A 56,655-nucleotide genomic window follows, 5' to 3' on the forward strand; every position below is an offset into this window, starting at 1 on the left:
TGTTTCGCGTTCGGTTTGCTGGGTATGTGGGGCGCATTATAAGGGGATCTGAACAGCGGTCAAGGCTTAATTTCAAATAAATTCAAATAGTTGAAACAAAGCGGGGCGGCCTGTCGGCCGCCCCGCTATTCACCTGCAGTATTACAAGCTCGGAAACGCGAACTGCGAAGCCTCGTGGCTCTTGCGTTGTGGCCAACGCTGGGTGATGGCCTTACGACGGGTGTAGAAGCGCACGCCATCCGGCCCATAGGCATGCAAGTCACCGAACAGCGAGCGCTTCCAGCCGCCGAAACTGTGATAGCTCACCGGCACCGGCAGCGGCACGTTGACCCCGACCATCCCCACCTCGATCTCGTCGCAGAACAAGCGCGCCGCCTCACCGTCCCGGGTGAAGATGCAGGTGCCATTACCGTACTCATGCTCATTGATCAGTTGCATGGCCTCTTCCAGGCTGCTCACCCGCACCACGCACAGCACCGGCCCGAAGATCTCTTCCTTATAGATACGCATCTCGGGCGTGACGTGATCGAACAACGTACCGCCAACGAAGTAACCATCCTCGTTGCCAGACACCCGCAAGCCGCGACCGTCCACCACCAGCTTGGCGCCAGCCGCCAAGCCATCGTCGATGTAGCCCACGACCTTGTCGCGAGCCGCTGCGGTGACCAACGGCCCCATGTCCAGGCCACAGGAGGTACCGGCACCGATCTTCAGCGCCTTGATCTGCGGTTCGAGCTTGGCGATCAGTGCATCGGCGACCTGGTCACCCACGCACACGGCCACCGAAATCGCCATGCAGCGCTCGCCGCACGAACCATAGGCCGCGCCCATCAAGGCACTGACGGCGTTGTCCAGTTCGGCATCGGGCATCAGCACCGCGTGGTTCTTCGCCCCGCCCAGGGCTTGCACACGCTTGCCGCGCTTGGTTCCTTCTGCATAGATGTACTCGGCGATCGGCGTCGAGCCCACGAAGCTCAGGGCCTTTACCTCTGGCGCCTCGATCAGCGCGTCCACCGCTTCCTTGTCACCGTGCACCACATTGAGGATGCCTTTGGGCAGCCCGGCTTCCTGCAGCAATTGCGCGATGTACAGCGTCGAGCTGGGATCACGCTCCGACGGCTTGAGGATGAAGGCGTTGCCGCAGACGATGGCCAGCGGATACATCCACAGCGGCACCATGGCCGGGAAGTTGAACGGTGTGATACCCGCCACGATGCCCAACGGCTGGAAGTCAGACCATGCGTCGATGTTCGGGCCGACGTTACGGCTGTACTCGCCCTTGAGCAGCTCCGGCGCTGCACAGGCGAACTCGACGTTCTCGATACCGCGCTTGAGTTCGCCGGCCGCATCTTCCAGGGTCTTGCCGTGCTCTTCACTGATCATCTGCGAGATGCGGGCTTCGTTCTGCTCCAGCAACTGCTTGAAACGGAACATGACCTGGGCACGCTTGGCCGGCGGCGTGTTGCGCCAGGCCGGAAACGCGGCCTTGGCCGCGTCGATGGCATCCTGGATGGTCGCGCGACTGGCCAATTCGACCTTGCGCGTGGCCTGCCCTGTGGAGGGATTGAAGACGTCGGCGGTACGGCCGCCTTTGGAAACCAGCTCACCGTTGATCAGGTGCTGAACGATGCTCATGCGAGACTCCAGATAAAGAAGGGAAAGACAGGCGCCCGAAGCGCCTGTCCTCAATGTCGGAAAGATCAGTCGATCTGATTCAGCGTTTCGCCTACCGCATCGAACAGACGGTCCAGTTCGTGCGGCTGAGTATTGAAGGTCGGCCCGAACTGTAAGGTGTCGCCGCCGAAGCGCACATAGAACCCAGCCTTCCACAGCTTCATGGCAGTCTCGTAGGGACGCACGATCGCATCGCCGTCGCGGGCAGCGATCTGAATCGCGCCAGCCAGGCCATAGTTGCGGATGTCCACCACGTTCTTGCTGCCTTTGAGCCCATGCAGCAACTGCTCGAAGTGCGGGGCGAGCTCGGCCGAAGCCTGCACCAGGTTTTCCTTCTGCAGCAGGTCCAGCGCCGCGATACCGGCCGCGCAAGCTACCGGGTGAGCGGAGTAGGTATAGCCGTGGGGGAATTCCACCGCATATTCCGGGGTCGGCTGATTCATGAAGGTCTGGTAGATCTCGCTGCTGGCGACCACGGCGCCCATTGGAATCGCGCCGTTGGTGACCTGTTTGGCAATGCACATCAGGTCCGGGGTCACGCCAAACGCTTCAGCGCCCGTCATCGCCCCCATACGACCAAAGCCGGTGATCACTTCGTCGAAGATCAGCAGGATGTTGTGCTGGGTGCAGATTTCACGCAGACGTTTCAGATAACCCTTCGGCGGCGGCAGCACACCGGCAGAGCCGGCCAGCGGCTCGACGATCACTGCAGCGATGTTCGAGGCATCGTGCAGCTCGATCAGTTTGAGCATCTCGTCGGCTAGGGCAATACCCCCCTCTTCCGGCAGTCCTCGGGAGAAGGCATTGACCGGCAACACGGTGTGAGGCAAATGATCGACATCCAGCAACTGGCCGAACATCTTGCGGTTGCCGTTGACCCCGCCCAGGCTGGTACCGGCGATGTTGACGCCGTGATAACCGCGGGCACGGCCGATGATCTTGGTCTTGCTGGCCTGGCCCTTCAGGCGCCAGTAGGCACGCACCATCTTCAGCGCCGTATCGGCACACTCGGAGCCGGAGTTGGTATAGAAGGTGTGGTTCAGATCGCCTGGCGTCAGCTCGGCGATCTTTTCCGCCAACTGGAACGACAGCGGATGACCGAACTGGAAGGCCGGTGAGTAGTCGAGCACGCTCATCTGGCGCGACACGGCGTCAGCGATTTCCTTGCGCGTGTGCCCTGCGCCACAGGTCCACAGGCCCGACAGTGCGTCGAAGATGCGCCGTCCCTTGTCGTCGACCAGATGATTGCCGTCAGCCGCGACGATCAGGCGCGGATCGCGATGGAAATTACGGTTGGCGGTGTACGGCATCCAGTGGGCGTCCAGCTTGAGCTGGCTGGCCAGACCGGTGGGCGCGGCTTCAGGCATGTTCATCGGCGGTTCCTCGGCAAACGAATAGGCAACGATGGGTGTTGTTGCCGCTACGTTGGCATGAGGATAAAGTCGGAAAAAGCCAACATTTCTAACCTTCAGTCAGACCCGGACTAAACAGATGAGCCGACGCCCCGATCCCCTCGCCCAAGTCAGCGACTTCGACATTCGCCTGCTGAAGATTTACCGCAGCGTGGTCGAGTGCGGCGGCTTCTCGGCCGCCGAAAACGTATTGGGCATCGGTCGCTCGGCAATCAGCCAGCAAATGAACGACCTCGAGCAGCGCCTGGGCCTGCGCCTGTGCCAGCGCGGACGTGCCGGGTTTTCGCTGACCGAGGAAGGCCGCGAGGTGTATCACTCGGCGCTGCAACTGCTCAGCGCACTGGAAACATTCCGCACCGAAGTCAACGGCCTGCACCAGCACCTGCGCGGCGAGCTCAACATCGGTCTTACCGACAACCTGGTCACCCTCCCGCACATGCGCATCACCCATGCCCTGGCCGAACTCAAGGATCGTGGCCCTGACGTGCGCATCCAGATCCGCATGATCGCGCCGAGCCAGGTGGAGCAAGGCGTATTGGACGGCAGCCTGCACGTCGGCGTGGTACCGCAGACCAGCCCGTTGTCCGGCCTGGAATATCAGCCGCTCTACAGCGAGCGCTCGCTGCTCTACTGCGCAGTGGGCCACCCCCTGTTCTATGCCGACGATCAGCAGATCGACGATCCACGGCTCAATGCCCAGGAGGCCATCGCGCCGACGTTCCGTCTGCCGGCCGACATCCAGGCGCACTACCAGGCGCTGAACTGCACCGCCAGCGCCTCGGATCGCGAAGGCATGGCCTTTCTCATCCTGACCGGACGCTACATTGGCTACCTGCCCGATCACTACGCCACATTCTGGGTGCAGCAGGGGCGCTTGCGTGCGCTCAAGCCCACTGAGCGCTTCTACGACCTGAGCTTGAGTTGGGTCACCCGCAAGGGACGTCGACCCAATCTGGTATTGGAGAGTTTTCTCGAAAGCCTGGCGACAACGCGCTAACGCTTGTCACTTCTGCACAGGCAGGTAATCTGTCCGACAGCCGTTGCCCACAGAACCTGTACGGAATCGTCCATGACACTTGAAGTCCCTGCGCACCGCCTCTCCGCCTCGGGCAAACCCGCCGGCCGCATTCGCCAGAAGAACGAACAGGCTATCATCCAGGCGGCCGAAGACGAGTTCGCCCGCCATGGTTTCAAGGGCACCAGCATGAACACCATCGCGCTGAAGGCCAACCTGCCCAAAGCCAACCTGCACTACTACTTCACCAACAAGCTCGGCCTGTACATCGCGGTGCTGAGCAATATCATCGAATTATGGGACAGCACCTTCAACGCCTTGAGCGTCGAGGACGATCCGGCCCAGGCGCTGGACCAGTACATCCGCACCAAGATGGAGTATTCGCGGCGCAATCCTCAGGCCTCGCGGATCTTCGCCATGGAAGTGATCAGCGGCGGACAATGCCTGACCGATTACTTCAGTGCCGACTACCGCGAATGGTTCCGCGGCCGCGCTGCCGTGTTCCAGGCCTGGATCGAGGCCGGCAAGATGGATCCGGTCGATCCGGTACACCTGATTTTCCTGCTCTGGAGCAGCACCCAGCACTATGCCGACTTCGCCACCCAGATCTGCCAGGTCACCGGGCGCAGCCGCCTGACCAAGCAGGACATGGAAGACGCCAGTAACAATCTTATCCACATCATTCTCAAAGGCTGCGGCATCACCACCGCGGCCGCCTGATCGCCAACTTATGCCTTCAACTCTGCTCGACGTGTGCGAATTACGCGAAGACATCCGCAAAAGCCGCTTCGTCACCCTCGCCGGCCCGATCACCAGCGTGGCCGACGCCATAACCTTCATCGAGCGCCACAGTGATCCGACCGCAACGCATAACTGCTGGGCCTGGAAACTCGGCCCGCAGTACCGCAGCAGCGACGATGGCGAACCGGGCGGCACCGCTGGCCGGCCCATCCTCGCCGCCATTGAGGCCCAGGACTGCGATCAGGTCGTGGTGCTGGTGATCCGCTGGTACGGCGGCATTCAGCTCGGCACCGGTGGCCTGGCGCGTGCCTACGGCGGCGGCGCCAACAAGTGCCTGCAGCAGGCGCCGAAACGCGAACTGGTGCAGCGCAGCGAATTCAACTGCAGTTGCACGTTCAGCGAACTGGCCCTGCTCAAACTGCGCCTGGGTGAAGTCGAGGGTCTGGTGCTGGACGAACAGTTCACCGCCAATGGCGTCGATCTGCGCGTGGCGTTGGGCGAGGCGCACCTCAGCACCCTGGCTCAACAGTTGGCAGACCTGAGCCGGGGCCGAATCCGCCTGGAGCGCTGCTGAAAGCTGCCCACACATACTGTTGGCCTGCCTGTGGATAAGCTTGGGGTACTTCACTGCAGACTTAGTCCTGCAATGGCTGTAGCTAACTGTACATATTTTGATCACGATTTGATGACAGCCGCAAACCACTGAAACTTCTGTGTTTAACCACATGCCGACCCATTGACCGAGCCGTTCAACGCCACCCTGCTTTCACACAATAACTGTGGAGCAGCCTGTGGATAAGCGGTGCGCGAATAGCCTGCACCCCTTTGAGCACAAGGCATGCGCAACTTCGATCATTTTTTGATCACTTGCCATTGCTGCCCTGCGAGTGCTGGCCTGGGGTATCCTGCGCCCTTCGTTCAAACGATCTTGGAGCTCCTATGTCCACCAGCAAACATGCCCTCATCATCGGTGCGTCTCGCGGGCTGGGTCTTGGCCTGGTACAACGTCTGCGCGAAGACGGCTGGAATGTCACCGCCACCGTGCGTGACGCGCACAAACCCGGCGCTCTGGCCGACGTTGCGGGGGTGCGCATCGAGTCCCTGGAAATGAATGACACCACCCTGCTCGACGGCCTCACGCAGCGGCTGCAGGGCAAAACGTTCGACCTGGTGTTCATCAACGCCGGCGTCATGGGCCCTCTGCCTCAGGATCTGGAAACCGTTCAAAACGAAGACATTGGCGCCTTGTTCATGACCAATGCCGTCGCACCGATCCGCGTGGCCCGTCGCCTGGTCGGGCACATTCGGCAAGACACCGGCGTGCTGGCCTTCATGAGCTCAGGTCTGGGCAGCGTGACCAGCCCGGACGGCAATGAAATCTGCCTGTACAAGGCGAGCAAGGCCGCCTTGAACTCGATGATCAACAGCTTCGTGGTGGAGCTGCAGCGCTCCGACTTGAGCGTGGTGGCCATGCATCCGGGTTGGGTGAAGACCGACATGGGCGGCGAGAACGCCGAAATAGACGTGTTCACCAGTACGCGCGGCATGCTCGACCAGATCAACGCACAGAGCGGCCACGGCGGCCTGCACTTCATCAACTACAAAGGCGACAGCCTGACCTGGTGAATTGAACGGCGGCGGGCGAGGCAGTAGACTCGATGCCTCGCCTTGCGGCGGACCTGGATCAGCAGACAGGACAACACTGAGCTGGCTAACCCTGAACCCATTTTCAGAGGAGCCGGCGCCATGCCTGCTACCCGTACCTGGTTGAAATCTCCCCTCGCCATCTTTACTGCCAACCACGCCGATGCCCGTGGCGGTCTGGTCATCGAAGGCGGTCGCATCAGCCAACTGCTGGCCTTGGGCGAACAGCCCGAACAACCCTGCGAGCAGGTCTTCGATGCCCGTCAACACGTGGTGCTGCCAGGCCTGATCAATACCCACCATCACTTCTACCAGACCCTCACTCGCGCCTGGGCGCCGGTGGTCAACCAGCCGTTGTTTCCCTGGTTGCAAACCCTCTATCCGGTCTGGGCCCGCCTGACCCCAGCCAGCCTGGCTTTGGCCAGCGAAGTCGCCTTGGCCGAACTGCTGCTCTCAGGCTGCACCACCGCTGCCGATCACCACTACCTGTTCCCCGACGGACTGGAGCACGCCATCGACATTCAGGTCGAGGTGGTACGCAAACTGGGCATGCGCGCCATGCTTACCCGCGGCTCGATGAGCCTGGGTCAGGCTGACGGCGGCCTGCCACCGCAGCAGACCGTACAGCAAGGCGAAACCATCCTGGCCGACAGCCAGCGACTTATCCACCGCTACCACGAGCGAGGTGACGGGGCGCGCATCCAGGTCGCCCTGGCGCCGTGTTCACCGTTTTCCGTCACCCCGCAGATCATGCGCGCCAGCGCGGCCCTGGCCGAAGAACTGGACGTGCGCCTGCATACCCACCTGGCCGAAACCCTCGACGAGGAACACTTCTGCCTGCAACGCTTCGGGCTGCGCACAGTGGACTATCTGGACAGCGTCGGTTGGCTTGGCCCACGCACCTGGCTGGCCCACGGCATCCATTTCAACCCGGAGGAAATCGCCCGACTCGCAGACGCCGGTACCGGCGTATGCCATTGCCCGAGCTCGAACATGCGCTTGGCCTCGGGCATTTGCCCGACGGCGGACTTGGAGGCCGCTGGCGCGATCGTGGGCCTGGGCGTGGACGGCTCGGCCTCCAACGATGCCTCCAACATGCTCCTCGAAGCGCGCCAGGCCCTGTATCTGCAGCGCCTGCGCTACGGCGCCGAACAGATCACCCCGCAGCGGGCGCTGAACTGGGCCACCCGGGGCTCGGCACAATTGCTGGGCAGGGATGACATCGGTGAACTGGCCGTCGGCAAGCAGGCCGACCTGGCGCTGTTCAAACTCGACGAACTGCGTTTCTCCGGCAGCCATGACCCGCTCTCGGCCTTGCTGCTGTGCGCGGCAGACCGAGCGGACCGGGTGATGGTGGCCGGGCAATGGCGGGTGATCGATGGCCAGATCGAAGGACTGGATGTGCAGAAGCTGATCGCCGACCACCGCCAGGCCGCCGCCGCCTTGATCAACGGCTGAGCCTGGCCGGGGGTTGCCAGTCAGCCCCCGGCCTGTCGCCGCGCGTCCAGGCCTGTAGAATGTCGGCCAACCGTGACTGATTCGAGAGTTTTCCCATGTACAACTGGCTCAACGCCTTGCCCAAGGCCGAACTGCACATGCACCTGGAGGGTTCGCTGGAGCCCGAGTTGCTGTTCGCATTGGCTGCCCGCAACAAGATCGCGCTGCCGTGGACGGATGTGGAGGCACTACGCAGTGCCTACGCCTTCAACAACCTGCAAGAGTTCCTCGACCTCTATTACCAAGGTGCGGACGTACTGCGTACCGAGCAGGATTTCTATGACCTGACCTGGGCCTACCTGCAACGCTGCAAGGCGCAGAATGTGATCCATACCGAGCCGTTCTTCGACCCTCAGACCCATACCGACCGGGGCATTCCCTTCGAGGTGGTGCTCGGTGGCATCGGCCAGGCCCTCAAGGACGGCCGCGAGCAGTTGGGCGTCAGTAGCGGCCTGATCCTCAGCTTCCTGCGCCACCTGAGCGAAGACGAGGCGCACAAGACACTCGACCAGGCACTGCCCTTCCGTGACGCATTCATCGCCGTCGGCCTGGACAGCTCGGAAAAAGGCCATCCTCCCAGCAAATTCCAGCGCGTATTCGACCGCGCCCGCAGCGAAGGCTTCGTGGCCGTGGCCCACGCCGGTGAAGAAGGCCCGCCCGAGTACATCTGGGAAGCCCTCGACCTGCTCAAGATCAAGCGCATCGACCATGGCGTGCGCGCCATCGAGGACGAGCGCCTGATGCAGCGCATCATCGACGAGCAGATCCCACTGACCGTCTGCCCGCTGTCCAATACCAAGCTGTGCGTGTTCGAGCACATGGGCCAGCACAACATCCTCGACATGCTCGAGCGCGGCGTGAAGGTCACCGTCAACTCGGACGACCCTGCCTACTTCGGGGGTTACGTCACCGAAAACTTCATGGCGCTGCACGAGCATCTAGGCATGACTCAGGACCAGGCACAGCGCCTGGCGCAGAACAGTCTGGACGCTCGTCTAGTCTGATTCGAACCTGGCCGCCTTGCACTTCAACCCACCTGCAAGGCGGGAACGTTGGCGATGCGATTGATTTCCTGCACACCGAGTGTCGAGAGCTTCAGGGTTCGGGTGCCCTCCTGTTCACGTATCCACCCCGACTGCAGGAACAGACTGAGCAGCGCCTGGCCGAGCGCACCGCCCAAATGGGCGCTGCTGTCGCTCCATTCGCTGCAATGGCAGATTTCGCATCTGCCGCGTTGGCGCGGTGCCAGCGCATCGATGTAGACGCCGATCTGCGCCAGTTGCACACGTCCCTCAGCGCTGACGCTGGCCTGCAATTGACTGCCTTCCAACCACCCCGCACACGCCATGCGCCGGTACAGGTCAGCCGCCAGCTCGCCGCCCAGGTGATCACCGCACCGACGCGCCCGGCGCAGTGACACCGGCACCTGCAGCGGCTTGATCGAGGCCAGGTTCTCCGCGCGACTGCCCAGCTGCACGCTGGCCAAAGCCTCGACCGCCGCCACCACCTCAGGCGTCGCCAGGCGGAAATAGCGCTTGCGCCCGCGCGCTTCCAGCCGCAACAGACCGGCAGACGACAATAGAGACAGGTGGGCACAAGCCGAGGAAGGTGTCACGCCTATCATCGAAGCCAACTCGTCGGCATGCCGGGCCGAGCCATCGATGAGGGCCCAGAGCATCGCACTGCGTTTGGGCTCGGCCATCAGGCCGGCGATCTGGCTGATACTGCTGACTGCTTTCATGCTCCATCCACTCCCTGCAAAGTCATGTTTCTTGTCCGATGGCCATCCATGGCACCCAGCATCGCCCGCAGTGGCGGCACATGGGACCGGTGAGTTCAGACGCAACGTTCGGCACTGCAGTCTGAGAGGGAAATCGCTCTGTCTGCATTGCCTGCGCGGGCAAGTATAAGCCGCCAGAACCCCTGCACTAGAGGGAGCTGGTGGCTATAGGGAAGCCCGGCGAACGAGGGTGGCAGTACCCTCTGCAAGGTAGGAAAAATAGAAAGAAGGTCGGGATTCGGGGCATTCGCTCTGCGTCAAAGGACACGGGCCTTCGCGGTCGTGCATCGGTTCGTAGACCAGAAACAATGCCGACAGTCACCTTCCATAAGTAGTGCATGCAAATGCGAAGGTTCATCGAGCTGCCAGACCATGACCATCGGTCAGCAGTCGCGTGCCACGTCTGGCGATCCACCTCAGTCGGACTAAACTCATGTCCCGCCGTCACATCCACACGAGGACGCCGCCATGAAGATTGTCGTCTGTGCTTCGAACCACCATCGGACCTGCCCCTGGCAGGTTCAGCTCGATCAACAGGTGGGATTTCGCAGCGAGGTGGAGGCGCGCGCCTTCGTCGCCTCGCTGCAGGCGCGTCTGAATGCACCCCACAGTCTCATGCAGGCGCCTTCGCCTGGCGGCGTCGAGTCAGCAGCGCGACGCTGACCACCAGCAGGCCGCACAGACTGATCACCAGCGACATCGGCACGGCGCTGCCGTCATGCAGCACACCCACCAGCGCCGCAGCCATTGCCGCGACACTGAATTGCAGGCAGCCCAGCAAAGCCGAGGCGCTGCCTGCCCGGGCACCCTGCCCATTCATGGCGCAGGCCGAGGCATTGGGAATGATGCAGCCCAGGCTCGCGATACACACGAACAGCGGCAGCAACAGTGGCCAGAGTGCCGCCGGATGCAGCGCCGACACCATCAGCAAAGCCAGCCCTGCCAACAGGTACACCCAGACCGCACGCACCAGCAGCCATCCCGGCGGGCGTCTGGACAGCAGGCGCGCATTGAACTGGGCGACCAGGATGAAGCCCGCCGCGTTGGTGCCGAACAGCCAGCCATAGTGCTCGGCGGGCACGCCATAAAGCTTGATGAACACGAACGGAGAACCGGCGATGTAGGCGAACATGCCGGCGATCGCGACCCCACCGGTCAGCGCATGACCGATGAACAGCGGATCGCGCGCCAGCCGCAGGTATTGGCGCAGCGCACCGGACAGCGGCTGACGGGGCACATGCGCCGGCAGGCTTTCCGGCAGTCCCAACACCACCGCCAGCAGCGCCGCTGCGCTGAACAGGCTCAACGACAGGAAGATCGACTGCCAGCCGGCGACGTTGACCAGCGCACCGCCCAGCATGGGCGCCAGGATCGGCGCGAGGCCCATGACCAGCATGAGTTGCGAGAACACCTTGGCCGAGGCCACGGCATCGCATTTGTCACTGACGATGGCCCGCGACAGCACCATGCCCGCACAGCCACCAAGCGCCTGAACGAACCGCGCCATCACCAAGGTCTGAAGGTTGGGCGCGTAAGCGCAGGCCAGTGAAGCCAGCGTGAACAGCCCCACGCCGAACAACAGCGGCTTGCGCCGTCCGAAGCGATCCGCCGCGGGGCCATAGGCCAACTGACCGATCGACAGCCCGAGGAAGTAGACGGCCAAGGTCGTCTGGATCTGCCGCTCGTCGGTCGCGAAGGCATGTGCCATGGCCGGAAAAGCGGGCAGGTAGAAGTCGATTGCCAAAGGCCCGAACGCACTCAAGGCGCCCAGGATCATCACCATTCGCAGGTTCATCAAAAATCCATAGCAGGCTAAGCAAAGCCGCTAGTCTACAGCCACCCATTCGCCATGCCAGTAAAACCTGACGATTCGCCGAGCGCCCGGCTCCTCCTGATAAAAATGCCAGGTTACACCCCGTCCAGCGGGTCATAGCATCCTGATCGAAGGCGATGACTGGCACTGCACCGTTCGATGTCATCGCGCCCCCAGACCGATCCCGCGATCAGGAGCACGGCATGAACTCATCAAATGGCAGGCCAGATATCGAAGCTGTGGCCGAACTCTACTTCACCGACCTCTACGACAGCCCGGCGAACCCACGATTAGGGATCAACTACGAGTTGCTCAAACGGCCCGTGCGGCTGCACGCGTCGATGGCCAACGTGCCCAAGATCGGTGATGAAGTGATCCTGTACTGGAACGATGTGCCGGTACAGACCATCATCATTGACGGCAGCATGGTCGGTAACCCGCGCCTTCAGTTCTCGGTACCGGTCAGCCGCGTCCAACCTCCGTCGGGACGGGTCTTCTACACCTATGAGGACAAAGTCTCCGGCGAGCCGCCCGAGCGCAGCCCTGTGCGCACGATCGCAGTGAACACTCAGGTACCCGGCGGCGCTGGCCCGGATATGCAACCGCCCTACAACAGTCGCCTCACACCGTGCACCGTAACGCCGAATCCCGTCACCAACCTGGGTGCCACCGTTCGAGTGCAGGTGCCGCGCTGGTTGAACAAGAAAGTCGGTGACGAACTGATCGTCTACTGGGGCGGCGTGCCGGTGAATCACCCCAAGGTAACCAACCCCTCGATTCCCGAGTCGGTGGTGATTCCCGCAGCGGTCGTGATGATGGTGGGCACCCAAGGCACCGTGCCGGTGACTTACGACATTCGCGACTCCGTTGATAACTATTCCCGCCAGGCACGCCCTACCCAGGTCCGGGTGCAATTGGCAGCACCCGCTGTCAGGGCCAACGGCTCACGGGTCACGCTGATCGACCTCAGAGGCCTGAATCGACTGGATGTACTGGTGCCGGACTACGGTATGCAGGAGGGCGACTCCGTCACCCTGCTCTGGCAGGGCGCAGCCAATCGGCAGAAGACCGAGCGAGTGGTCGGCATCGGCCCGATGACTATCCCGGTGGATCTGGGTTGGGCGCGGGAAAACAAGGACCGCCAGGTGAGCGTGAGTTTCGTGGTGACCCGCGGCGGCCAGACCATGACCTCATCCGTCGCGACGGTGCAGGTCAACGAATCCACCGAGCAACTGTTCCTGCCGGCGCCCACTGTGAGGGACCTGCAAAATGGCATGCTCGACTATCACTGGCTGCTCGACAACCGTGGCGGCGAAGCAACCGTCGTAGTGCCGGCCTACACCGGGATGCGCTTGGGGCATACGGTCAGGGTGAGCTGGTCGAACAACGTGGTCTGGAACACGGCGGTGCAGACGGTTCGCGCCATCGGCCCGATGGAATTCAAGATCCGCTCCATCGAAGTCATCGACACCGTCGGCCATTTCGCCAACGTGAACTACACCGTGGTCACCGAGCCCAATGGCCGGATAAACGCCTCGCAGTTCTATCGCGTTCAGGTCAAGGACTACGACGCGCCCTTCCAGTCCATGCCGCCACCGTTCATGCTCAACAGCAATACGTTGCGCGCTCCCTTTCCTGGCAAGCGTACGCTTCGCACGGTATTTCGCTGGTACCACCCTGAATCGGGCTGGCAGCAGGATTCGCCGATCTACTACGGCAGAGAAGGCAATCCGTACCTGGACTGGACGGTTCCCGCCGCCTGGATCGCCGCCAACCGAGGACGTACGGTGTATGTCAGCTATTCGATGAGCGTGGACGACGGTCGGATCCATGTGAGCCGCTACCTGCGCTACAACGTCCCGGCCTGAGTCCGCCGGGCACGGCTGCAGCAAGGCCACTGGCCACTGCGCCCGTGCCCTGCGCCGTCAGGCTAGCTGCGCCTGATACCCCTCCTCCACGATCGCCGCGACGATCCGCTCGGCCGGCGATTCGCTCTGCACCTTCACCTGACGCCCCGGCAGATCCACCTCCACCTGGGCTGCTGCGTCCACCGCCTGAATCGCCTGGGTCACCGCCTTGACGCAGTGGCCGCAGGTCATGCCTTGAACATTGAACACGTGCATGGTGCTACCTCCTGATGATTTCGCCGCAGTCTCGACCTTGCCATGGTGGCAAGGTCAAGCGCCTCGATGACGGGCCGGGGTAGCAATCCTTGCCAACCTCGGCCAAGCTGCGCTTTTGCAGATCGTCAGCCAGCAGGAGACTCTTCATGTTCAGGGCAACAGCGGGCGTTGTCGGGCTTTTGGGCACGTTGGCCATGGTGCCGCCGGCCAGCGCCGAGGACAACGCGCAGTACAGCGTACTGATCATTTCCCGGGAGCGTCTGGAAGTGGCCACCAGCTGCGAAATCGGCGTTTACCTCAACGACCAACTGTCCGGTCGCGTCTTCCAGGAACAATCGACCTCATTCAATTTGCCGCCAGGGCCGGTGGACGTGCGCCTGCGCCTGCTGCCCGGCCAGGCGCCCGGCTGCGGCGCAGGCGTGGAAGATCAGCGCAGCACTCGACTGGTGCTGCAAGCCGGTCAGATCAACAAGTACCGCATCGCCTTGGGCCAGAATGGACTGCAGCTCAAGCGAGCCGACCTGGGGTATTGACCTTCCCCGCATGGCAAGGTTGATGCTGCAGGCCTGATCAAGGAGAGAAGCCATGGCCGCAACCACCACCTTCGACCTGCCGATTGCCGGCATGACCTGTGCGAGCTGCGTCGGCCGCGTCGAACGCGCGCTGCAGAAGGTCGACGGCGCTGCCCAGGTCAGCGTCAACCTGGCCACCGAACAGGCCCGCATCCAGGCCCCGGCCAGCAGCCTACCGGCGTTGATCGATGCCGTGCGTCAAGCCGGCTACCGTGTACCGACCCACACCCTGGAACTGCAGATCGGCGGCATGACCTGCGCCAGTTGCGCGGGCCGCGTCGAACGGGCACTGGCCAAACTGCCGGGCGTCGAACAGGTCAGCGTCAACCTGGCCAGCGAACGCGCTCACCTGGAAGTGCTGGCGGGCATGGCCGAGGCGGCATTGATCGCCGCCGTCGAACAGGCCGGCTACAGCGCCCGCCTGCCGCGCGATGCCCACGACGACCGACACCAGGCTCAGCGTCGCCTGCGCCGCGAGCGCCTGGCGGTACTCGCCGCCGTGCTGCTGGCCCTGCCGCTGGTGCTGCCGATGCTGGTGCAACCGTTCGGCCTGCACTGGATGCTGCCGGCCTGGGCGCAGTTCGCGCTGGCCACGCCAGTGCAGTTCATCCTCGGCGCACGCTTCTACAAGGCCGCCTGGAAAGCCGTGCGCGCAGGCGCCGGCAACATGGACCTGCTGGTCGCGTTGGGCACCAGCGCCGGCTATGGCCTGAGCCTCTATCAATGGGCGCAGGCGCCGGCTGGAATGGAGCCCCATCTGTATTTCGAGGCCTCGGCAGTGGTGATCGCTCTGGTGCTGCTGGGCAAGTACCTGGAAAGCCGCGCCAAGCGTCAGACCGCCAGCGCTATCCGCGCCCTGGAAGCCCTGCGGCCGGAGCGCGCCGTGCGAGTGATCGACGGCAGTGAAGAGGAGGTATCGATCAGTCAGTTGCGCCTGGGCGACCAGGTGCTGGTCAAGCCAGGCGAGCGGTTCCCGGTCGACGGCGAGGTGCTCGAAGGCAGCAGTCATGCCGACGAGGCGCTGATCAGCGGTGAAAGCCTGCCAGTGGCCAAAGCGCCTGGCGACAGCGTCACCGGTGGAGCGATCAACGGCGAAGGCCGCTTGCTGGTGCGCACCCAGGCGCTGGGCACCGAGACGGTACTGGCACGCATCATCCGCCTGGTCGAGGACGCCCAAGCGGCCAAGGCGCCGATCCAGAAGCTGGTGGATCGGGTCAGCCAGGTGTTCGTCCCGGCGGTACTGGTACTGGCGCTGATCACCCTGGTCGGCTGGTGGCTGGCCGGTGCGCCGCTGCAAAGCGCGCTGATCAACGCCGTCGCCGTGCTGGTGATCGCCTGCCCGTGCGCCCTGGGCCTGGCGACACCGGCGGCGATCATGGCCGGCACCGGCGTAGCCGCCCGCCACGGCATCCTGATCAAGGACGCTGAAGCCCTGGAGCGCGCCCATGCGGTGAACCGCGTGGTGTTCGACAAGACCGGCACGCTCACCTCCGGCAGCCCGCGCATCGTTCATTCGCAGGCGGCAGCAGGCGCCGACCATGACCTGCTGCGCCTGGCCGGTGCCCTGCAACGCGGCAGCGAGCACCCGCTGGCCAAGGCCGTCCTGGAAGCCGGGCGCGAGCAAGGCCTGGACATTCCCCAGGTCAGTGACAGCCAGTCGCTGACCGGACGCGGTATCCAGGGCACGGTCGAAGGCCGGGTGCTGGCGCTGGGCAACCGCCGCCTGCTCGACGAGAACGAATTGCAGCCGGGCCCCTTGCTGACCCCGGCAAACACCTGGGAAGCCGAGGGCCGCACGTTGTCGTGGCTGATCGAGTGCTCGCCGCAGCGCCAGGTGCTGGGCCTGTTCGCCTTCGGCGACAGCCTCAAGCCCGGTGCCGACCAGGCGATCGCCGCCTTGCATGCCCAAGGCATCAGCAGCCACCTGTTGACGGGCGACAACCGCGGCAGCGCCCGGGTGGTTGCCCAAGCCTTGGGCATCGACGATGTACACGCCGAAGTGCTGCCGGCCGACAAGGCGGCCACCGTCAACGCATTGAAGCAGCAAGGCGTGGTGGCCATGGTCGGTGACGGCATCAACGACGCGCCCGCCCTGGCCGCTGCCGACATCGGCATCGCCATGGGCGGTGGCACCGATGTGGCCATGCAGGCCGCCGGTATCACGCTGATGCGCGGTGACCCGCGCCTGGTGCCGGCGGCGCTGGAAATCAGCCACAAGACCTACGCCAAGATTCGTCAGAACCTGTTCTGGGCCTTCATCTATAACCTGGTTGGCATCCCCCTCGCCGCCTTCGGTTACCTCAACCCGGTGCTGGCCGGCGCCGCCATGGCCTTGTCCAGCGTCAGCGTGGTCAGCAACGCCCTCTGGCTCAAGACCTGGAAGCCGCGCGACATCGCCGTCAAGGAGACCCCATGAACATCGGCCAGGCCGCCCGGCGTACCGGGCTCAGCGCCAAGATGATCCGCTACTACGAGTCCATTGGCCTGCTCAAGCCCGCGCTGCGCAGCGACAGCGGCTATCGCCTCTACCAGCAGGAGGACCTGCACAGCTTGAACTTCATCAAGCGCTCGCGCGACCTGGGCTTCTCCCTGGACGAGGTCGCGCGTCTGCTGGCGCTGTGGCAGGACCGCCAGCGCGCCAGCGCCGATGTGAAGGCGCTGGCGACCCAGCACATCGAGGACCTGAACCGTCGGATCGAGGAAATGGTGAGCCTGCGCGACACCCTCAGCGAGTTGGTCGCCCATTGCCATGGCGATGATCGACCCGACTGTCCGATCCTCCAGGGCCTGGCGGATGAAGGCAGTTGCTGCCAATGAGCGCCCTCAAGCACGGCAATTGGGTATGCCCTAATAGCCAGGTATGACTGAAGCGGCCTCGTCTGCCGCTTTCATCCCCTAAAACTGGGAGTTTTCCTACAGACTCCTTCAGAAACACCAGCGCCCTGCCGATGCCCTTGATACCAGTTCCATGCGTCTACAAGAAAAAATCCGGGAGCGCGAATGAACATCAAGCAGAAACTCACCTGGGCTTTCGCCGTCATTGCCGGCTTGCCCATCGTCATCGTCGCCGCCGTGGTGGTACTCAACCTGCGCGAAGACGCGCGGGACGATTTCCTCGACAGCAGCAGCCGGGAAATCCGCCAGGTCGCCAATGCGATGAACATGTTCTTCCAGGGCATCGACGAGAACGTCGACTACCTGGCCTCCCTGCCCCAGGTCGGCGCCGCAGGCAGCAACCTGAACAAGTTCATGAGCGCCAACCCGCCCACCGAACTGGGTGAGCAGGACAAACTGGTACTGGCCGCCTTCACCCGTCTGGCTGAAACCCACCCGGCCTACGCCTATGTGTCCTATGGCGTCAGCGACGGCGGTTATGTCGGCTGGCCCGCCGGGCAGAAGTACACCAACTACGACCCACGCCAGCGCCCCTGGTATCAACTGGCGATGGCCAACCCCGGCAAGACCGTGCGCACCGGCGCCTATTACTGGGCTGCCGACGACCTGGCGCTGATCGGCACCGTACGCGCCGTCAACAACCAACTCGGCGCGCCTGGCGGCGTGGTCAACATCGACGTGTCGCTCAAGGGCCTCAGCGAAATCGTCAAGAAGATCAAGCTGGGCGAAAGCGGCTACCTGATGCTGGTGGAAAAGAACGGCAACGTGCTGGTCGACCCACGCGACCCCAACCATAACTTCAAGCAGTTGGAGAGCTTCGGCGGCGGCTACGCCGAGTTGGCCAAGGCCGGCAAGGGTCTGGTGCAGGTGCGTATCGACGACCAACCGTACATGGCCAACGTCTACGTCGACGAGCAGTTGGGCTGGACCTTCATCGGCCTGATCCAGCAGGACGAGGTCATGCAGGCCGCCACCCGCCTGACCTGGCAGATCGGCGTCATCGCCCTGGTGCTCGCCGCGCTGTTCGCGGTGGCCGGCGCCACCTTCGCCAAGCTCATCGTGCGGCCGATCACCGGTGTCAGCAGTGGCCTGGAAGGCATCGCCCAGGGCGAAGGTGACCTGACCCGCAACCTCGACGTGCGCGGCAACGACGAAACCGCGCAGTTGGCCAGTTGGTTCAACCAGTTCCTCGGCGCGATCCGCAGCCTGATCCAACACATCGGCGGCGCCGCCGGGAAGATTCTCGCCACCTCGGCCAGTTCCACCCGGGTGTCCGGCGACATGGCCGAGGCGGCCGGTCGCCAGCGCGAAGCGGTGGACATGGTCTCCACGGCCTTCCACGAAATGGTCGCCACCGCCAACGAAGTGGCGCGTTCGTGCAGCCAGGCCGCGCAATCGGCCGACAGCGGCCAGCAGCAGGCGCGCCAGGGTCAGCAGCAGATCGACGCGGCGGTGCAGAGCGTCGATCGCCTGAGCCATGAGATCGAGCAGTCGGCCCAATCGATGCAACAACTGGAGCGTGACAGCAATTCGATCCAGTCGATTCTGGGCACCATCCGCTCGATCGCCGAGCAGACCAACCTGCTGGCGCTCAACGCCGCCATCGAAGCGGCCCGTGCCGGCGAACAGGGCCGCGGCTTCGCCGTGGTCGCCGACGAAGTGCGCGCCCTGGCCAAGCGCACCGCCGACTCCACCGCCGAGATCGACGGCTTGCTGGGCAACCTGGCCAGCCGTACGGCCCAGGTGGCTGCGCAGATGCATGCCAGCCTGGACGTGTCGCAGCAGTCGGTCAGCCGCATCGGCGAGGCACGTGACAGCTTCGGTCAGATCCGTGAGTCGGTGGACGTCATCCGCGACATGAATACGCAGATCGCCACCGCCGCTGAAGAGCAGCACCAGGTGGCCGAAGACATCAACCGCCACATCAGCCAGATCCATGGCGATGCGCAGTTGGTAGCCGAACTGGCGCAGGCGGCGCGGCAAGACTCGCAAAGCCTGGAAGGCCTGTCCAGCGAACTGGATGCGTTGGTGCGCCGGTTCAAGACCTGAAGATCAGAGGCGCAGTTCGCCTGGCGTGGCACCGAACAGCTGCTTGAAGGCGGCAATGTAGGCCGAGGTGGAGTCGTAGCCGCAGCCCAGCGCCGCCTCGGTGACGCTGTGCCCGGCTTCGAGCAGCGCCAGCGACGACAGCAGACGCATGCGCTGGCGCCAGTTGCGAAAACTCAAGCCGGTCTCGCGCTGGAACAGGCGCATGAGTGTCTTGTCCGAGCACTCCAGTTGCAGCGCCCACTGCTGCAGGGTCTGCGCTCGATCGGGCGCGGCGATCAGCGCATTGCACAGCGCCAACAGGCCGGGATGGCGCGGCAGCGGCAACGAGAAGCCGACGTGCGGCAGCGTCTGCAACTGGTCGAGCAGCACCGCCACCAGGCGGGCCTCGGCCGTGTCGCCTTCCGGGTAGGCCGCCGGCAGTTGGCAGAATTGCTTGATCAGCTCGCGCGCCAGGGGCGTCACCTCCACCACCTGGCAGGCATCGGCGCCCCAGGTGCAGGCATCGCGACGCACATAAAGGCTGCGCATTTCCGCCTGCATCGAGGTCACCACCTCGTGCTCCAGACCCGCCGGAATCCACACCCCCCACTGCGGCGGAGCAAAGTAGCTGCCATCGCTGGTGTAGACGCCCAGCACGCCACTGATGGCGTAGGAGAACTGCGCCCAGTCATGCTGATGGCGCGGGGTCCAGGAGCCTGCGCCGAGGCTTTCGGCGCGGGCGTACAGCGGCCGCGGCAAGCGCTGCAGCGTGGGGATGGCACGGGGGGCAGTGAGGGGACCTGGGGTCGGCATGGCGCGGCTTGTTGTCGTGGTTTGGCCAAAGGTTACCACCTCAGCGCTCGACGATCGCCGTCACCCCCTGCCCGCTCGCAGCGCAGATCGAGATCAGTCCGCGACCCTTGCCGGCCTTGGCCAGCAACTTGGCCATGTTCGCCAGAATCCGCCCACCGGTGGCGGCGAACGGATGACCGGCAGCCAGCGAGCTGCCCTTGACGTTGAGCCGGCTGCGGTCGATGGCGCCCAGCGCCGCGTCGAGCCCCAGCACCTCGCGACAGTAGCGCTCGTCCTCCCAGGCCTTGAGAGTGCACAGCACCTGGGCGGCGAAGGCTTCATGGATTTCGTAGTAGTCGAAGTCCTGCAAGCTCAGGCCATTACGCGCCAACAGGCGTGGCACCGCATGCACCGGCGCCATCAGCAGACCTTCGCGACCTTTGACGAAGTCCACGGCGGCCGCCTCGCCGTCCACCAGATAGGCCAGCACCGACAATCCCTGCTGCTCGGCCCAGGCCTCGCTGCCCAGCAGCACCAGCGAGGCGCCATCGGTGAGCGGGGTGGAGTTGCCAGCGGTCAGGGTGCCCTTGGGACCTTTGTCGAACACCGGCTTGAGCTTGGCCAACTGCTCGGCGGTGAGATCTGGCCGCAGGTTGTTGTCGCGGGTCAGACCCAGGTAGGGCGTGAGCAGGTCATCGTGCCAACCCTGGTCATAGGCCTCGGCCAGGTGCTGGTGACTGAGCAGCGCCAGTGCGTCCTGCTCGGCGCGCTCGATCTGCCAGGTCTGCGCCATGCGCTCGCAGTGCTCGCCCATCGACAGCCCGGTGCGCGGCTCGCCATTGCGCGGGAACTCGGGCTTGAGAAAGCTCGGCCGCAGTTTGAGAAACGGCTTCAGACGTTCGCTCAGTTGCCGACCGCGGTTGGCTTCCAGCAGCACCCGGCGCAGCCCCTCGTTGATCGCGATCGGTGCATCGGAAGTGGTGTCCACGCCGCCGGCGATGGCGCTGTCGATCTGCCCGAGGGCGATCTTGTTCGCCACCAGCAGCGCAGCCTCCAGCCCCGTGCCACAGGCCTGCTGGATGTCGTAGGCGGGGGTCTGCGGCGACAGCCGCGAGCCGAGCACGCATTCGCGGGTCAGGCTCAGGTCGCGCGAGTGCTTGAGCACCGCGCCGGCCACCACTTCGCCCAGGCGCAGCCCGTGCAGCCGATAGCGCTCCACCAGACCTTCCAGCGTCGCCGTGAGCATCGCCTGGTTGCTGGCGGTGGCGTAGGCGCCGTTGGAGCGGGCGAACGGAATACGGTTGCCGCCCAGGATCGCAACGCGACGAGGTGACTGCATGCTGATTTCTCCTGAAACAATTTGAGCCAATTTATCGAGTCACGCGTTGACCCGCGCCATTGGGCAAAGCCTCAGCCTAGGCGCTTTTTCGAGGATTCGAACGACCTGCGCGCAATTAAGGTCCACACTTGCATGCTTGCCTTCAGGGAGACCCGCATCATGAGCGATCGCTATATCGGCTTCGCCAACTCCACGCTCGGCCGCCGCCTGGTCGATGCCCTTGGCCTACCCCGCCCGGCTGCACTGGAACGCTGGCAGGCCGGACGCCTGCGGCCCATCGAGGGCGCCCTGGTACTCGGCGGAGGCCCCTTGGCGCGGCGCGTCGAGGCCCTGGCCCCGGCACTCACCGACGAGTGCTACCACTTCGAAGGTGTTGATCTGCAATCGCCCGCCTGGGTCGCTGGCCTGGGGCCGAAGATCAAGGCGGTGGTGTTCGATGCCAGTCATCTGTCCGACAGCGATACGCTCGGGCAGTTGCGCGCGTTCTTTCAACCGCTGCTGCGCAGCCTCGCCCCGTGCGCCAAGGTGGTGATTCTCGGGCGCGCCCCGGAGCAGCTCGACGACCCGCTGGCCCGTGTGGCCCAGCGCGCCCTGGAAGGGTTCAGTCGCTCGCTGGCCAAGGAGCTGCGCAATGGCGGCACGGCACAGTTGCTGTACGTGGGCGCTGCGGCCGACAATCAGCTCGAAGGCGCGCTGCGCTTCTTCCTGTCGCCCAAGAGCGCCTTCGTTTCCGGCCAGGTCCTGCGCCTGGAGGCCTGCGCCCGCCAGGTGCAGGACTGGACCCGACCGCTGGCGGGCAAGCGCGCGCTGGTCACGGGCGCTGCACGCGGCATCGGTGCTGCCATTGCCGAGACCCTGGCCCGCGACGGTGCGCAGGTGATCCTGCTGGACGTGCCGCCGGCACAGAAAGACCTCGACGCCCTGGCCGCGCGCATCGGCGCGCAGTCGCTGGCCCTGGACATCTGTGCCAGCGACGCCGCGTCGCAGTTGCAGCAGGCCCTGCCCGACGGCCTGGACATCCTGGTGCACAACGCCGGCATCACCCGCGACAAGACCCTGGCCAACATGACCCCCGACTACTGGGATGCGGTCATGGCCGTCAACCTCAAGGCCCCGCAGCAATTGACCCAGGCATTGCTCGACGGCGGCCAGTTGCACGACGATGCGCGCATCGTGCTGCTGGCCTCGGTCAGCGGCATCGCCGGCAATCGCGGCCAGGCCAACTATGCGGCGAGCAAGGCCGGCCTGATCGGCCTGGCCCAGGCCTGGGCCGCGCCCCTGGGCGAGCGCGGCATCAGCATCAACGCGGTGGCGCCCGGCTTCATCGAGACCCACATGACCGCCGCCATGCCCATGGGCTTGCGCGAGGCTGGCCGCAGGCTGAGCTCGCTCGGCCAGGGTGGCCGCCCGCAGGACGTTGCCGAGGCTGTCGCCTGGCTGGCGCAGCCGGGCACCGGCGCGGTCAGCGGCCAGTACCTGCGGGTCTGCGGCCAAGCCTTGATAGGAGCGTGAACATGAAGCGATCCTGGCTCGACCTGCACAGCCCCGAGGCTCGCAGCCGCCTCTATCTGAGGGCACTGGGCAAGCGCAAGATCACCGGCACGCGCCTGCCCGAACGCGGCCTGCGCTGTTTTCTGCGCATCGACCCGCCCAACCTTCAGGCCTATCGGCGGCTGTGCCATTTCAGCGATGACCGCCGGCTACCGGCCACGTACCCGCATGTCATGGCCTTCACCCTGCAATTGCAACTGCTCACCGCCGCAGACTTTCCGTTTCCGCTGCTGGGGCTGGTGCACCTGCACAACGACATCGAAGTGCTGCGTCCCTTGGGCGGTCTCGAAGGCCTGCGTTTCGCGGTATACGCCGACAACCTGCAGGCCCATGCCAAGGGCGGCACCTTCGACCTGGTCACCGAGGCCCACGATGGCCTGGGCGTGCTCTGGCGCGAGACCAGCCGCATGCTGGTCAGGGGCCTGAAGCTCGACGGCGTGGCGCACGCGCCGGCGGGCGAGCCATCGCTGGCGGGCCTGACGGACGTCACGCGCTGGTACGCCGACCGCGACATCGGCCGGCGCTATGCCAAGGTCTGCGGCGACTACAACCCCATTCACCTGAGCGCTGCCAGCGCCCGGCTGTTCGGTTTCCCCAAGGCGATCGCCCACGGCATGTGGAGCAAGGCCATGGCCCTGGCCGCCCTGCGCGGGCATCTGCCGGTGGCCGGCTACGGTTTCGCCGTGGACTTCCACAAGCCGGTGCGCTTGCCTTCGGAAGTGTCCCTGAGCGCCAGCCAGGCGGCGCCAGACGGACGGCTGGCGCTGACCGGCCACGGCGAACTGCTGCACATGACCGGGGCCTGGCGAGCGCTGTAGCGCGCTCGCAATTCACTTGCTTTGCTTCCTGGCGCGTCCGAAGCTATGCGCCAGAAGGAGAGTCCCCGATGAATCTGCAAGAACTGACCAAGCGCCTGCACCGGATCCGCGACGACAACGACTGGCGCGGCTTCCACAGCCCGAAGAACCTGGCAATGGCTGCCAGCGTGGAGATGGCCGAGCTGGTGGAAATCTTCCAGTGGCTGAGCGAAGCGCAATCGCGCCAACTGTCCCCCGAGCAGCTCGCCCATGCCGGCCAGGAGGTCGGCGACGTGGTGCTGTACCTGCTGTTGCTGTGCAGCGAACTGGGGCTGGACATGGACGCGGTGGTGCGGGCCAAGCTCGCCGACAGCGAACGGCGCTTCGCCCCATGAACGACCGTCATTTCGATGAGCTGGCCAGCCGTTTCGCCGAGAAGATCTATGGCGGCGCCAAGGGCGCCATTCGCCTGGCGGTGTTGCAGGCCGACCTGGCCGAGCGCTTGCCCGAGCGCCCGCTGCGCATCCTCGATGTCGGCGCAGGCCTCGGGCACATGGCATTGTGGCTGGCCCAACGCGGGCACTCGTTGACCCTCGCCGAGCCCGCTGCGCCGATGCTCGACGGCGCCCGTGAACGCTTCGCCGAGGCGGGCCAGCGTGCCACGTTCATCCAGGCGCCCTGGCAGGACCTGCTCGGCCAACTCACCGAGCCATTCGACGTGGTGCTGTGCCATGCGGTGCTCGAATGGCTGGCCGAGCCCCACAGTATCCTGCCAGTGCTGCACCAGTTGACCGCGCCCGGCGGCTGGTTGTCGCTGGCCTTCTACAACCGCGATGCGCTGGTCTACCGCAACCTGCTCAAGGGGCACTTCCGCAAGCTGCGCAGCGACCGCCTGGCCGGCGAAAAGCAGAGCCTGACGCCGCAGATGCCCGTCGATCCCCGTGAGTTGCGGGCGCAACTCGAACCGTTGTGGCAGGTCGAAAGCGAAAGTGGCATCCGGGTGTTCCACGACTACATGCCCAAGGAGTTCCAGGACAAGGCCGAGCTGCTCGACCTGTTGGAAATGGAACTGGCCCACCGTCGTCATCCGAGCTTCGCCGGCCTTGGCCGTTACCTGCACTGGACCTGTCGCCCACGCTGACCCCGCCTGTCGGGAGGAACACATGCCGTACCGTCCGTTGTGTCTGGCCCTGCTGACCCTGGCCCTTGTCGGTTGCCAGGGCAGTAATCCGTATGTCGCCAGCTCGCTGCCCATGCCGCCGGCACCACCCCAGGCAGCCAACACCTTCGACGCCAGCGCCTACCCGGCGGCGCCGCGCGACTACGGCCGCTACCAGAGTTGGAGCTGGCGCAACGGCCAGTTGCCCAGCGGCATGGCCAACGCCGATCCTGCGCAACTGGCCGACGCCATCAGCGGCGTGCTCGACCAGCACGGCCTGCGTCCGGCTCGCGGCGGCCCCGGCGACCTGCTGGTCAGTGCCAACGTGCGTCTGGAAAAGCGCCTGCGCCAGGTCCGCGACTATGATTACGACCCCTACCCTTACGGCCCCTACGGCGGCGTCGGCTATGGCGGCTACCGCAACGGCTATGGCGCCTACGGCAGCGTACCGATCGTGCGCACTTACCAAGTGGACGTGATGGTAGTGCGCATCGACCTGTTCGATGCCCGCAACGGCCAGGCGGTGTGGAGCGCCAGCGCCGAAAGCGGCAGCGACCAGGGCTCGCCCCGCGAACGTGAAGACGCCCTGCGCGAGGCCGTGCGCAAGGCCCTCAGCGGCTATCCTCCCCGTTAACCGATTGCAGGAGTCTCATCATGCTGCGCCGTCTCGTCGTGCTGTCATTCGCGCTGCTGGTCGCGGCCTGCGCGAGCAACAACGTCACCCAGGATTTCGATGCCAGTCGCGACTTCGCGGCCTACCGCAGTTGGGCCTGGCAGGAGCCGGCGCTGCAATACCGCCCGGATGACCCCAGGATCAAGAGCGACCTGACCGAACAGCGCATTCGCCAGGCCGTGGCCGACCAGCTCGACCAGCGTGGCCTGCGGCCCGTGCAGGGCAACGCGCGGGCGGACGTGAAGGTGCGCGCGTACCTGATCGTCGAAGACCGCCAGCAGCAAGTCACCACCAACTATGGCGGCGGCTGGGGCGGCTATTGGGGAGGCTACTGGGGCGGACCGATGTACAACGAAACCCGCAGCGTCGACTACAAGGTGGCGACCATCCAGGTCGACCTGCTCGACGGGCGCGACGGCAAGCTGGTGTGGCGCGGCAGTGCCGAACAGGTGATGAACAGCTACCCGCCGAGCCCGCAGGAACGCAACGCGGCGATCCAGAAAACCGTGGCGCAAGTCATGGGCAACTACCCACCGCGCTGACCCGGCGTCGCGTTTCCAGGCCCGAGGGCGCACGCGCGCCCCAAGGCCAACCGGCTCGCCGCTCGCCTGCTCATACGGCAAGACGCCATCACCCTGACTACACTCACTGGACCGCACACGCCAAGCAAGGCGCGCCGCCTGCAAAGGAGTGCCCGTGCTGTCCACTTCCGCTGCGCGCCAACGCGGCGCGATCGGCCTGATGGCCGTCATCACCCTGGGTCTGGCCCTGCTGATGCTGTTGCTGGTCGTCGACAGCGGCCGTCTCTACCTGGAGCAACGCAAGTTGCAGAGCATCGCCGATATGGCGGCGCTCGAAGCCGCCGGGCAGTTCGCCGTGTGCACCGGCAGCGGTCCCTCGGCCAGCGCCATCGCGCGCACGGCCGCCACCCGCAACGGCCATGCGCCCGATGGCCCGTTGCAGGCCACCTGCGGCTACGTCCTGAGCGCTGACGACCACCTGCGCCGCTTCACCCGTGACGACAACCGCCACGACGCCATTCGCGTGGAGGTGTCGCGCACCGTCGCCAGCAGCGTCGCAGGAGGCGTGCACGCGCTGCTGCAGGGCAATCGCCTGCCGCCGACCACCACCCTGCGCGCCCAGGCCGTGGCGGCGGCGCCCTCCCCGCCCCAGGCCATGCTCAGCCTGCGCACCACCCTGGCCACGGTCGATTCCCGGCAGTCGGCACTGCTCAACGGCCTGCTGGGCGCCCTGGGTGGCGGCACACAACTGGAGCTTGCCGGCTGGCGGGGGCTGGCCAACACCGACATCAAGCTGCTCGGCTACCTCGACCAACTGGCGCTGGACCTGGGCGTGAAGGTCGGCGACTACCAGCAGTTGCTCAATGCCAACGCCAGCGCCACGCAACTGTTGCAGGCCGCCGTCAAGGTGCTGCAACGCGGTGGCGCCGCGCTGGAGGTGGTCAGCAACCTGGGCAAGGTCGCCCTGGCCAGCGGCGACAGCACCTTGCTGCGCCTGGGCGATATCCTCGACATCCAGAACGGCACCACCCAGGCCGGGCTGGACGCCAACGTGCAACTGCTGCAACTGGTGCAAGGGGTGATCCAACTGGCGGCGCGCGAGCGGGCGGTGAACGTCGACCTGCCACTCGACGTGCTGGGCCTGGTCAACGGCCGGGTCCGCCTGAACGTGATCGAGCCGCAGCAGATCTCGGCGGTCGGCGATCCTCGCCGCGACACCTTGCAGGTGCACACAGCCCAGGTCAGGGCGATGGTCTCGCTCGACCTGCCCGTGCTCGACGGCGTGTTCGGCCTGGTCAACGCCGTGCTCGACCTGGCCGCGCCGCTGACCAACGTGGTCAACAATCTGCTCAGCCTCAACCTGGTCAGCACCGTGCAATCGGTGCTGTGCCTGATTGGCATTCCCTGCACCGTCAGCGACATCAAACTGGTGCCCGGCACGCTGCACCTGGACATCGGCCTGGAGGTCGCCGAGGCCAGCACCCGCTTCGCGCCCAGTGCCGTGAATGCCTTCAGCTGCTCGCCCAAGCGCCTGTCCACGCGCAGCCAGACCTCGGCCGTGAAAATCGCGGTCGGCCAATTCGCCTCAGCCGATGCGTTCTTCAGCCAAGGCACCACAGCGATCAAGGCACTGGCGCTGATCGACATCGGCAGCAAGCGCTGTACACGCCTGCTGCTGCTGCCCTTGGGTGAGTGCGAGCCGCGGGTGCCCTTCGTCGGGGGCGGTATCGGCCTGCGGGTCGACAGCACCGTGCTCGGCAGCGGCGCGCAGGCGCGCACGCTGGTGTTCCAGGGGCCGGACAGCCTGCCGCCGAACATCGGTCAGCCGCCGGCCTACCTGATGCTGCAAAACGCCAACGACCGCGTGGTGAGCAGCCTGGCCGACACCCTGCAGGGCATCCAACTGCAGGCCTACAAGCCCTCCGGCAACAGCGGCCTGGGCGAGCTGCTGGCCGGGGCGGCCAGCGTGCTCGGCGGCGTCAAGGCCATTGTCGAACCCTTGATCAGAGGCCTGCTCGGCCCGTTGCTCGACCCACTGGTCAATGCGCTGCTCAAAGTGCTCGGCGTCGATCTGGTGGGCGCCGAGGTGGGTGCCAACCTCAGTTGCTCCAGCGGCCGCGCTCAACTGGTGCTGTAGAGCGGCAACACCACGCGAAAGCACGCCCCGTGCTCGGCATTGGCGACCTCCAGCGTGCCGCCCATGGCTTCGATGATGCCGTGGCTCACCGACAGCCCCAGGCCGGTGCCGACCCCCGCCGGCTTGGTGGTGAAGAATGGCTCGAAGATCCGCCCCAACAGACGCGGGTCGATGCCGCCGGCGTTGTCCTCGACCAGCAGGCACACACACCCGTCCACCCGCTGCTGCGCAAGCCGAATGCACGGTGCCGGCGTTCGACGTTCGAGCAACGCATCGCGGGCATTGACCATCAGGTTGATCAACACCTGTTCCAACTGATCCGGGTGCCCCAGCACCTGCAACGCCGACGCAGGCGACTCGGCCTGCACCTTCACGCCCTTGCCGCGCAACCCTTCGCCCAGCAGCGCCAAAGCCCCGTCCACCGCCCGCCAGGCGACGAACGCCTGGCGCTCCAGCTCGGAGCGCCGGCCATACACGCGCATGTGCTCCACCAGCCGCACCGTTCGCTCGACCTGGGTCTCGATACGCTGCAGTTTTTCGCTCAGGTAGGGCACATCCGCCGTGCCGCTGTGCAGGCGCTTGAGGCTGTTGGTCACGGCCATGCGCATCACGTTCAACGGTTGGTTGATCTCGTGCACCAGCCCGGTGGCCAGCTCGCCCAGCGTGGCCATCTTGGCGCCTTGCAACAACTGCCGCTGACTGCGCCGTACCTCGGTGTTGTCGCGTCCGACCGCCTGCACCTCGAGCAAGCGACCCTGCGCATCGAACAGTCCTCGATCGGCCCACACCCACCAGGCCTGCTCGCGCCCAGGCAGTTGCAGGCAGATTTCAGTGCTGCTCAGCGGCTGCTCCGGGGTCAGGCTGGCCAAGCGCTGTACGAACGCCTCGCGATCGCCGTCGGACAACCACCGGCCCAGGTTCATCCCGGCGAGCTGGTCCGGCGCGCACTCCAGGTAGTCGGCCAACGGCCGGTTGCCGAACAGCACCTGCAGATCGGGCCGGTAGCGGCAGATCATCGCCGGCGAGTCATCGACCAGCACCCGGTAGCGTTCCTCGCTCTGGCGCACGCGCTCGGCGGCCTCGGTGGCGTCGCTGACGTCCAGCCACAAGCCCACCACTTCCAGTGGCTGCCCGAGGTCGTCGCGCAGCAGGCGCGCCTCGTCCAGGATCCAGTGATAGCCGCCAAGCTGGTCGCGCAGGCGATAGCGGCAGCGCACCTGCCCTTCGCGCAGCAGCGTACGGGTGCGCTCCAGCCACTGCTCACGGTCGTGCGGATGCACCGCCAGCCCCGGCTGGCGTACCTGCTCGCCGTCGCTGCGCCAGCCAAGCAGCGGCTCCAGGCTGGCGCTGAAGAACGCGCTGTGCAGCGCACCTTCGTCGTAGCGTTGCACGTAGATCACGGCGGGCGAACTGGCGATGAGGTTTTCCAGGCGCGCGCGAGCAGCACCGGCTTGCTGCTCCTGGGCCTTCAGCGCGCTGATGTCGAGCACCACGCCGCGCACTTGGCCGCCATGCAGCGCGCCGACCCAGTGCAGCCAGCGGGTATCGCCCTGGGCGTCGGCCTGGGACAAGCGCAGGTCCAGGCTCAGCGCCTGCCCCTCGCGCACCTGCTGCAACGCCAGCCGCGCCGCTTCGCGGTCCGCCGGATGCAGTTGCTCCAGCCAGTGCTCGATGCTGACGGCGCATGGCAGGCCAAGACGTTCGGCCAGGGCCGCCTCCAGCTCTAGCAGTCCATCCGGCGACCAGTGCCAGCCACCGGCCCCGAGTTGACGCTGCAAGTCGTGCAAATGATCGGTGCTGCGCTGCATGTGCTGCTGGCGCCAGCGCGCCAGGAACGGGTCGAGCAGTGCCTGCACCAGCGCCTCGCTGGCCGCCTGGGCGAATGGCGCCTCGGCCGCCACGCACAGCAGGCAGGCCTGGACCTGTCCGCCTTCTCGGTAAGGCAGCACCCGCAGCGGCAGGCCACCACACAGCACCTGAAGTTCAGCCAGCGCGCGGTCATCGAGATCGCCCTGTTGCGCCAAGACATGCAGCCAAGGCCGCACCTGCGCTTGCGCTGCCCAGGGCCAGTGGTGATCGCTCACGGCGTGGCTATGCCAATCGCCCTGCTCATGGCACCACACCTGCACCGCGCGGGCCTGCCAGTGCTCGGCCAGGCGCTGCAACTGCTGGGCAATCACCGGCAGCAGACGCTCGCCCGTGCATTCGCGAACAGCACGGCCGATCTCGACGGCCAGCCGCTGGACGTCATCGCGCACGGCCTGATGCTGCTGCGCACCCAGCAGATCACCGATATCGAACAGCTGCAGCAACCAGCCTGCGCCCTGGCGTTGCAGCCAACCACGGGTGCGCAACGGCGACCCCTGCACGGTCGGAAAATCCAGATCCAATGGCTGGCCTTGCCAGTCCTGAGGCGCACCTTCGAGCACCACTGCGCTGTGCGGCAACAGCGCGTCCTGCACCCGAACCGCGCGTTGCGCCACAGGCGACAACTGTGCGCGCAACGGGCCGCCCAGGTGCTGCACGTCACCCTGCTCGTCCAGCCAGAATTGCAGGCCGACCGCCGGCACGCTCGCGCCCGCCAGCGGCTGGCCGCCGCCCAGCCAACGTTCGAAAGCGCCGCTCACAGTTGCACGCTCGCTTCGGCGTGCAGACGCTGGGGCAAGCGCGGCACCTCGCCGATCATCGGCAGCACCAGCAAGGGCAGCACGCGGGTCAGTTTGCGCTTCGGGTAGTCGATGACCACGGTCAGCACCTTGTCGGCACTCAAGGTCACCCGCACATCGCTGGCCGGCTGGAAATCCAGCGCTGCGGGCATCCAGCTCAACTGCCGGGCCACCACCTGGCGCGCCAGGGTCTGCACGTCGGCCGCATGGCTGCTGCTGGCCGGGTCCAAGGCCACGCAGCGACGCACCGCCTCACTGCTGGCGTGATGAAACGACTGCAGCATCAGCATCGGCAGCGCATAGCTGACCAAGCCGTAGAACACTGCGAAGAACAGCAGGAAGACTGCGACAAATTCGATGGCTGCCGCGCCTTTTTGCCGTCGTGCCGGGCTTGTCTGCATGATCGCGTCTACCCTGACTATGATTCCTGAATGACAGCATAGAACCCGTTCAACGAAGATGGATGGCCATTTGCCAAATGCACAGCATTGTTCTTCTGATGTGGCTTGCCTTGTGCACCGAACAAGATGTTCGCCAACGACAGATTTCCAACAGCCTGACCCTGGGTGTGGCCGCGTGTGCACTGGTGTGGCTGTTCGTCACCGGGCAGAGCTGGATCGGCGCAGAGGCCAGCGATGCCGGCTGGGCGTTGGCCATCGTGATGCTGCTGACCTTGCCGGGCTACTGGCTCGGCCGCTTCGGTGCCGCCGACGTCAAGTTGCTCGGTGCCCTGGCCCTGGCCACCAGTCAGCAGTACGTGCTCGGCACCTTCATCGGCGCTGGGGTGAGCGTCCTGGTGTGGTTGATCTGCCGTCGGCGGTTGTGGACGCTGGCCAACCCCAAGGTGAAAAAGCGCCTGCAGCGCCTGGCCGAACAGGTGGGTGACAAGCAACCCTTCGCGCCCTACGTGCTGGCGGGCTTTCTCCTGACATCTGTATGGATCCAATAAATGACCATGCGGTCCAAACTCCTGCGGCGCGAAAATTGGCGTGTCTGCAAGGCATCACGCGTGTTGTCGGCCGGTATGGCCACGGAGCGGTATCCGTACCAACAGGGAGTTGAACGTGAACAAAGGCGCAAGTGAAGTGAAAGTGTTGGTGGTCGACGATCAACCGATGATCGTCGAGGAGTTGTGCGAGTACTTCGAGAGCGCAGGCTATGGGTGCGTACCGGCGAACTCCACCGCCCAAGCCCTTGAGCGCTACGCGGCCGACGAAGCCATTGGCCTGGTGGTGTGCGACCTGCACATGCCCGATCAGGACGGTGTGGAACTGGTCCGCGCACTCAAACTCATCGCAGGCGAGCAGCGGACATTCGAAGCGATCATGCTGACCGGCCACGCCGACAAGCAGGATGTGATCCGCGCCTTGCGCGAGGGCTTCTCCGATTACTACCAGAAACCCATGGACATGGCCGAATTGCTCGAGGGCCTGCGACGCGGGGAGCAGGCCTTGCTGGAGCGGCGCAGCAACGTCCAGCAGTTGGGCAACCTCAACCAGCGCCTGCAAGAACTCGCCGAGTCCATCGACACGCTGTACCAGGATCTGGAAAAGGCCCGTGGCCAGGGCGCCCACCGGCGTGCCGACGATGTCGAGGACGCGCCGGGCGAGTTGCCGCCGCTCTTCGAGAAGCTGTCACCGCGCCAGTTGGAGGTGGCCCTGTTGGTCAGCCAGGGCAAGACCAATTACCAGATCGCCTGCGAGCTGGGGATCACCGAAAACACCGTGAAACTCTACGTGTCGCAGGTGCTGCGTCTGACCCGGCTGCACAACCGCACGCAACTGGCACTGGCCCTGGCGCCCAGTGCTTCACCGTTGCACCAGCGCTTCACGGCCCATTAGCCGGCGTCATCAGTTGTCCGCCGTCTTCGCACTGGGCCGGCGCAGGTACTGAGGAATGGGGTGCTTGTAGCTGTCCAACCAACGCTGTAGGGCGCGCTCGCGCTCCTGCGCAGTCTGCGCCTGGCCGCGCGGTGAAGCCTGCGTACCACTGGCCTGGACGCGCAGCCAGGCTTCGGCGGCGGTCTCGGTGGCAGGTGCTGGCGGCCGTTCCTGCGCCAGCACCACGCCCAGACCGACACTGCCGATGAGCAGCACAAGGTATCTGATCATCACGCCTCCTCGACCGCTCAGTTGACCACGTCAGCCGCGGTCTTGGCCGCGGCAAGCGAACCGCGCCCGCTCGACTTGACCTGCCGTGCCCTGGCCTGGGCCTCGGCAAACTGCTCCGGTCCCAGGCGCAGACGACTCACCAGATCGCTGGCTTGCTGCCAGTCGTCCTGCACCAGCGCCAGCGTCACCAGGTTGATCGCCGGCAGGCGCTGGTCGTCTTGCAGTTCGAGGGCGGTGAGCAGTTCGAAGCGCGCCGGCTCGAAGCGTCCCAGGTTCATCAGCACCACGCCCAGGTCGTTGCGTACCCGCTCATCGGTCGGCGCCAGGCGCACGGCGCGTTGCAAATGCTGCAAGGCCAGCAGGTCATCGCCACGGGCCGCCGCCAACTGCCCCAGGCCGTGCTCGCCCTGGGCGGCCAGACAGCCGCCGAGCAGACTGCGGTACAACGGCTCGGCCTCGCTGCGCCCGAGCAGCCGCGAGACCTGCGCCTTGCGCAGGCGAACCGGATCGAGGCGCTCGGGCAACTGCTCCAGGTGCGCCAGGCCGGCGTGGGGCCGTCCTTCGTTGAGCATCTCGTCGGCCAGGTTCAGCGCCAGTTGCTGGTCGGCGTCGGGTTTGGCGCATGCGCCTGCGCCGAACAACGTGCCCAGTCCTGGCGACGGTTGCGCCGCGCAACCGCCCAGCAGCACCAGGCAACTCCACATCAGCATCGCTTTCATCGCCTCTCCCTAGCTTCGTCTGAAAAGCCTAGCTTCCCAAAGCCCGCGCCAACGCGGAAAAACCCGGCCCGGCCAGTACGATCAGCAAGGCCGGGAACAGGAACAGCATCATCACCGCCGACATTTTTGCCGACATCTTCGACACCCGTTCCTGCAAGCCCGTCAGGTGCCTGTCGTCGAGCAAGGTCTTGAGCGCCTGCAACGACTTCATCGCGCCACTGCCCTGCACCAGCAGTTGCTGGAGAATCACACAGGTATCGCTGAACTCGTCCACCGCCAGCAGTCGCGCGCTTTTGTCCAGTTCCGCGCCCAGCGCCATGCCGGAATCCACCCGTTGCAACAACTGCCGCAGTTCCTCGCTGAGTTCCGGAAGCAGGCCGCGTCCCTCTACGCTGAGCACACGCAGCGCCTGCTCCACGGCCAAGCCGGTCTCGAAGAGGATGCGCAGCAGCGCAATCATCTGGCTGACCTCCTCGGCGATGCGGCGCTGCCGCCGTGCAGCGGCCCACGCCAGCACCCGCTTGGGCAGCAGATAGCCCAGCACCAATGCACACAGCGGCAGCACCGGCCAGTGCGGGGTCTGCTCACCGAGCAGCGCGTGCTGCAGTAGCAAGGCCAGCCCCAGTGCCAGCAACGGCAGGCCCAACTGCGCGGCTGCGAACAGTGCACGCTGGCGACTGCGGCGCCAGCCGATGCGGTCGAGCAACCCTTGGCTTTCGCCATCCAGGCGTTGCAGGCGCTGACCAAGGCCGCTGCTGCCCAGGGCGTGAAGCAGATCGCCCAGGCGCTGCTCGCGCCCCAGTCGCCCCTGCAGGCGGCGGCCGACCCGATGGCGCGCCTGCAATTGACGGCTGGCCTGCAGGCCCAGCAGCGCGGCGGCGATCAGCAGGCACAACGCGCAGATCAGCCAGGCCATGTCACAGGCTCCTCATCATGCGCCACAGCACCACACAACCCAGCGTCTGCAAGGCGAACGCCAGCAGCAACATCATTTGCCCGCTGGTGTCGTGCCAGAGCTGCATCAAGTAAGCCGGGTTGACCACCAGGAAATAGCCGACCATGAACAGCGGCAGGGCACCGAGCACCCATGCCGTGACGCGGGTTTCGCCGGTCATCGCCTTGAGCTGGCGGATACCCTGCTCACGCTCGCGGATCATGCGGATCAGGTTCTCCATCAGCTCGCTGGCGTTGCCGCCATGGCGCTGGTTGATGCGCAGGCCCAGGGCGAACAGCCGCAACTCGTCCTGGTCGTACAGCTCGGCCAGCTCGCTCAGCGCATCGTCCAGCGGCACACCCAGTTGCACGCTGCGCCGGACTTTGCTCAGGGTCGAGTGCAGCGGTTCACGGGTGCCCTCGATGCCGCCGAGCACTGCATCGCTGAGGGTTCGCCCGGCCTTCAGGCTGCGGACGCTGGCATCGAGCAGGCCGGGCAGTTGCTCGATGAGCTGACGCATGCGCCGACGCGCGCGCCAGCCCAGATACAGATAACCGGCCAGGGGCAGCCCCAGCAACAGCAGCAGCGCGACCTGCCAGCCGATCATCAGCGCGGCCAGCAGGACCAATCCCAGCCACAGCAGCAGGATTCGCCGTACGGGCCATTCGGCAGCGCCGAGCCCGGCGCGCTGCAGCATCGGCTCGAGCCAGTCGCGCCGCGTTGCGCCGCTCTGCGCTTGCCAGGCGCGCCCCAGGCGACGCAGGGCGCGTTCCTCGCCACGTTTGTAGCGCACCTGGCGCAGCAACAGCACGGCGGCGCCGAGCAACGCCGGGGCCAGGGTCAGCAGCAGCGGGCCGATCACAGCACGCCGTCCTGGCGCAACTTGCTGCCCGCCGGATTGAGGGCCTCGCGCAGGAAGCTGTCGGTGCCACGTCGGTCGAGGCGAAACAAGGTGTTGGTCACGTACACGTCTTCACGTACCCCGACCACTTCCAGCACCTCGCTGACGCAGCGTCGTCCATCGGGCAGGCGGGTCAGTTGGATGACCACGTCCAGGGCCGCGCAGATCATCTGACGCAAGGTCTTTTCGGCGATCTGCCGACCACTCAGGCCCACCAGCGTCTCCAGGCGCAACAACGCATCCTGGGCATTGTTGGCGTGCACCGTGCTCATCGAACCGTCATGCCCGGTGTTCATCGCCGTGAGCACATCGAGCACCTCGGCGCCGCGAATCTCGCCGAGGATGATGCGGTCCGGGCGCATGCGCAGGGCGTTTCGGATCAGTTCGCTGGGCTTGATCTCGCCATGGCCTTCGGCATTCGGCGGACGGGTTTCCAGACGCACCACGTGGCCATGATTCAACTGCAGCTCGGCCACGTCTTCGATGGTCACCAGGCGCTCGCGCGGCGCGATCATCTGGCTGAGGATGTTCAGCAAGGTGGTCTTGCCGGTGCCGGTGCCGCCACTGACCAGAATGTTGCAGCGCCGCGCCACGGCGCGCTCGAAGAAATCGAAGATGGCCTGGTCGATGGCGCGGGTGGCCAGCAGGTCGGCGCTCTTGAGCATGTCCTGGCGGAATTTGCGGATCGACAGGCACGGGCCGTCCAAGGCCACGGGCGGGATGATCGCGTTGACCCGGCTGCCATCGGGCAGGCGCGCATCGACCATCGGCGAGGACTCGTCCAGTCGCCGGCCTAGCGGCGCCAGGATGCGCTGCATGACCCGCTCGACATGGTGCGCGTCGATGAAGCGCAGGTCGGTTTCCTGCAACAGTCCCGCCCGCTCGACGAACACCCGGTGCGGCCCGTTGACCAGAATCTCGGTGACGCTGGGGTCGCGCAGCAGCACCTCCAGGGGACCGAAGCCGGTCAGTTCGTCCACCAGTTCCTCGGCCAGACGCTCCATCTCGTAGCGCGACAGCGCCAGGCGCAGACGGCCGACGTAGTCGGCCACCTGTTCGAGCACGAAGGGGGTCAGCGCGGGGCGTGCGCCTTCGAGCAGATTGCGGCCGCTGTCCTCGATGGCGTCGATGACGAAGCGGTGCAGCGCGCGCTTGAGCGCGTGTGGATCGGCGCCCGCCTGGCGTTGACCGCCAAAGGGCTGGTCGCCGTTCATCGGCTGCCCCACAGCCGGCGCAGCCAGAGCAGGCTCGGCGGCGCGAGGGTTTCCGAGCGCCGCGCCAGGCGCTCGCCGAGGCCGCGCAGCGCTTGGGTCAAGCTTTCCCGTGGGGCCAGCTCGAACAGGCTCAGGCCCTGATTCTTCACGTTCAGGCGCACCTCGGGGCTGTCGGGCATGACCTTGAGCAGCGGCAGGGCGTAGCGTCGGGCCAGTGCATCGGCGTCGGGCGCGACGTTGCGCAGGTAGCGATCGACCAGCAGGCTGGCGTGCTCCAGCTTGATGCCGCGCTCGCGCCAGGCGTCGAGCACGTCCAGGTTGCGGCGGCAGTCGAGGATGTTCTGGTCGGTGTAGACGATCAGCTTGTCGCAGTGACTGACCAAGGTGCGCAGCGCCTCGCTGTCGGCCTGCCCGGTGAGGTTGACGACGATGTGCTGGAAGTGCTGGCGCAACGCACTGAGCAGCATGTACAGCTCGGCGGCGCTGGTCTGCGCCAGGGGCTCGTCGTGCTCGGCGTGACCGAGCAGGCGCAGGCCGCCTTTGTCGCGGGTGAAGGCACTGTCGATCAGGGTGCTGTCGAGCCGGCGCAGGTGGCGCAACGCATCGCCGAAATGGAACGAGGCCTCCAGGCCGAGCAAGGCCAGGCTGTCACCGCGTGGCAGGCCGAGGTCGAGCAGCAGGGTCTGCTGGCCGCTGTCCTGCACCACCCGCGCCAGATGACTGGTCAGCAGCGCACCGTCGGCGCCGCGCTGGGCGCCGTAGAGCACGGTCAGGCCGCCCAGGGCCGGGCTGTTGGTGACCGTCGGCAGGCGTTTGCCGAGCCGACGCACCAACCCGGCGACTTCGCTGGCCCGCGAGCCATAGGCGACGAAGTCGCGTGCCCCGGCGCGCATCGCGTGCAGCACCAACTGATTGTCCATGCCATCGCCCAGGACCACGATCGCCAGCATCGGCTTGGCTTCCAGCACGCCTTCGATCAAGGCGCACTGGGCGACCAACTGCTCGCGGTCCAGGCCGATGAACACCAGGTTGCTGAACGTGACATCGACCAGCGCCAGCAACTCGTCGAGGCTCCCGGCGCTGGCGCCGATCACCTGGCCCTGGGGCGCCAGGGCGTCCTGCAGCCAGTGCAGGTCGTCTTCGTTGCGGGTGATGGCCAGGTAGGTGGGATTGAGGCTGTCGTTCATCGGGATAACCCCCCTTGTCCTTGAAAGTCGCCTTTTTCCTGGAAAAACAAATGGCCCCAACTGGGGTCGTAGCGGCGCAGCGCTTCACCGGGCAACGCCGGCAGGCGTGCATTGGCGGCCAACGGCTGGACCAGGTGCGGCGTGACGATCATCAGCAGTTCGGTGTCGTCGCGTTGCACGCTGGACTGGCGGAACAGCGCGCCGAGAATCGGCAGGTTGCCCAGGCCCGGCAACTTGTCCACCGAGGAGCGCGTGCTGTTGCTCACCAGGCCGCTGATGATGAAGCTCTCGCCATCGGCCAGTGAGATGCTGGTGTCGGTGCGCCGCACGCTGAGCGCTGGCACTTGGGTGCCGGCGATGACCACCGGGCGGGAGTAGTCCAGGTCACTGACCTCGGGGGCGACCTTGAGCAGAATGCGCTCGCGGCTGACCACGGTCGGCGTCAGCGACAGGCGCACGCCGAACTCCTTGTATTCGATCGATATGTTGTCGCTGCCGGCACTGGGCACCGGCACCGGAATCTCGCCGCCGGCCAGAAAGCTGGCGGTCATGCCGCTGAGCACGGTCAGGCTGGGGCGCGCCAGGGTATAGGCGAAGCCGCTGTTTTCCAGGGCGTTGATCGCCGCGAGGATCTTGCTGCTGCCCCAGACGATGTTGAACACGCCATCGTCGAGCGGGATCGCCGGGCGGGCGATTGGCACCGCGCCAGGCGTCACCGCCGTGCCGGCAGGCGCGGTGCCGGGCGAGCCGAACAGGCTCTTGCTGGACCCATTCAGGAACAGCCGCGCGCCAGCTTCCTGGTACTTGTTGCGGCGCACCTCGACGAAGCGAATGTCGGCCTGCACCTGGCTCGGCAACTGGGCATCCTGGGATGGCAGCACACTGGCCGGGTCCATATCGCTGCTGGCGCGTCCTTTGACGAACAGCATCGCCCGGTGCGGCGCGGCCGCGCACGCGGTCCAGAGCATCAGGGTGGTGTTGCCCGCGCCGACGCCGGTCAGCAGCACCGCACGCTCGCCGCTGGCCTGCACATCGGCCACCGTCGGCTCGCCAACCGCGACCCGGCCGATGACCAGCGGCAGGCGCAGTTCCTGCTGCTGGCCCTGTTCGATCTCGATCACCGTCGGTAGCCGGTTGACCGCCTCGCAGCCCGACAGCGCGGCCTGGGCCGGTGGTGACAACGCCGCCAGCAACAGCAGCACAGTGCCGACCTGTTTGAGACTGCGTTCGGAACATCGCATCGCTGCATCCTGCCTGGTCATGGCGTCTGGTTGGCGTGGGCGGTCTTCGCCCCGCGAATGATCTGCATGCCCTGGGCCACGGCGCGCGCCGTCGTGGCCGGCGCGGGGGTACGGGACAACTGGTCGAAACGCAGGAGCTCGGCGGACGGTGCGGCGGGCGCTGGCGCGACATCGGCCCAGTAGTGCGCCAGGCGCTGTTCGTCGGCGCTGCGCACGGCCAGACGCAACGTGCCGACCTGGGCGGCAAGCATCATTCGGCTGGCCTGGGCCTCGGGCACGGCCAGGGTCACGGTGCGCGTGCTGGCCGCACGTGGCGCTTGCTGTTCCCGTCGGGCCTGTTGCTGCTCGGCGCTCTGCGCGGGCTGACCGTCGTTGGCCAGGCCCACCTGCTCGTTGACGCTGAGCACGCGCAGTGCCGACAACACCACCTGCGCCGACGCTTGCGGGTTGCGGTTTTCCTCACGCAGGTACAGCAACACGTCCACGTAGTCGCCCGGGTCCAGTTGCCCAGCCGCGCCCACCACCTCGTCCACGCCGAGGGTCACGGCACGTTCGTGGCTGCGGATCATCCGCGCCAAGGGTCCACCGCGCTGAAAGCTCGATTCGGCCAACCAACTGCCAGCGGCCAAGGGCCGGTCGCTGCTGCGCCCGAGCACCTGGTCGAAACGTTCGAAGGCACCGGCCGGTACCACCTGGAGGTGCTCGAGCAGCACGTCGTCTTCGCTCAGGGGCGTATTGGCAGGCAGTGCTCTGCGCAGCACCACGATCGGCGATCCGGTGGGTTCGGCGGCCGGGGCGGACAGCGCCGAGACGATTTCAGCGGCTGGCGCTGGAGGTGTGATTTCGACCGGATCGGGCAGCTCAGCGGGACGACTGAGCATCAGGCCCCAGTATCCGGCCAGCAAGGCGGCGAGCAAAAACGCCAGAGCAAGGAACAGGGTCGTGCGACTGCTCATATCCGCCTCCGTGCGAGTTGACCCGTGCTAGCAAAAAGGAACTATTTCGCTATTGCACGGTAGCGCAGCGCTCATCAATCGCCATGAGCGGCGGTCGTATTTTTTTTCGACTCTCATTCATCTGCTTGCAAAACAGGCAGTTAACTCACCCGAATGGGATTCAAACTTTAGTGCTAATACCTTCTTACATTTGCAGGCTGCGTCAGCTTGGCAATCCTGTGATGGCAAATGGACGTTATTCCGCCACGTCCTGACAGCAGCGCCGTGGGCGCAGGGAGCGATGCCATGCAATTGCAGCAGATCCTTCTACACTTGAAAAACTTCATCCGCCGCGAGGACGGTGCGTCGGGTATCGAATATGCGCTGATCGCCGCGATGGTCGCAGTGGTGCTGGTGCCGTTCGTACCGACCATCTCGACCAAGATCACAGCCCTGTTCACCTCCATCTCAGGAGCCCTGGGAGCGTGATCGACGCCTTGCGACCTTCTCTACGGCAACCAGGAGTCCATCATGCCGAACGCTTCCTCACGCCAGCAGATTCTCTTGGTGGACGACGAGGAAGACGCCTTGCTGGAGCTGGCTGAGCTGCTGGAAAACGAGGGTTTCACCTGTCACACCGCAACCTCGGTGAAAGTCGCGTTGCAGCAGCTCACCCGCTACCCCGACGTGGGCCTGGTCATCACTGACCTGCGCATGCCCGAAGAGAGCGGCATCGCCTTGATCCAGCGTCTGCGCGATCACACCGCGCGCCAGCACCTGCCGGTGATCGTCATGTCCGGGCATGCCGACCTCAACGACGTCAGCGACCTGCTGCGCCTGCAAGTGCTCGACCTGTTCCGCAAGCCGATCTACTACGCCCGCTTGCTGGAAACGCTGGACAACCTGTTCCCCAAGGTCTCGGTACAGGCGCTCAGGCGCTGAGCGGCGCCAGGCACGGCCTCACTCGCCCACCTGAAACTCCACCCGCGCGGTCTCGCCGCTCTCGTCCAGCGCACTGAGCTCCATGCGCCCGCGCTGCTCCAGGTGCAGGGCCAGGCTGTCCTGACCCTCGGTCTCGCCCAGCGGCGCGCCATTGAGGAACCACCAGCGCCGCCCAGCTCCACCCAAGGCCGACACTTGCACCTGCAAGGGCTCGTGGCTGGTCAACGGTCGGCGCAAGTGATCGCCGCCGCGTACGCCAACGATCGACAACGGCGGCGCGCTGGGCGGTACTTGCGGCGGGCAGTTGGGGTCGATCGCCGGCAGTCGCGCGCTGCGCCGCTCCACACGCGGCAACCAAGGCTCCAGCGGCGCCGGCCACAGGGCGATGTCCTGCGCCTGCGCGCCTGTACAACGGGCATCGACGCGCAGGCCGCGCTCATTGACCCAGACCGTTTCGCGCAGGCCCAGGCCCAACGGCTGGTCGGCCGCCTGCAAGGTCGGCGGCGTGGTGCCGTCGAGGGTCCAGGCGAAGCGCTGGCGGCGGCACTGCGGATCCTGGCGCTTCATCGGCTGCCCCAGCGGCCAGCAGATCGCGGCCACCCCGACACTGGCGGGCACGTTCTCCACCGGCATCGCGATACCGCGCTGGCGGTCGCGGTTGCTCAGCAGGTCGTGCACCTGCAGCATCAACGGCGCCGCCGACGCCAGGCCGAACTGGCCCGGCACCGGCGTGCCATCGGGACGGCCGATCCACACACCGATCAGGTAGCGCGGGCCGACGCCAATCGACCAGGCGTCGCGAAAGCCATAGCTGGTGCCAGTCTTCCAGGCCAGTTGCGGACGCTGCACCAGTTCGGCATGCGGATCGCGGTCCGGGCGCGCCTGACCACTGAGGATGCGCCGCACGATCCACGCCGCGCCTGGCGACAGCAGCGGCCGTTCCAACAGCGGGTCCTGCGGTTGCAGGCGGATCCGTGCACTGCGGCCCTGACGGGCCAGCGCGGCGTAGCCACCGACCAAGTCCTCCAGGCGACTGCCCGCACCGCCGAGAATCAGCGACAGGTTCGGCTCGGCCAAGGGCGGCAGCACCAACGGCACGCCGCCGATGCGCAGCTTCGCGGCGAAGCGCTTGGGCCCATAGGCCTCGAGCAACTGCACGGCCGGCAGGTTGAGCGACAGCGCCAGCGCCGAGCTGGCCGACACCGGCCCGCTGAAGCCCATGGAAAAGTTGCCGGGTCGATAGTCGCCGTAGCGTCGCGGCACGTCTTGCAACAGCGATTCGGAATGGATCAGGCCGTCGTCCATGGCCAGGCCATAGAGGAAGGGCTTGAGGGTGGAGCCGGGTGAGCGCAAGGCGTGGACCATGTCGACGTGACCGAAGCGCCGCTCGTCGCTCAGGTCGATGGAGCCGAGGTAGGCGCGCACCGCCATGGTCTGCGCCTCGACCACCAGTATCGCCGCCGAGGTGCGCTCGGGCAGACGCGCGCGCCAGCCCAGCAGCAGGTCTTCGAGGCGGCGTTGCAGGGTGGCGTCGAGGGTGGTGCGGATCAGCGGCGGGCTGTCTGGCGTGTTCAGCCGCCGCGCCAGCAACGGCGCCAGGGCCGGTTCCTGACGCGGCGCCAGCAGCAGCGGTTCCTCACGCGCCTCGGCGATGCGCTGCGCAGGCCACACCTGATAGTCGGCCAGGCGTTGCAGCACTTTGTCGCGGGCCTGCTGGGCACGCGCGGGATGGCGGTCCGGGCGCAGGCGGCTGGGCGCTTGCGGCAGCACTGCCAAGAGCGCGGCCTCGGCGGGCGTCAGGTGCTTGGGCGATTTGCCCAGGTAGGCCCAACTGGCGGCAGCGACGCCTTGCAAGGTGCCACCGAACGGCGCCCGGTCCAGATAGATCTGCAGGATCTCGCGCTTGGACAGGTGCCACTCCAACTGCGCCGTGCGCCAGAGCTGGCGCAGCTTGCCGGGCAACGTGCGGTCGTGCGGATCGAGCAGGCGAGCCACCTGCATCGACAGGGTGCTCCCCCCGGACACCACACGCCCGCCGCGCAGGTTCAGCCAGGCGGCGCGGGCCAGGGCCAGCGGGTTGACCCCCGGATGGTCGTAGAACCAGCGGTCCTCGTAGGTCAGCAGCGCCTCCAGGTACAGCGGCGAGACCTCCTCGGGGCTGACCGGGTAACGCCACACACCATCGCTGTCGGCGAAGCGCCACAGCGGCGTGCCCTCCTCGGCGAGCACCACCCGCGCCAGGTCGTCGCCCGGCATGGGCAGCGGCCACAGACGGTCGGCCAGCCACAGCAGGGCGGCCATCAGCAGGCTGGCGATCAGCATCGCGCGCAGCACCTTGCCCGCGCGAGTGTGCCCGCGCACTATGCGTGCGCCTGGCATTGGGAACCGACGCGCTCGGGCGATGGCCAAAGGCTGGGAACGATCATCAGGAAGCAGCTATGCATGTAGAAGGGTTTTTCGAGTGGCTGGGCCAAGCGCTGGGCGCGGTGATCAAATTCATCGTCGACCTCATGAGTGGCCTGTTCAACCTGCTGGCCAACGCCGGCGGCAATTTCATCGACGGTCTCTCGCGTACCTTGGGGATGGACACTTCGCTGGTCAGCATCCTGGCCCTGGTGGTCGGGCTGATGCTGCTGTATTCGGCGATCCGTGCATTCCTGCGGGCGTCGATCGTGATGGGCATCATTTGGCTGGTGCTGGGGTTGTGGGTGTTGAGCTGGATCATTCATTGAGAGGGCATGCCATTCATCCGCGAGGGCATCGGCAATGCCGATGTTCGCGGATGAACCACAGCGCCTACAGCGTGGCCTGACGATATTGCGCAGGTCTCAACGACCGCGCACCACCATCTCGCCCTGGCTATCACCCACCGCCTGCAGGTTAGGCCGGTACATCGACTCCACCTGCGGTGGCGGGATGCGGTAGCTGCCCGGCGTCACCGCCCGCGCCAGATACAGCAGGTGAGTGGTGCCGTAGCCGTCGAGCTTGAGCGCCGCGACATAGCGGTCGTCGCGGTACTCCTGGTGCACCACGCTGGCGTTCTGCATCGACTCGCGCCATTCCTTCACCGCGCTGCTGGCGTTGTCCAGGCTGGCGGCGCTCTGCGCCAGGTTCTGGTTTTCCAGCTCCAGGCCCGCCGGCAGCAGGTCCACCACCAGCGCATCCGGCACCGACTCCTGGGCCTTGAGCGCCAGGTGCACCAGCACCAGGTCGCCACTGCGCAGGTTACGCAGGTCCACATTCTGGCCGTTCATACCCAGGTACTCGCGGCGGATCTGCAGACCGTTGCTGCTGGGTGCAGGCGCTTGACGCGGGTAACCGGACAGCGTCAGTTGCTGGTACAGCGTGTCGCTGCTCTGGTTCTGCACGGTCAGCGGCGAGGCCAGCAACGGGCCGTCGAGCAGCATGCCCGAGTCGGCGTTGTCGAACTCGCGCACTTCTCCGGCGCTGTCCAGGCGCGCTTGCCACTTGCCTTCCGGCTTGCCCAACAGCCCGCGACCGGCGAGGAACAGCGCGTTGCGCTCCTGGGTCGACAACCAGCGGTTGGCGGCCAGTTCGTCGGACAGCGCGAACAGGCGCTGGTCGACCTGATCGGTCGCCAGGTTGTTTTCTTGCAACAAGGCGAGGATCAACGCCTGGTCGCGTACGGCGCTGCCGTAGTCGGCCAGCCAGCCCTTGCCGCGACCGATGGCCAGGCCCGCCTGCAAGGCTTGCTGGGCACGCGGCTTGTCGCCCATCTTGTCCAGCGCCACCGCCAGTTGCACCAGTGGCAGACCGGAGCGGGCATCGCTGCGGCGCTCGAACAGGCTGCGCAGCGCACCCAGGGGTGCCTGCTGGCTGCGTGCCAGGACCAGGCCGGCATAGGCCTGCACGGCGAAGCGGGTGTGCTCGGCGTTCTGGCTGTAGTCGACTTCGATCAGGTTGCGTTCCTGCAAGTAACGCAGCAGACGCTCATTGGCCTTCTTCAACGCCTCGGCGGGTACGCCGTAGCCCTGCTCGCGGGCGCGCAAGAGGAAGTCGGTAACGTACGCCGTCAGCCAGTACTCCTCCTCGCTGTCCGAACTCCATAGACCGAAGCTGCCGTTGTAGCGCTGCATGCCGAGCAGGTGCTCGATGCCCATCTCGATCTTGCGCTTGCGCACATCGGCCGGCTCGCCCTTGATGCCCAGGCGCTTGAGGCTGTCGGCATCGGCGTAGAGCGAGGGGTACAAGCCGCTGGTGGTCTGCTCCAGGCAGCCATAGGGATAGGCTTCGAGGGCACGGATCTGCTCGGCAAGGTTCAGCGGCGGACGGCTGGACAGCGCCAGGGTCGCCTCCAGGCCCGACGACTCGAACTGGGCCAGGTCGTTGTCCGGCAGGGTCCAGGGCTGGTCCTTCAAGGCCACGCGGTAGTGCTTGAGCATCGCCGGATAGGCCGGACGCACGCCCAGGGTCCATTCGCGCTCGAAGCCCTGGGCGTTTTCGCCCGGCAACTGCAGACCGTTGACGCGCACCTGCACCTTGCCCTGGCCCAGACCGCCACGGGCCTGCACCGGGATCATCAGCGTGGTGCGCTGGCCTTCGGCAAGGCTCAGGCTCTGTTGCGCAGGGCCGGTGAGGTCGAGCTGGCCGTCGGTGCTGACCTGCACGTCGAGCTGCTGGGCACGTCCGGACAGGTTGGCCAGGTCCAGCGCCAGGCGGGTCTGGTCGCCGCCGGCCAGGAAGCGCGGCGCCGACAGCTCGGCGATCAGCGGCGCGGCCACCACCGTCTTGCCCTCGGCCATGCCGAAGTGCTCGTCGGTCCAGGCCTGCGCCATCAGGCGCAGCTCGCCGTTGAAGTCGGGGATGTCGACCGTGGCCAGACCTTCGCCTTTGTCGTCGAGGGTCACCGGCAGGCTCTGCTGGGCGACGATGGTGACCGTGGTATTCGGGCGCTTGCCGCCCTTGGCCATGGCGGCGTCACCGCCGAACGCCAGGCTGGCCAGACGGCCCTGACCGGCTTCGATCAACTGGCCATAGATGTCCAGTTGGTCAGCGCCGTAGGCCTTGCGGCCGAACAGGCTGGCGAAGGGGTCAGGGGTCTTGAAGTCGGTGATGTTGAGAATGCCCACGTCCACCGCAGAGAGCAGTACATGCACCTGCTTGGGCACGCTGCCATCGGCGTTGACGGCTTTGATCTTCACGCTCAGCGGCTGCTTGGGACGCATCTTCTCCGGTGCCTGCAAGCTGACCGCCAGCTTGCGCTCGGCGCGGTCGAGCGGCAGGTGCAGCACGCCGACGGCGCGCTTGGGCGTGGCGTTGGCCTTGCGCTCGCCAGGGCGGATGACCAGGGCGCTGACGTACAGGTCGTGGCGTGCCCACTTTTTGTCCAGCTCGACCTCGAAGGTCTTGCCCTCGGCCGGCACGTCGATTTCCTGCCACCACAGTGGTCCGTCGCTGGATTCGATCATCAGGTAGCCGCTGCCCGCGGCCGGCGGCGTGACGGTGATCTTGGCCGTGGCGCCGTCGGCATAGGACGGCTTGTCCAGCGCCAGCTTCACCTGGTCGGGACGTACCGCGCCGCCTTCGGCGTTGTCCTGGGCGCGGTAGCCGGCCCAGAAGCGCTCGCTGGATACCAGGCCGGTCTGCGGGTCTTCGACTTCGACGCGGTACGGGCCCCACTCGACCGGGAAGGTCAGCTTGGCGGTGGAACCGGCCTTGACGCTGACGGTTTCCTCGCTCTGGGTGAGGAATTTCTCGTTGTAGTTGTAGCTCCAGCCGTCGTCCTGGGAGTAGTTCCAGTAATAGTCGCGGCGCTCGCGGATCAGCCGCACCTTGAGGTCGTCGGCGGCCAGTTTCTTGCCGTCGCGGTCGGCGACCAGCACTTCGAACTGCACCGGTGCGTCACTGTCGGTTTCCTCGCCGTCGAACAGACCGCGCAGGCCCGGCAGGCGCTCGGCCGGCCAGATCGGCTGCTCCAGACGGCGGGTGATCGGGCGACCGCCGGACTCCTGCAAGCTGGCCTGTACGGTCAATTGCAGCGGCGAACGGGCCTCGGCCCAGCGGCTTTCGATGTTCAGCGTGGCCTTGCCGGCCTGGTCGAGGGTGACTTCGTCCAGCTCCAGGTCCTGGGTCAGCTCGTCTTCGGTCACCGAACCGAACTGATAGCCGGGCAGCGCCGGCACGGCCTCGCGCAGCGGGCGCAGGTAGGCTTGGCCGCTGAGGCGGTTGCCGGCAGCCGGCGCGCCGTAGAGGTAGCGGCCGTTGACCTGGATGCGGGCGGTCTCTTCGGGGCTCAGCGGTGTCTTGCTGCCCTTGAGCTCCAGCGCCAGGCGCTCGGGGAGGAAGTCCTCGACGAGGAACTCATAGACCTGCTGGCGTCCGCCGCCAAGGTCCAGCAACAGTTGCCAACGGCCGGTCGGCGCCTCGGTCGCCAACTGCAGTTGGTACTGGAACAGACCGTTCGAGTCGGCCTCCCAGACGAACTTGCGGCTGACCTGTTCGTCGGGACGGCGCACTTCGACCGTGATCGGCTGGGCCTTGACCGGCTTGCCGTCCTGATCGCGCAGCAGGCCATTGAGCAGCACGGTTTCACCCGGACGATAAAGGTCGCGCGGGCCGAAGATGAAGAATTGCAGGGGGTTGGCCTGTGGGCCGGTGATGTCGAACTCGGCCAGGTCCAGCGCGGCGGTGGTCAGGCGCAGCAACGTGGTGTGCACGCCCTGGGTGGCGATCAGGGTGTCGGCCTTGGCGGTGATCGGCAACTGCGCGTGGCCCTTGCCGTCGGTCTTGGCCTGGGCCAGCAGCTTGCCTTTCTCGTCGTGCAACTCCAGCGTTACGTCGCCCAGCGCCTTGCCCCCTTCCAGCGCCTGGGTGAAGACGTCCAGGCGATCACGGTAGCGGTGCGCGGACAGGCCGATGTCGCTGAGGGTGAACAGCGTGGCGGGCTGCGAATAGTCGTAGGTGCCCGAGGCACGCATCACCGCCAGGTACACGCCCGGCTCTTGCAGCGGCTTGATGCCGGCGATGGGCAGCAGCACGGTTTCGCGGGTGTTGCGCGCGGGATTGAGGTCGAAGCGGCCGCTGTAGACCAGCTCGGCCATCTGCAGGGTTTCCTTGGACTGGTAGGCATACAGGCTGCTGTTGCGGCCCCAGTTGGCGAGGAAGCTGGAGAGTTGCTCGGGCTTGACGCGGAAGAACTCGACATCGACCTTGTCGACGTTCAGCGCGATCACCGGCAGGCCTTCGGCCAGGCGCGTGGGCAACAGCGAGCCGCGGCTGGCGAAGCCGACGGTGGGCTGCATGTCGCGGGTTTCCAAGCGGCTGACCGACTCGCTGGCCAGCGCCTTGCCGTTGACCGCCAGCAGGCCTTTATCCACTGTCAGGACCAGCTTGCGTTGCGGGTCCAGGTGGCGCAGGCGCAGCTCCATCTGGTTGTCGGAGAGTTCCCAGGCGCCGTCGAGCTTGCCCTTGACGGTGTCGACCAGGTGCACCTTGGCGGCGAAGTCCTGGTTGGCATCCAACGGCACCGAGAAGCTGATCGACAAGGCGCTGGCGCCATCGACCTGGACTTCGGAGACATCCAGCACCGCCAGTTCGCGATCAGCGTAGCGCTTGGCCAGCACTGCCGGGTCCTCACGCTTGGCCGCGCGGGGTTCGGCCGGAGCGGTCGCTGCCGGCTTCTCGGCTGGCACCGGGGTGTCCTTGGAAGAGGAATCACAGGCACTGAGCAAGGCCAGCGCGCACGCCAGCAACAATCCTTTGTTGAACATGGAAAGGGAACTCTTCGGCAGCGGGGTGATGAGGGCAGCAACTATAGCGCAACGTCGAGGCGTTGACCTCTCGACAAGTGGCAAGTGAGACCGCGGTCGCACGATTGGGTTGCCGGGCCGCTACAATGCGCCGGCCATACACCCAGGCGCCGCCAAGGCCCCACAGATCCGTAATGCGGTTCACTTAAGATCCGTATTGCTGGCATTGGGGCTGCTGCGCAGCCCATCGCGGCGCAAGGCCGCTCCCACAGGGTCCGTACAGCCCCCTGTTTCAGGGTTTGCGCGGACTTTGTGGGAGCGGCCTTGTGCCGCGAAAGGGCCGCGAAGCGGACCCAGCATTCTTCGAGTGAACAGCATGACCACAGATCCGGGAATCCCCATGTCGCAGTTGTCCACCGACTGGCAGCACCGCCTGACCCACCGCAAGGTCTGGGCCCTGGCCGCGCCGATGATCCTGTCGAACGTTTCGGTGCCGCTGGTGGCGCTGGTCGACAGCACGGTCGTCGGCCACCTGCCCCACGCCCACCAGTTGGGCGCGGTCGCCGTCGGCGCCACGCTGTTCACCTTCATGGTCGGCCTGATGGGCTTTCTGCGCATGGGCTCGACCGGCTTCGCCGCCCAGGCCGCCGGGCGCGCCGACGGTGCGGCGCTGCGCCAGGTGCTGGCGCAGGGCTTGCTACTGGCGTTGGCGCTGGCGTTGGTGGTCGGTTTGCTCGCCCTGCCCTTCAGCCAACTGGCGCTGCACGCGATGCAGCCCAGCCAAGCGCTGGGCAGCGCCACCGAGACGTTCTTCCATACGCGCCTGCTCGGCCTGCCGGCGGCGCTGGCCAGCTACGCCCTGGTCGGCTGGTTCCTCGGCACCCAGAACGCGCGGGCGCCGCTGGCGATCCTGTTGACCACCAACGTGCTGAACATCGCCTTGAACCTGTGGTTCGTGCTCGGCCTGGACTGGGGCGTGCTGGGCTCGGCGCGGGCCTCGGTGATCGCCGAATGGAGCGCCGCCCTGCTCGGCCTGGCGCTGACCCGGCCCGCGCTGCGCGCGCATCCCGGACGGATCGTCTGGTCAACGCTCACGCGCTGGCAGGCGTGGCGACCGCTGCTGTCGGTCAATCGCGATATCTTCCTGCGCAGCCTGGCGCTGCAACTGGTATTCCTGCTGATCGCCGTGCAGGGCGCGCGCCTGGGCGAGGCGACGGTGGCCGCCAATGCCCTGCTGCTCAATGGTCTGCTCCTGACCGCCTATGCCCTCGACGGCCTGGCGCATGCCGTGGAAGCCCTGTGCGGCCACGCCATCGGCGCGCGCGAGCGCGACACCTTGCGCCGCTCGTTGGTGGTGGCCTGCGGCGGGTCGCTGATCGTCAGCCTGCTGTTCGCCGCGGCGTTCCTGCTGGGCGGGCACCTGTTCATCGACCTGCAGACCAACATCGCCAGCGTGCGCGCAGCCGCTTACCCGTACCTGCCGTACCTGGCCCTGTTGCCGTTGGTGGCGGTGTGGAGTTACCTGCTCGACGGCCTGTTCATCGGCGCCACACGGGCCCGCGAGATGCGCAATGCGATGCTGGTATCGGTGGCGATCGCCCTGCCCGTGGCATTCGCCCTGCGCGGGCTCGGCAACCACGGGTTGTGGTTGGCGTTTCTCGGGTTCATGGGGTTGCGCGCGGTGACATTGGGGTGGGTGGGGTGGAGGTTGCAACGGCAACGGGGATGGGTTGGCTGATGCTGGACCCGCTGCACAGATCTTTCGCGGTACAAGGCTGCAACTGCAGTCCACAACTCGACTGGCGAGCTGTGCCAGCAACCTAGCGCGCACAACGGCTCCGAGACATAGATAGAACGGCTTCGGACCGGGAAGGGGCTGCACCGCAGCCCCACCTCACCTAGGCAATCAGGACGACAGATAAGACGAGCGAGTCAGCCCCAGACGCAAGGCGTCGAGGAACTGGGTGCGCTCACGTGCGCTGATCTTGGCGCTGGCCACCTTGTCGCGGTAATGGGTCATCAACTCCTCCGGCGACAGGTGCACGTAGCGCAGCATGTCTTCGATGGTGTCGTGGGTCTCGATACCGGCGTGGTACACGCTGCCGTCGGCGTTCTGGTAGATGTTCACCGAATCGGTGTCGCCGAACAGGTTGTGCATGTCACCGAGGATCTCCTGGTAAGCGCCGACCAGGAACACGCCCAGCAGATAGTCTTCGCCTTCCTTGACCGCGTGCACCGGCATGCTGGTCTCGATGCTCTGCTCGTCGACGTACTGGTTGATCTTGCCGTCGGAGTCGCAGGTCAGGTCCTGCAGCACCGCACGGCGCATCGGCTCTTCGTCCAGGCGGTGCAACGGAATGATCGGCAGGACCTGGCCGATGGCCCAAGTGTCGGGCAGGCTCTGGAACACCGAGAAGTTGCAGATGTATTTGTCGGCCAGCTTGTCGTTGAGCTCGTCCAGCACCTGGCGGTGCGAACGCTGGCGCGCCTTGAGCGAGTTGTGAAGGCGCCGGCACACGGCGAAGTAGCACTGCTCGGCCAGGGCTTTCTCGGCCAGGGTGAGCTTGCCGTCGGCGTACTGCGCCGCCACGTCGCCCATGTAGTGCGTGGCGCGCCAGTAGGTCTCGGTAACCATCTCGATGTCGGTCGGACCGAGCAGGTCCACCAGCCACTGCACGGTCTCGGGCAGCGCGGCCTTGTTCTCGATGGTCGGCACTTCGTCGTTGTGGCTTTCCACGTCGGTGACCTGGATCACCAGCATGGCGTGGTGCGCAGTCAGCGAGCGGCCGCTCTCGGAGAAGATGTGCGGATGCGGCAGGCCCTGCGCGTCGCAGAACTCCTTGAGCATGCCCACCACCACGCCGGCGTAGTCGTCCATGTCGTAGTTGATCGAGCTGGCGTTGCGCGAGTGGGTGCCGTCATAGTCGACGCCCAGGCCCCCGCCCACGTCGATGTGATCGACCGGCAAGCCCAACCCACGCAGTTCGCCGTAGTAACGAATCGCTTCCTTGAAGCCGTGCTGGTAGTCGGCCAGGTTGGCGATCTGCGAGCCCATGTGGAAGTGCAGCAGGCGAATGCCCTGATCCAGCCCCGCCTCGCGGAAGCGCGCCACCACCGACAGCAACTGCGCCGCCGACAGACCGAACTTGGACTTCTCCCCCCCGGTGTCGGCCCACTTGCTCGACGCCAGTGACGACAGGCGCACGCGCAGCCCCACCTGCGGCTTGACCTTGAGCTCGGCGGCTTCCTCGATCACCAGGGCGACCTCGGACTCCTTCTCGATGACGATGAACACGTTGTGGCCCAGCTTCTGGCCCATCAACGCCAGACGGATGAACTCGCGGTCCTTGTAGCCGTTGCAGACGATGGTGCCGCCCTTGGGCGCCAGCGCCAGCACCGCCAGCAGCTCAGGCTTGGAGCCGGCTTCGAGGCCGATGGAGACGTTCTGGGTGGCGATGATGTTCTCCACCACCGCTTCCTGCTGGTTGACCTTGATCGGGTACAGCGCGGTGTACTGGCTCTGGTATTCCAGGCGCGCGATGTTGGCGTCGAAGGCACCGGTCAGTTGGCGCACGCGGTCCTGCAGGATGTCCGGGAAACGCACCAGCAGCGGCAGCGACAGGCCGCTCTGACGCAGCTCCTCGACCTGTTCGAAGAGGTCGATCGGCGAGCTGTCCGGGCCGTTGGGGCGCACTTCGACGCGCCCGGCATCATTGATGGCGAAATAGCCAGCACCCCAGTGGCGGATCCCGTAAACACTGCGGCTGTCGGCCACGGTCCATTGGCTGCCATCGTCTTTGCGTGTGCGTCGTACGGACATTCAAGTCCCCTGTCGATAAGTTCTGGACACTGCCCCGCCTGGGAGGCGCGCGCAGTATGAAAGCTGAAGATGACGATTCGTCCGTCTGCGGCGGTAGACCCTGACCGCAGGAACGAGTTTAGAAAGCCACGGGCGAAAAATCCTCGTCGCGGGGTCAGCCGCCGGACTTCTTCGCCTTGAAACCCTGCTTGAGCAATTCGCCGAGCAGCAGTTCGACATGATCGCCCTGGATCTCGATGACGCCGTCTTTCAGGGCGCCACCGGTGCCGCAGCGACGCTTGAGGGTGCTGGCCAGTTCCTTGAGCTGATCGAGCGGCAGCGGCACGCCGCTGATGGTGGTGACGGTCTTGCCGCCACGCCCTTTGCTTTCGCGGCGCACGCGGGCGATGCCATCGCCTTCGGGCACGGCCTGCTGCTTGCAGACACAGGCATCCACCGGCTGGCTGCAGTCGGGGCAATGCCGACCGGCGTCGGTGGAAAACACGAGACCGCCGAGGGCGGAAAAGGAAGAAGCTTTCTTGGCCACTTTTGTTCCTCTTGCTGAGGACAAAAACTGGTCGGCTCGCAGCATCGCTGGACCGACCGCGAAGCCCCACTCTGGCAGGGGCGGCGCTACTGTCGCAGATGCGGCGACAGCCCGAAAAGGGCGCGCAGTGTAACGGTAAATCGATGGCTTGCTAAGTAGCGGATTGCGGCATTTTCCACGCGTTATGCGACGCCCTGTTCAGGAGGTGGACGCCCCGCGCTGCCGATACCAGCGCTGTCACGAACTGGCCTTGAACCGCTGCAACGCCACCAGCGAATCCGGGCAGTAATCCTTCACTCGGCTCTCGGCCTCGGCCTGGGCCACGCTGATGAAGCGCGCCTCCATCACCTCTTCAGGCTGCAAGCGCAACGGCGCATCGGATACGGCCGAGTACACCGCGCACCACAGCCGGTTGCCCGGCTGGTCGAAATAGAACTTCTCATGGAAGCGCAACGGTACATCCGCGATGCCCAATTCCTCACCAAGCTCTCGCGCTGCCGAGGCGTCGTAGCTTTCGCCCGCCCCCACCATGCCGCCGGCCGCCACATCCCAGAAGCCGGGATACAACGCTTTGCTCAAGGTGCGCCGGTGCACGCACAGCTCGCCTCGGCTATTGAACAGCAGGATGAAGGTACAGCGACCGATCAGCCCGCGCTCGCGCAACTCGGCCCGGGGCAGCGCGCCCAAGCAGCGATCCTGGGCATCGACCCAGGCCACCGACTCGGCGTCCGAAGCCGCACGGTGCGCGGCTTCGTCAGGGCTCAGGGTCATCCTTGCGAGAGCAACTGGCGCAGGTCGATCACGGCGGCGTTGGCCCGGGAAATGTAGTTGGCCATCACCAGCGAGTGGTTGGCCCACATGCCGAAGCCGCTGCCGTTGAGCACCATCGGGCTCCACAGCGGTTCCTGCGACGCTTCCAGCTCGCGGATGATCTGCCGCACGCTGACCGTCGCGTTCTTCTTCGCCAGTACGTCGGCGAAGTCCACTTCGATGGCGCGCAGCAGGTGCGACAGCGCCCAGGCCTGGCCACGGGCTTCGTAGAACACGTTGTCGATCTGCAGCCATGGCGTCTCGACGATTTCCTCGTCGACCTGCGGCGCCTGGCCGGCCTGCACGGTTTCGGTCTTCAGGTTGCTGTTGAGCTTGACCCGGCCGACGCTGGCCGACAGACGCTGGGACAGCGAACCCAGGCGCGTGGCCACGTCGCCCAGCCAGTTGTTGAGGTTGTCGGCACGGGTGTAGAAGATCGCGCCCTTGTCGCCAGCGGCCAGGCGCGCCTGGTAGCGGCTAAGCGACTTGATGCCTTCCTCGAACTCCGACTCGCTGGACGGCAGGATCCAGCTCTTGTAGTCGAAGTTGAAGCGCGGTTCGGCCTTGGCCAGGTCGGCGTCTTCGGTGGATTGCGATTGCGAACGGGCGAAGTCCTTGCGCAGCGCGCGCGACAGGTCACGTACCTGGACCAGCACGCCGTATTCCCAACTCGGCATGTTGTCCATCCACAGGCCTGGCGGGAAGCGGTCGTTGGCGATGTAGCCACCGGGCTTGTCGAGCAGCGTGGCCGCGACGGTCTTCAGGGTCTCGGTGGTGGTGTAGCCGATCACCATCTGCTGGCCGTTGCGCTGGGCAGCGGCCTGGGCATTCTGCTGCACCGGGAACAGCGCCGGTTCCTGGCTCCAGTACCAGCCAAGACCGATGCACACCACCAGGTACACACCGATCAGGATAAGCAGGGCGCGGCTCCAGAGGCCGCCGAAGTAGCTACGGGTGGCGGCGCCACGGCCGTCGGCGCGCTCGCGCCGCTCGGCCTTGGCCTCGCGGTTTTTCCAGTCCAGCATGGCGTTGTCCTTAATCAAACATGAGGGTTCAGGGGCTTGGACCACAGGCCCGTGCCAGGGTGCCACGGCAAGCCTGCACCTGGGCACTATAAAGCAGACGCCGCCATGCGCATAAGCGACCCACGAGTCGCAAACTGAATGGACGGGCGTGAACGCTTTGTTGATCCGCGGCACTCACGGGTCGGACGAGAGCTGCTAGCATAGAGCCATCATTGAACCTGCATACCTCTTTCCAACAAGCAGACAGGACATGACCGGACACGCCGAGCCCAGCCACGAGCGCTTGCGTCAACACTTCGCCCAGCGGGTCATCCACCAGGCTCGACAGATGCTGGAGACCTGGCAACGCCTGCAACGCGGCGAATGGTCGAGTGCCGGACTGGGCGAGCTGAGCGATGCCAACCTGCGCCTGCAGCGCTACGCCGAGCGCTTCGAGCAGGCCGAACACATCGGCCTGGCGCAGGCCATCGGTCAGACCCTGGAGGCTATCGAAGCCAACAGCGCGCGCCTCAACTCGCAACTGATCGGTGAGCTCAACCGCCTGATGCAGCGCCTCTCGCGCACAGGCCTGCGCCAGGGCGACCAGCTCGACAGCGTGCACTTGCCGGCCGTGCGCAAGCCCGTGCATATCCTGCTGCAGGACGCCGAGCGCGCCGAGCGCCTGGCCCAGCAACTGGCGTTCTTCGGCCTGAGCGCACAAGCCCTGGACAGCGGCGAGGCCTTGCGCGCGGCGCTGAGCGAGCACCTGCCGGCGGCGATCGTCATGGACGTGGATTTCGCCGGTCCCGGCGCCGGCCTGCGCCTGGCGGCCGACGCCCAGCACGGTCTGCAAACGCCCATCCCACTGTTGTTCTTCAGCCTGCACGAAGCCGACACCCCCACGCGCCTGGCAGCGGTGCGGGCTGGCGGCCAGGAGTTCCTCACCGGCACCCTGGAAGCGTCGAGCCTGCTGGAGAAAGTCGAACTGCTCACCAGCGCCACCCAGTACGAGCCGTTCCGCGTGCTGGTCATCGACGACTCGCGGGCCCAGGCGCTGAACACCGAGCGCCTGCTCAACGGCGCCGGCATCATCACCCGCACCCTCATCGAGCCGATGCGCGCCATGGCCGAACTGGCGGACTTTCAGCCCGACCTGATCATCCTGGATATGTACATGCCCGACTGTACCGGCGTGGAACTGGCCAAGGTGATCCGCCACAACGACCGCTACGTCAGCGTGCCGATCATCTACCTGTCGGCCGAAGACGACCTGGACAAGCAGCTCGATGCCATGAGCGAGGGCGGCGACGACTTTCTCACCAAGCCGATCCGCGCCCGCCACCTGATCACCACCGTGCGCAACCGCGCCGCCCGCGCCCGCCACCTCAAGGCGCGCATGGTCCGTGACAGCCTGACCGGGCTGTACAACCACACCCACATCCTGCAACTGCTCGAAGACTGCAGCTTCCGCGCCCGCCGCGAGCAACGGCCGCTGAGCTTCGCCATGCTCGACATCGACCACTTCAAGAAGATCAATGATCGCCATGGCCATCCCATGGGCGACCGCGTGATCAAGAGCCTGGCGTTGTTTCTCAAGCAGCGCCTGCGCAAGACCGATTTCATCGGCCGCTACGGCGGCGAAGAATTCGCCATCGTCATGCCTGACACCGGGCTGGACGCCGCGCACAAGGTGCTCGACCAGATCCGCCAGCGCTTCGCCGAAATCCACTACCCCGCCCAGCCTCAGGACCTGCAATGCACCTTCAGTGCCGG

49 protein-coding genes and 1 pseudogene (1 of these 50 only partly in view) are annotated in these 56,655 nt (G+C 65.9%); 27 read left to right on the forward strand and 23 right to left on the reverse strand.

The features are described 5' to 3' along the window. Positions 1 to 141 precede the first annotated feature (141 nt). Both Q6A47_RS20050 and aptA read right to left on the reverse strand, forming a co-directional pair. The gene (locus Q6A47_RS20050; RefSeq protein WP_116887527.1) at positions 142 to 1,635 is read right to left on the reverse strand and encodes a CoA-acylating methylmalonate-semialdehyde dehydrogenase; all 1,494 of its coding nucleotides are present in this window, start codon (positions 1,633 to 1,635) and stop codon (positions 142 to 144) included. 65 nt (positions 1,636 to 1,700) lie between these two features. Further along, positions 1,701 to 3,047, reverse strand: coding sequence for an omega-aminotransferase AptA (gene aptA, locus Q6A47_RS20055; protein WP_029612533.1), 1,347 nt, complete (start codon positions 3,045 to 3,047; stop codon positions 1,701 to 1,703). A 118-nt stretch (positions 3,048 to 3,165) separates the two neighbouring features. Here aptA and Q6A47_RS20060 point away from each other — a divergent pair, with 118 nt between their 5' ends. From Q6A47_RS20060 to Q6A47_RS20085, 6 genes are all read left to right on the forward strand, one after another. Beyond that, positions 3,166 to 4,083: a LysR family transcriptional regulator gene (locus tag Q6A47_RS20060; RefSeq protein WP_039583033.1), complete on the forward strand. Its 918-nt coding sequence runs from the start codon at positions 3,166 to 3,168 to the stop codon at positions 4,081 to 4,083. A 72-nt stretch (positions 4,084 to 4,155) separates the two neighbouring features. Further along, the gene (locus Q6A47_RS20065; protein ID WP_039583032.1) at positions 4,156 to 4,821 is read left to right on the forward strand and encodes a TetR/AcrR family transcriptional regulator; all 666 of its coding nucleotides are present in this window, start codon (positions 4,156 to 4,158) and stop codon (positions 4,819 to 4,821) included. Positions 4,822 to 4,831: 10 nt separating this feature from the next. Beyond that, entirely contained in the window at positions 4,832 to 5,416 is a 585-nt protein-coding gene (locus Q6A47_RS20070) for an IMPACT family protein (RefSeq protein WP_304485174.1), read from the forward strand. 365 nt (positions 5,417 to 5,781) lie between these two features. Beyond that, the gene (locus Q6A47_RS20075; protein ID WP_304485175.1) at positions 5,782 to 6,468 is read left to right on the forward strand and encodes an SDR family oxidoreductase; all 687 of its coding nucleotides are present in this window, start codon (positions 5,782 to 5,784) and stop codon (positions 6,466 to 6,468) included. 120 nt (positions 6,469 to 6,588) lie between these two features. Beyond that, positions 6,589 to 7,944 carry an 8-oxoguanine deaminase gene (locus Q6A47_RS20080; protein WP_304485176.1) on the forward strand — a complete coding sequence of 452 codons (1,356 nt, stop codon included), beginning with the start codon at positions 6,589 to 6,591 and terminating at the stop codon, positions 7,942 to 7,944. A 95-nt stretch (positions 7,945 to 8,039) separates the two neighbouring features. Further along, positions 8,040 to 8,987, forward strand: a complete 948-nt coding sequence (locus tag Q6A47_RS20085) for an adenosine deaminase (RefSeq protein ID WP_029615217.1) — start codon at positions 8,040 to 8,042, stop codon at positions 8,985 to 8,987. Between the two features lie 23 nt (positions 8,988 to 9,010). Here the strand turns inward: Q6A47_RS20085 and Q6A47_RS20090 are convergent, their stop codons facing one another. Beyond that, entirely contained in the window at positions 9,011 to 9,724 is a 714-nt protein-coding gene (locus Q6A47_RS20090) for an ArsR/SmtB family transcription factor (RefSeq protein WP_039583025.1), read from the reverse strand. Between the two features lie 507 nt (positions 9,725 to 10,231). Between Q6A47_RS20090 and Q6A47_RS20095 the strand changes: the two genes are divergently transcribed. Beyond that, entirely contained in the window at positions 10,232 to 10,426 is a 195-nt protein-coding gene (locus Q6A47_RS20095) for a hypothetical protein (protein ID WP_304485177.1), read from the forward strand. Here the strand turns inward: Q6A47_RS20095 and Q6A47_RS20100 are convergent. Continuing rightward, the gene (locus Q6A47_RS20100; protein WP_304485178.1) at positions 10,377 to 11,558 is read right to left on the reverse strand and encodes a multidrug effflux MFS transporter; all 1,182 of its coding nucleotides are present in this window, start codon (positions 11,556 to 11,558) and stop codon (positions 10,377 to 10,379) included. The genes Q6A47_RS20095 and Q6A47_RS20100 overlap by 50 nt on opposite strands. 221 nt (positions 11,559 to 11,779) lie before the next feature. Here Q6A47_RS20100 and Q6A47_RS20105 point away from each other — a divergent pair, with 221 nt between their 5' ends. Further along, complete coding sequence (locus Q6A47_RS20105; RefSeq protein ID WP_304485179.1) at positions 11,780 to 13,444, forward strand: hypothetical protein; 1,665 nt, start codon at positions 11,780 to 11,782, stop codon at positions 13,442 to 13,444. A 57-nt stretch (positions 13,445 to 13,501) separates the two neighbouring features. Here the strand turns inward: Q6A47_RS20105 and Q6A47_RS20110 are convergent, their stop codons facing one another. After that, positions 13,502 to 13,699, reverse strand: a complete 198-nt coding sequence (locus tag Q6A47_RS20110; protein WP_029615189.1) for a heavy-metal-associated domain-containing protein — start codon at positions 13,697 to 13,699, stop codon at positions 13,502 to 13,504. A gap of 146 nt (positions 13,700 to 13,845) precedes the next feature. On the opposite strand from Q6A47_RS20110, the gene Q6A47_RS20115 reads away from it, so the two are divergent. The 5 genes and pseudogenes from Q6A47_RS20115 to Q6A47_RS23135 all read left to right on the forward strand — a co-directional run bounded on the left by Q6A47_RS20115 (position 13,846) and on the right by Q6A47_RS23135 (position 19,215). Further along, positions 13,846 to 14,232, forward strand: coding sequence for a hypothetical protein (locus Q6A47_RS20115; RefSeq protein ID WP_029615188.1), 387 nt, complete (start codon positions 13,846 to 13,848; stop codon positions 14,230 to 14,232). A gap of 52 nt (positions 14,233 to 14,284) precedes the next feature. Next, positions 14,285 to 16,687: a heavy metal translocating P-type ATPase gene (locus Q6A47_RS20120; RefSeq protein ID WP_304485180.1), complete on the forward strand. Its 2,403-nt coding sequence runs from the start codon at positions 14,285 to 14,287 to the stop codon at positions 16,685 to 16,687. Beyond that, positions 16,684 to 17,088: a Cu(I)-responsive transcriptional regulator gene (cueR, locus tag Q6A47_RS20125; RefSeq protein ID WP_304485181.1), complete on the forward strand. Its 405-nt coding sequence runs from the start codon at positions 16,684 to 16,686 to the stop codon at positions 17,086 to 17,088. The genes Q6A47_RS20120 and cueR overlap by 4 nt, the downstream gene beginning before the upstream one ends. 183 nt (positions 17,089 to 17,271) lie before the next feature. Further along, positions 17,272 to 18,357, forward strand: a pseudogene (locus Q6A47_RS23130) (cache domain-containing sensor histidine kinase); the annotation flags it as partial. Positions 18,358 to 18,486: 129 nt separating this feature from the next. Then, on the forward strand, positions 18,487 to 19,215 hold the full coding sequence (locus Q6A47_RS23135; RefSeq protein WP_369811570.1) for a methyl-accepting chemotaxis protein: 729 nt from the start codon (positions 18,487 to 18,489) through the stop codon (positions 19,213 to 19,215). A 3-nt stretch (positions 19,216 to 19,218) separates the two neighbouring features. Here the strand turns inward: Q6A47_RS23135 and Q6A47_RS20135 are convergent, their stop codons facing one another. Next, positions 19,219 to 20,007, reverse strand: coding sequence for an AraC family transcriptional regulator (locus Q6A47_RS20135; RefSeq protein ID WP_039583013.1), 789 nt, complete (start codon positions 20,005 to 20,007; stop codon positions 19,219 to 19,221). Between the two features lie 40 nt (positions 20,008 to 20,047). After that, complete coding sequence (locus Q6A47_RS20140) at positions 20,048 to 21,325, reverse strand: acetyl-CoA C-acetyltransferase (RefSeq protein WP_304485182.1); 1,278 nt, start codon at positions 21,323 to 21,325, stop codon at positions 20,048 to 20,050. Between the two features lie 159 nt (positions 21,326 to 21,484). On the opposite strand from Q6A47_RS20140, the gene Q6A47_RS20145 reads away from it, so the two are divergent. From Q6A47_RS20145 to Q6A47_RS20175, 7 genes are all read left to right on the forward strand, one after another. Continuing rightward, a complete protein-coding gene (locus tag Q6A47_RS20145) occupies positions 21,485 to 22,837 on the forward strand; it encodes a 3-oxoacyl-ACP reductase (RefSeq protein ID WP_304485183.1) in 1,353 nt (450 codons plus the stop codon). Between the two features lie 2 nt (positions 22,838 to 22,839). Beyond that, a complete protein-coding gene (locus Q6A47_RS20150) occupies positions 22,840 to 23,694 on the forward strand; it encodes a MaoC family dehydratase (RefSeq protein ID WP_304485184.1) in 855 nt (284 codons plus the stop codon). 68 nt (positions 23,695 to 23,762) lie between these two features. After that, positions 23,763 to 24,068: a MazG-like family protein gene (locus Q6A47_RS20155; RefSeq protein WP_304485185.1), complete on the forward strand. Its 306-nt coding sequence runs from the start codon at positions 23,763 to 23,765 to the stop codon at positions 24,066 to 24,068. Continuing rightward, positions 24,065 to 24,814, forward strand: coding sequence for a methyltransferase domain-containing protein (locus Q6A47_RS20160; protein WP_304485186.1), 750 nt, complete (start codon positions 24,065 to 24,067; stop codon positions 24,812 to 24,814). Before Q6A47_RS20155 ends, Q6A47_RS20160 begins: the two co-directional genes overlap by 4 nt. Before the next feature lie 22 nt (positions 24,815 to 24,836). After that, positions 24,837 to 25,466 (forward strand): DUF4136 domain-containing protein, encoded by a 630-nt coding sequence (locus Q6A47_RS20165; RefSeq protein WP_295481646.1) that lies wholly within the window; start codon positions 24,837 to 24,839, stop codon positions 25,464 to 25,466. Between the two features lie 20 nt (positions 25,467 to 25,486). Then, complete coding sequence (locus Q6A47_RS20170; RefSeq protein ID WP_295481645.1) at positions 25,487 to 26,047, forward strand: DUF4136 domain-containing protein; 561 nt, start codon at positions 25,487 to 25,489, stop codon at positions 26,045 to 26,047. Positions 26,048 to 26,201: 154 nt separating this feature from the next. Next, positions 26,202 to 28,163, forward strand: a complete 1,962-nt coding sequence (locus Q6A47_RS20175; protein WP_304485187.1) for a pilus assembly protein TadG-related protein — start codon at positions 26,202 to 26,204, stop codon at positions 28,161 to 28,163. Here Q6A47_RS20175 and Q6A47_RS20180 read toward each other — a convergent pair. Together Q6A47_RS20180 and Q6A47_RS20185 are read right to left on the reverse strand one after the other, a co-directional pair. After that, the gene (locus tag Q6A47_RS20180) at positions 28,148 to 30,790 is read right to left on the reverse strand and encodes an ATP-binding protein (protein WP_304485188.1); all 2,643 of its coding nucleotides are present in this window, start codon (positions 30,788 to 30,790) and stop codon (positions 28,148 to 28,150) included. The genes Q6A47_RS20175 and Q6A47_RS20180 overlap by 16 nt on opposite strands. After that, the gene (locus tag Q6A47_RS20185; protein ID WP_304485189.1) at positions 30,787 to 31,230 is read right to left on the reverse strand and encodes a TadE/TadG family type IV pilus assembly protein; all 444 of its coding nucleotides are present in this window, start codon (positions 31,228 to 31,230) and stop codon (positions 30,787 to 30,789) included. Before Q6A47_RS20185 ends, Q6A47_RS20180 begins: the two co-directional genes overlap by 4 nt. A gap of 77 nt (positions 31,231 to 31,307) precedes the next feature. Here Q6A47_RS20185 and Q6A47_RS20190 point away from each other — a divergent pair, with 77 nt between their 5' ends. Both Q6A47_RS20190 and Q6A47_RS20195 read left to right on the forward strand, forming a co-directional pair. Then, complete coding sequence (locus Q6A47_RS20190; protein ID WP_304485190.1) at positions 31,308 to 31,778, forward strand: A24 family peptidase; 471 nt, start codon at positions 31,308 to 31,310, stop codon at positions 31,776 to 31,778. Positions 31,779 to 31,893: 115 nt separating this feature from the next. After that, positions 31,894 to 32,670 carry a response regulator transcription factor gene (locus tag Q6A47_RS20195; protein WP_029613645.1) on the forward strand — a complete coding sequence of 259 codons (777 nt, stop codon included), beginning with the start codon at positions 31,894 to 31,896 and terminating at the stop codon, positions 32,668 to 32,670. A 9-nt stretch (positions 32,671 to 32,679) separates the two neighbouring features. On the opposite strand, the gene Q6A47_RS20200 is transcribed toward Q6A47_RS20195, so the two are convergent. The 8 genes from Q6A47_RS20200 to cpaB are packed head-to-tail and all read right to left on the reverse strand — an operon-like array spanning position 32,680 to position 40,092. Beyond that, positions 32,680 to 32,940, reverse strand: a complete 261-nt coding sequence (locus Q6A47_RS20200) for a DUF3613 domain-containing protein (RefSeq protein WP_116887511.1) — start codon at positions 32,938 to 32,940, stop codon at positions 32,680 to 32,682. 17 nt (positions 32,941 to 32,957) lie between these two features. Further along, complete coding sequence (locus Q6A47_RS20205) at positions 32,958 to 33,659, reverse strand: tetratricopeptide repeat protein (RefSeq protein WP_080754793.1); 702 nt, start codon at positions 33,657 to 33,659, stop codon at positions 32,958 to 32,960. A gap of 28 nt (positions 33,660 to 33,687) precedes the next feature. Then, complete coding sequence (locus tag Q6A47_RS20210) at positions 33,688 to 34,575, reverse strand: type II secretion system F family protein (protein WP_029613643.1); 888 nt, start codon at positions 34,573 to 34,575, stop codon at positions 33,688 to 33,690. 1 nt (position 34,576) lies between these two features. After that, positions 34,577 to 35,455, reverse strand: a complete 879-nt coding sequence (locus Q6A47_RS20215; protein WP_295481629.1) for a type II secretion system F family protein — start codon at positions 35,453 to 35,455, stop codon at positions 34,577 to 34,579. Beyond that, a complete protein-coding gene (locus tag Q6A47_RS20220) occupies positions 35,452 to 36,708 on the reverse strand; it encodes a TadA family conjugal transfer-associated ATPase (protein ID WP_039583352.1) in 1,257 nt (418 codons plus the stop codon). Before Q6A47_RS20220 ends, Q6A47_RS20215 begins: the two co-directional genes overlap by 4 nt. Beyond that, positions 36,705 to 37,895, reverse strand: coding sequence for a CpaE/TadZ family protein (locus Q6A47_RS20225; RefSeq protein WP_039582989.1), 1,191 nt, complete (start codon positions 37,893 to 37,895; stop codon positions 36,705 to 36,707). Before Q6A47_RS20225 ends, Q6A47_RS20220 begins: the two co-directional genes overlap by 4 nt. Continuing rightward, positions 37,892 to 39,136, reverse strand: a complete 1,245-nt coding sequence (locus tag Q6A47_RS20230) for a type II and III secretion system protein family protein (protein ID WP_304485191.1) — start codon at positions 39,134 to 39,136, stop codon at positions 37,892 to 37,894. The genes Q6A47_RS20225 and Q6A47_RS20230 overlap by 4 nt, the downstream gene beginning before the upstream one ends. A 17-nt stretch (positions 39,137 to 39,153) precedes the next feature. Continuing rightward, positions 39,154 to 40,092 carry a Flp pilus assembly protein CpaB gene (gene cpaB / locus Q6A47_RS20235; protein WP_304485192.1) on the reverse strand — a complete coding sequence of 313 codons (939 nt, stop codon included), beginning with the start codon at positions 40,090 to 40,092 and terminating at the stop codon, positions 39,154 to 39,156. A 285-nt stretch (positions 40,093 to 40,377) separates the two neighbouring features. On the opposite strand from cpaB, the gene Q6A47_RS20240 reads away from it, so the two are divergent. Beyond that, the gene (locus tag Q6A47_RS20240) at positions 40,378 to 40,560 is read left to right on the forward strand and encodes a Flp family type IVb pilin (RefSeq protein WP_304485193.1); all 183 of its coding nucleotides are present in this window, start codon (positions 40,378 to 40,380) and stop codon (positions 40,558 to 40,560) included. Between the two features lie 42 nt (positions 40,561 to 40,602). Continuing rightward, entirely contained in the window at positions 40,603 to 41,013 is a 411-nt protein-coding gene (locus Q6A47_RS20245; protein WP_029613639.1) for a response regulator, read from the forward strand. A gap of 18 nt (positions 41,014 to 41,031) precedes the next feature. Here Q6A47_RS20245 and pbpC read toward each other — a convergent pair whose 3' ends face one another. Beyond that, positions 41,032 to 43,392 (reverse strand): peptidoglycan glycosyltransferase PbpC, encoded by a 2,361-nt coding sequence (gene pbpC / locus Q6A47_RS20250; protein ID WP_304485194.1) that lies wholly within the window; start codon positions 43,390 to 43,392, stop codon positions 41,032 to 41,034. Between the two features lie 59 nt (positions 43,393 to 43,451). On the opposite strand from pbpC, the gene Q6A47_RS20255 reads away from it, so the two are divergent. Beyond that, positions 43,452 to 43,745: a hypothetical protein gene (locus tag Q6A47_RS20255; protein ID WP_039582982.1), complete on the forward strand. Its 294-nt coding sequence runs from the start codon at positions 43,452 to 43,454 to the stop codon at positions 43,743 to 43,745. A 96-nt stretch (positions 43,746 to 43,841) separates the two neighbouring features. Here the strand turns inward: Q6A47_RS20255 and Q6A47_RS20260 are convergent, their stop codons facing one another. After that, entirely contained in the window at positions 43,842 to 48,743 is a 4,902-nt protein-coding gene (locus tag Q6A47_RS20260; protein WP_304485195.1) for an alpha-2-macroglobulin family protein, read from the reverse strand. 379 nt (positions 48,744 to 49,122) lie between these two features. Between Q6A47_RS20260 and Q6A47_RS20265 the strand changes: the two genes are divergently transcribed. Further along, positions 49,123 to 50,460, forward strand: a complete 1,338-nt coding sequence (locus Q6A47_RS20265; protein WP_304485196.1) for an MATE family efflux transporter — start codon at positions 49,123 to 49,125, stop codon at positions 50,458 to 50,460. 168 nt (positions 50,461 to 50,628) lie between these two features. On the opposite strand, the gene speA is transcribed toward Q6A47_RS20265, so the two are convergent. The 4 genes from speA to Q6A47_RS20285 form a co-directional block, all read right to left on the reverse strand. Next, complete coding sequence (gene speA / locus Q6A47_RS20270) at positions 50,629 to 52,542, reverse strand: arginine decarboxylase (RefSeq protein ID WP_029614350.1); 1,914 nt, start codon at positions 52,540 to 52,542, stop codon at positions 50,629 to 50,631. Between the two features lie 154 nt (positions 52,543 to 52,696). Further along, positions 52,697 to 53,068, reverse strand: coding sequence for a translation initiation factor Sui1 (locus Q6A47_RS20275; protein WP_029614351.1), 372 nt, complete (start codon positions 53,066 to 53,068; stop codon positions 52,697 to 52,699). 237 nt (positions 53,069 to 53,305) lie between these two features. Beyond that, a complete protein-coding gene (locus Q6A47_RS20280) occupies positions 53,306 to 53,839 on the reverse strand; it encodes an NUDIX hydrolase (RefSeq protein ID WP_029614352.1) in 534 nt (177 codons plus the stop codon). Next, the gene (locus tag Q6A47_RS20285) at positions 53,836 to 54,903 is read right to left on the reverse strand and encodes a DUF2333 family protein (RefSeq protein WP_039582974.1); all 1,068 of its coding nucleotides are present in this window, start codon (positions 54,901 to 54,903) and stop codon (positions 53,836 to 53,838) included. Before Q6A47_RS20285 ends, Q6A47_RS20280 begins: the two co-directional genes overlap by 4 nt. 250 nt (positions 54,904 to 55,153) lie before the next feature. Here Q6A47_RS20285 and Q6A47_RS20290 point away from each other — a divergent pair, with 250 nt between their 5' ends. Continuing rightward, on the forward strand, positions 55,154 to 56,655 hold the 5' portion of the coding sequence (locus Q6A47_RS20290; protein WP_304485197.1) for a diguanylate cyclase. The gene runs 115 nt beyond the window's last position; the window shows 1,502 of its 1,617 coding nt (coding positions 1-1,502); the start codon lies at positions 55,154 to 55,156; the stop codon falls past the right edge of the window.

Source organism: Pseudomonas boreofloridensis (assembly GCF_030580795.1).
Taxonomy (GTDB): Bacteria; Pseudomonadota; Gammaproteobacteria; order Pseudomonadales; family Pseudomonadaceae; genus Aquipseudomonas; species Aquipseudomonas boreofloridensis.

What these genes read in the sequence shown, in the direction of transcription:
- Q6A47_RS20050 (WP_116887527.1), bottom strand. Translation starts at nt 1,635, where the DNA reads ATGAGCATCGTTCAGCACCTGATCAACGGTGAGCTGGTTTCCAAAGGC.
- aptA (WP_029612533.1), bottom strand. Translation starts at nt 3,047, where the DNA reads ATGAACATGCCTGAAGCCGCGCCCACCGGTCTGGCCAGCCAGCTCAAG.
- Q6A47_RS20060 (WP_039583033.1), top strand. Translation starts at nt 3,166, where the DNA reads ATGAGCCGACGCCCCGATCCCCTCGCCCAAGTCAGCGACTTCGACATT.
- Q6A47_RS20065 (WP_039583032.1), top strand. Translation starts at nt 4,156, where the DNA reads ATGACACTTGAAGTCCCTGCGCACCGCCTCTCCGCCTCGGGCAAACCC.
- Q6A47_RS20070 (WP_304485174.1), top strand. Translation starts at nt 4,832, where the DNA reads ATGCCTTCAACTCTGCTCGACGTGTGCGAATTACGCGAAGACATCCGC.
- Q6A47_RS20075 (WP_304485175.1), top strand. Translation starts at nt 5,782, where the DNA reads ATGTCCACCAGCAAACATGCCCTCATCATCGGTGCGTCTCGCGGGCTG.
- Q6A47_RS20080 (WP_304485176.1), top strand. Translation starts at nt 6,589, where the DNA reads ATGCCTGCTACCCGTACCTGGTTGAAATCTCCCCTCGCCATCTTTACT.
- Q6A47_RS20085 (WP_029615217.1), top strand. Translation starts at nt 8,040, where the DNA reads ATGTACAACTGGCTCAACGCCTTGCCCAAGGCCGAACTGCACATGCAC.
- Q6A47_RS20090 (WP_039583025.1), bottom strand. Translation starts at nt 9,724, where the DNA reads ATGAAAGCAGTCAGCAGTATCAGCCAGATCGCCGGCCTGATGGCCGAG.
- Q6A47_RS20095 (WP_304485177.1), top strand. Translation starts at nt 10,232, where the DNA reads ATGAAGATTGTCGTCTGTGCTTCGAACCACCATCGGACCTGCCCCTGG.
- Q6A47_RS20100 (WP_304485178.1), bottom strand. Translation starts at nt 11,558, where the DNA reads ATGAACCTGCGAATGGTGATGATCCTGGGCGCCTTGAGTGCGTTCGGG.
- Q6A47_RS20105 (WP_304485179.1), top strand. Translation starts at nt 11,780, where the DNA reads ATGAACTCATCAAATGGCAGGCCAGATATCGAAGCTGTGGCCGAACTC.
- Q6A47_RS20110 (WP_029615189.1), bottom strand. Translation starts at nt 13,699, where the DNA reads ATGCACGTGTTCAATGTTCAAGGCATGACCTGCGGCCACTGCGTCAAG.
- Q6A47_RS20115 (WP_029615188.1), top strand. Translation starts at nt 13,846, where the DNA reads ATGTTCAGGGCAACAGCGGGCGTTGTCGGGCTTTTGGGCACGTTGGCC.
- Q6A47_RS20120 (WP_304485180.1), top strand. Translation starts at nt 14,285, where the DNA reads ATGGCCGCAACCACCACCTTCGACCTGCCGATTGCCGGCATGACCTGT.
- cueR (WP_304485181.1), top strand. Translation starts at nt 16,684, where the DNA reads ATGAACATCGGCCAGGCCGCCCGGCGTACCGGGCTCAGCGCCAAGATG.
- Q6A47_RS23135 (WP_369811570.1), top strand. Translation starts at nt 18,487, where the DNA reads ATGGTCTCCACGGCCTTCCACGAAATGGTCGCCACCGCCAACGAAGTG.
- Q6A47_RS20135 (WP_039583013.1), bottom strand. Translation starts at nt 20,007, where the DNA reads ATGCCGACCCCAGGTCCCCTCACTGCCCCCCGTGCCATCCCCACGCTG.
- Q6A47_RS20140 (WP_304485182.1), bottom strand. Translation starts at nt 21,325, where the DNA reads ATGCAGTCACCTCGTCGCGTTGCGATCCTGGGCGGCAACCGTATTCCG.
- Q6A47_RS20145 (WP_304485183.1), top strand. Translation starts at nt 21,485, where the DNA reads ATGAGCGATCGCTATATCGGCTTCGCCAACTCCACGCTCGGCCGCCGC.
- Q6A47_RS20150 (WP_304485184.1), top strand. Translation starts at nt 22,840, where the DNA reads ATGAAGCGATCCTGGCTCGACCTGCACAGCCCCGAGGCTCGCAGCCGC.
- Q6A47_RS20155 (WP_304485185.1), top strand. Translation starts at nt 23,763, where the DNA reads ATGAATCTGCAAGAACTGACCAAGCGCCTGCACCGGATCCGCGACGAC.
- Q6A47_RS20160 (WP_304485186.1), top strand. Translation starts at nt 24,065, where the DNA reads ATGAACGACCGTCATTTCGATGAGCTGGCCAGCCGTTTCGCCGAGAAG.
- Q6A47_RS20165 (WP_295481646.1), top strand. Translation starts at nt 24,837, where the DNA reads ATGCCGTACCGTCCGTTGTGTCTGGCCCTGCTGACCCTGGCCCTTGTC.
- Q6A47_RS20170 (WP_295481645.1), top strand. Translation starts at nt 25,487, where the DNA reads ATGCTGCGCCGTCTCGTCGTGCTGTCATTCGCGCTGCTGGTCGCGGCC.
- Q6A47_RS20185 (WP_304485189.1), bottom strand. Translation starts at nt 31,230, where the DNA reads ATGCAGACAAGCCCGGCACGACGGCAAAAAGGCGCGGCAGCCATCGAA.
- Q6A47_RS20190 (WP_304485190.1), top strand. Translation starts at nt 31,308, where the DNA reads ATGCACAGCATTGTTCTTCTGATGTGGCTTGCCTTGTGCACCGAACAA.
- Q6A47_RS20200 (WP_116887511.1), bottom strand. Translation starts at nt 32,940, where the DNA reads ATGATCAGATACCTTGTGCTGCTCATCGGCAGTGTCGGTCTGGGCGTG.
- Q6A47_RS20205 (WP_080754793.1), bottom strand. Translation starts at nt 33,659, where the DNA reads ATGAAAGCGATGCTGATGTGGAGTTGCCTGGTGCTGCTGGGCGGTTGC.
- Q6A47_RS20210 (WP_029613643.1), bottom strand. Translation starts at nt 34,575, where the DNA reads ATGGCCTGGCTGATCTGCGCGTTGTGCCTGCTGATCGCCGCCGCGCTG.
- Q6A47_RS20220 (WP_039583352.1), bottom strand. Translation starts at nt 36,708, where the DNA reads ATGAACGGCGACCAGCCCTTTGGCGGTCAACGCCAGGCGGGCGCCGAT.
- Q6A47_RS20225 (WP_039582989.1), bottom strand. Translation starts at nt 37,895, where the DNA reads ATGAACGACAGCCTCAATCCCACCTACCTGGCCATCACCCGCAACGAA.
- Q6A47_RS20230 (WP_304485191.1), bottom strand. Translation starts at nt 39,136, where the DNA reads ATGCGATGTTCCGAACGCAGTCTCAAACAGGTCGGCACTGTGCTGCTG.
- cpaB (WP_304485192.1), bottom strand. Translation starts at nt 40,092, where the DNA reads ATGAGCAGTCGCACGACCCTGTTCCTTGCTCTGGCGTTTTTGCTCGCC.
- Q6A47_RS20240 (WP_304485193.1), top strand. Translation starts at nt 40,378, where the DNA reads ATGCAATTGCAGCAGATCCTTCTACACTTGAAAAACTTCATCCGCCGC.
- Q6A47_RS20245 (WP_029613639.1), top strand. Translation starts at nt 40,603, where the DNA reads ATGCCGAACGCTTCCTCACGCCAGCAGATTCTCTTGGTGGACGACGAG.
- pbpC (WP_304485194.1), bottom strand. Translation starts at nt 43,392, where the DNA reads ATGCCAGGCGCACGCATAGTGCGCGGGCACACTCGCGCGGGCAAGGTG.
- Q6A47_RS20255 (WP_039582982.1), top strand. Translation starts at nt 43,452, where the DNA reads ATGCATGTAGAAGGGTTTTTCGAGTGGCTGGGCCAAGCGCTGGGCGCG.
- Q6A47_RS20260 (WP_304485195.1), bottom strand. Translation starts at nt 48,743, where the DNA reads ATGTTCAACAAAGGATTGTTGCTGGCGTGCGCGCTGGCCTTGCTCAGT.
- Q6A47_RS20265 (WP_304485196.1), top strand. Translation starts at nt 49,123, where the DNA reads ATGTCGCAGTTGTCCACCGACTGGCAGCACCGCCTGACCCACCGCAAG.
- speA (WP_029614350.1), bottom strand. Translation starts at nt 52,542, where the DNA reads ATGTCCGTACGACGCACACGCAAAGACGATGGCAGCCAATGGACCGTG.
- Q6A47_RS20280 (WP_029614352.1), bottom strand. Translation starts at nt 53,839, where the DNA reads ATGACCCTGAGCCCTGACGAAGCCGCGCACCGTGCGGCTTCGGACGCC.
- Q6A47_RS20285 (WP_039582974.1), bottom strand. Translation starts at nt 54,903, where the DNA reads ATGCTGGACTGGAAAAACCGCGAGGCCAAGGCCGAGCGGCGCGAGCGC.